This window comes from Streptomyces sp. BE303, from assembly GCF_036290945.1.
Classification (GTDB): Bacteria; Actinomycetota; Actinomycetes; order Streptomycetales; family Streptomycetaceae; genus Kitasatospora.
Genome location: NZ_JAQYWZ010000959.1, coordinates 114482 through 171984, shown reverse-complemented (window position 1 = coordinate 171984; position 57503 = coordinate 114482). Strand labels below are relative to the sequence as shown.

Sequence of the window (57503 nt, the reverse complement as noted above, 5' to 3'; positions counted from 1 at the left end):
TGATCCGATCATTCATCGAGATCGCCACAGCAGCGTTCCGCCGCTGAGCGCCGACCGTGCCTCGTTCTTCGCCGAGGGAGCCGGCACGGGGCGCCGACAGCCGTGCGAACAACCTCCGGCGGCAGCCCGACGGAGAGCGAGTTGTTGATCGACCCACCACCGTAGACGGAGACGAAGTCCCGGTGGTCCGCCGGGAAGGGAGTGCCCTACCTGCGGGCCGCCTCGTCCCGGTCGACGGGATCGCCGGCTCCGGCGTGCGGTGGCAGGATCCCGGACAGTCGGGCAGCACTCGGGTGCATCGGTAGTGCCTCTCGGAGAGCTCGGACACGGCCCTGCCGAGCGTGCGCGTGTGCGCGGGGCCCACCACAGGACCGTACTTGCCGAGTTCTGGTTCGGGGTCGGTCGAGGGGCTCGGCCGGGTGTCTCGGCGGGATGCGGGTGTGGGGGCGGGCGTGAGGGCGGGCGGTGCGGGGAAGGAAGTTAGGGAGCTTTACTTGATCCTTCGTCGACGACTCCACCGGAGGTCGCGTGTTCCCCCGCTTCGCTCTCCTCGCCGCCGCGGCGGCGGCCCTGCTCGCGCCCGCCGTTCCGGCGGCGGCCTTCGCGGCCCCCGCCGCACAGACCGTCGACGTCTCCACCGCGGCCCAGTTGAAGGCCGCGCTGGCGGAGGCCGTGCCCGGGCAGACGATCCGGCTCGCCCCCGGTAAGTACCGGGGCGCCTTCGTCGCCCAGCGGCCGGGCACCGCCGACAAGCCCGTCACGCTCACCGGGCCGCGCACCGCCGTCCTGGTCAACGACGGCCCCTCCGGCTCCGCCCCCTCCTGCCCGGCGCCCACCTCCGGCTGGGACTCCGGTTACGGGCTCTGGCTGTACGGCGCGTCGTACTGGAACCTCACCGGCTTCACCGTGAAGGACTCCAAGAAGGGCGTGGTGCTGGACGGTTCGCCGCACGTGGTGATCGACGGCCTGTACGTGCACCACATCGACGACGAGGGCGTGCACTTCCGCCGCTCCTCCGCCGACGGGGTGCTCCGCAACGCGGTCGTCGAGTACACCGGCCGGGTCCAGCCCGAGTACGGCGAAGGCGTCTACCTCGGTTCGGCGAACTCCAACTGGGGCTGCCACGGCAACAGCAACGGCGCGGACCGCTCGGACCGGGTGCTGGTGGAGGGCAACCGCATCGGGCCGTACGTCACGGCCGAGGGGGTCGACGTGAAGGAGGGCACCTCGGGCGGCACGATCAGGGGCAACACGTTCGACGGACGCGGCATCAGCGGCCAGAACTCCGCCGACTCGTGGGTCGACGTCAAGGGCAGCGGCTATCTGATCGAGGGCAACAAGGGCACGTTCTCCTCGCCGGGGACCTTCGCCAACGGTTACGAGACGCACAATCCGGCCACCACGCCGTCCTTCCCGAACGGCTGCGGGAACGTCTGGCGCAGCAACACCTCGGACCTCGGCGGTGTCGGCGCGTACGCGATCCGGATCACCTCCGTGTCCGCCTGCTCCGGACGCCCCAACGTGGTGTACGCGTCCAACACCGTCGCGCGGGCGACTGCCGGCTTGACGAACATCCCCGTCACGCCCTGATCGGTGGGCCGGGGGCGTGACAGAAGTAGGGCTGAATGTGATCGAATCTGCCCGATGATCGACTCTCCGTGATCGCCAGATCTCGATCTGCTCACAAGTGCTTGAACGATGGACATGTCCGGTGGAAGAGCTGATTGACTCACGATCCTCTTTCAAGTGGAACGGAGCGTTCACGTCCATGCCTTCACGGATGCGCGGCGGTCGTCGCGGCCTGGCCGCCGTCGCCGGACTCGTCTTCACCGTCGGTCTCGCACTGACCGGTTGTGACCCCACGACGGCGGACACCGTCACCTCGGCCGCCACGACGTCCGCCACCGTCCCCGCGACCGCGCCCGAACCGGTGGTCCCGCCGAACACGCCCGCGGCCGCGCCCGTCCAGCCGACGACCCCGCCGGCGCCGACCGCCGCGCCGACCACGGACGTCGCGGTGCCGCCCCCCGCGGTCGCGCAGCCGCCCGCGCCGCAGACCCAGCCCACCAAGCCGGTCCAGCCCGCCGCACCGGTGACGCCCAAGGCGCAGCCGACGCCCACCAAGGCGGCGCCGCAGCCCAAGGTGACCACGGCCCAGCCGCCCACCGACCCGGAGCCGCCGGTCGCCGAGCCGAAGGCCCCCGAGACCAAGGCGGCTGCGGCCGGGGACTGCGAGATCCGCTCCAACGCGGGCAACTGCTACAAGGCGGGCCAGTTCTGCCGCAACGACGACTTGGGCAAGAGCACCCACGAGGCCGGTGGCCGGGTAATCACCTGCCGGATGGTCAGCGGAAAGCCGCACTGGCAGGTCTGACCGGACGGCACCCCGCGCGGGCCGCACTCGAACGCAGAGTGCGGCCCGCGCGGTGTCCGGCCCACCGTCGCAGGAACCGGGCCGAGCGGGGACGGCCCGACCGGCTCCCGACGACCTGCAGCGCACCTGCGGCGTGGCCTTCGTCCACGGCGGCCCGCAGCCTGCCCGCAGCCGCGCGATGGTCGCAACTCCGCTTCCGGCGACGCCCGCAGGAGCGCGCGCACGACCGACAGGGGCGTCACAAGTGCGCGTCCTACGCGTTCGGGTCCCACTCCGCGAGCTGGTCCATCGGCTCGGTGTCGCCCGTGATCTCCAGGCCGTCGAGCGGGATGCGCGCGTAGAAGTAGAGGACCAGTTCGCTGGCTGCGCCCCGGATCGCCAGGTCGCCCGGCTCCGCGTCGGCGGCGAGGTCGTCGCAGTGGACGCCGTCGGCGTTGAGGGTCAGGCGCCAGGAGCGGCCCTCGGTCGCGTGCAGGTCGATGGTCGCCGGCTTGAACGGCCAGGGGACGGTCGTCGCCGAAACGGTCGTCAGGAACTCGTCGACGCCCTCGACCGCGACGTCCGTCGGCAGCGGCTGCGCGGCCCCCTGGGTGAGCTGGACGTCGTAGGTGTGGACGGCGATCTCCTGGATCTGGTGCCTGGCCAGGGCTCCGCTGGTCTCCGGGGCCTGCGAGCGGCCCCACCAGGTCCAGCAGCCGCGGTCCGGGCCGGCCTCGCGCATCGCGTCGAGCATGAGCCCGGTCGACTCGGCGAGCCAGGCGTCCAGGGCTTCGCGGTCGCGGGGCGCGGTCGGGGCGCCCTTCGGGTCCGTCTTCGCCGGGGGCGCGGCGCCCGGGCCCGCGGCGACGATGGCGGCCTGGCGGCGGCGACCGTCGCCGAGGTGCTGCGCCAGTTCGCGCAGCGTCCAGTCCGGGCAGGCCGGGACCTGGACGTCGAGGTCGGGGGCGGACGCGATCGCGGCGCGGAACGCGGCCGAACGGTCTTCGATCAGCCGCAGGACCTCGGGGAACTCCAAAGTGTTTTGCACCCCGGTTGTGTATCACGGCGCTCCGGCCGCCAGGTAGCGAATTTGTCCGACGAACGCGTCGACGGCCGGGCGGAGCGCCGGGGCCGAAGCCGTCCTGAAACGCCGCGCACCGCTCGCCGACGGTGACTTCGACCACTGCGTTCGACGAGCAGGACGGCGACGACGTCAGCTGCTCGGCATCTACTCCTCCGAGGCCGGGCCGTGGCCGTGGAGCGGATCCGTGCCTTGAGCCGGGCCAGGTCCGGCGCGGCGGAGACGTCGGCGGATCCGAACACGGGGACGCCCGAAGGGGACTGAAGGGAATCGTTGTCAGACCTTACGCTCGTCCAACCAGTTGCCGGGCAGCTCGGCGAGCGTGTTCCAGAAGAGCTGTTCGTACGCTTGCAGGAGCCGGCCGTACTCGCGTGCGGCGTCCGTCTCCGGCGCCGTCAGCCCTGCCGCTCCGATCGCCTCGGCGGCGGCCCGTTCCAGCCCGGTGGCCGGCCGGCCGAAGAAGTCGAAGAACGCGCAGGCCTCGTCCTCGAAACCGTGGTGGCGGCGGAGCGCTTCGGCGAGGGCTGCGCAGTATCGGCCCCAGGCCGCGAAGTTGGCGACGAGCGCAGCCGCGACGGCGACCGGCCGCCCGTTCAGTGCCAGCCAGGCGAGATACGCCGGGTAGGCCTGGCAGCCGGGCATCGGCGGGCGGGCCACCGCCTCGGCGGACAGCCCGCAGGCGGAACCCAGGGCGGGCAGGGTGTCCAGCGCGGCGCTCTCGCCGTCGGCCAGTGCGGCGAACCAGGCGCCGAGCGGTGCGTCGGCGCAGCGGGTGGCGAGCAGCAGCAGGCTGCGGCGGTCGGAGGTGATGATCCGCTGCTGCTGGGCGGCCAGTTCGGCGAGCACCCCCAGCCGGCCCCGGCCGGTCGCGAACGCCGCCACCAGTGCGGGCGGTTCACCGCCTGGAGTCAACTCGGTCCGGATGTCGCGCAGTTGCCGTACGATCTGCCCGTCCGTCGCCATCGGTGGTCCTCCGCCTCGCCGCTCCGGCCCCCGCGAGCCATTCCTACCCTGGGGAGCCGCGGGAGGTGCGGTCGACACGGCGGAGGCGGGTGGGAAGGAAGCCCGGCGGGGAGCGGCCGGCTCAGCGGGGCAGTGTGACCAGCCCCGCCTCGTACGCCAGGATCACCAGGTGGACGCGGTCACGCGCGTCGAGCTTGGAGAGCAGCCGTGTCACGTACGTCTTGACGGTGGCCATCGACAGGACAAGCTCCCCGGCGATCTCGCCGTTGGACAGGCCGCGCCCGACGAGGGTGAGGATCTCCCGCTCCCGGTCGGTGACGCCGCCGATCCGTCGCGCCGCCGCCACCGGCGCAGCTGCGGAGGCCGGCGCCGGGGCGGGTTCGGGCCGGCCGGCGAACTCGGCGATCAGGCGCCGGGTGACGCTCGGCGCGATCAGGGCGTCCCCGGCGGCGACCACCCGGACGGCGGCGAGGATGTCGTCCAACGCCATGTCCTTGACGAGGAATCCGGACGCCCCCGCCCGCAGGGAGGCGTAGACGTACTCGTCCTCGTCGAAGGTGGTGAGCACCACGACGCGCACCGGTTCCGGGCCGGCGGTGACCAGACGGGTGGCCTCGATGCCGTCCATGCCGGGCATGCGGATGTCCATCACCACGACGTCGGGGCGCAGTTCCCCGGCCAGCCGGACCGCCTCGGCGCCGGTTCCGGCCTCGCCGACGACCTCCAGGTCGGTGGTCTCCGAGATGACCATCTCCAACGCGGCCCGGACCAGCGGCTGGTCGTCGGCCAGCACCACGCGGACGGTCATCGCACCCCTCCCGGCACGGGCAACCGGGCCGCGACCCGGAAGCCGCCACCCGTCCGGGGCGCGGCGTGGAACTCGCCGTTCAGCAGGGCGACCCGCTCGCGCAGACCGGCGAGGCCGTAGCCGCTGCCGGTGGTGTTCCTGCGGCCGAGGCCGGCGTCGGTGATCTCGACGGCCACCTCGTCCGCGTTCCGGCAGTCGACGGACACCCGGCAGGACGGGGTGGCCGCGTGGCGGACCACGTTGGTGACCGACTCCTGGATGATGCGGAAGGCGGCGAGGTCGACCTCCGGCGGGAGCGGGCGCCGTTCGCCGTGCCAGTGGACGTCGACCCGCACGCCGGCGGCCGTCGTCGCGGAGGTGAGCCGGTCCAGTCCGGCGAGGCCCGGTGGCCGGTGCGGCGGAGTCGGTTCGGCGCCCGCGTGCGGGGCGGTGACCGTGGCCGCGCCCGGGGCGGCGCCCGTGCCCGCGTGCGGAGCCGGGCCCCGGGAGGCGTCCGTGCCGGCGTGGTCCTCCCGGTCGGCCTGGCGCAGCGCCCCGAGCATCCGGCGCAGGCCGGCGAGCGTCTCCCGCCCCGCGGCCTCGATCTCGGCCAGGGCCTCGCGGGCCCGGTCCGGCCGGGTGTCGATGACCCGCCGTGCCGCGCCGGCCTGCAGCGCGACGATGCCGATGCTGTGCGCCACCGTGTCGTGCATCTCGCGGGCGATGCGCAGCCGTTCGGCGGTCGCGGCCTGGGCGGCCGCCCGGGCGCTCAACGTCTCGGCGTGCTCCCGGGACTGGCGCACGGACCGGCCGACCAGCCAGGCGATGACGGCGACCAGGATGCCCCCGTCCGAGGCGCCGACGCCGGTACCGCTGAGCAGACCGCCGCCGAGCTCGCTGATCATGCCCAGGTGGGTGACCAGCACGCCCAGCACCAACGCGAAGACGGCGCGCGAGGTGCGACGCGGCCGGGTGGCCGCGACCAGGCAGAGCGCGGCGTCGACCGCCAGCAGCGCCGTCGGGGGCAGCTGCACGTCGGAGCGCCAGGTCTCCGTCTGCGCGACGGTGGCCGCGAGCAGGAGGCCCGTGGACAGCAGTGGCCACCGTCGCAGCAGCGCGGCGGCGGCGAACGCGACCAGGGTGGCGAGCACGGTGGTGGTCCAGCCCTGGAGCTCCGGGGGGAGGCCGGGCCGGTCGGACGGGACGGTGTGCGGGCGCGCGCCGACCACCACGAAGGGGTACACCAGCGAGAGGCACCAGGCCAGGGCCGTCCACACACCCGGCGGCACGCGCTTCGCCGGCGGCACGGTCCCCGGCGACGGCGACGGCGACGGCGGCGACGATGCCGGGGACGTGGACAGGGGCGGGGGGAGCGGCGCTGACATGCGGTGATCGTATCCAGGCGACCGGGCCCCGCCATCGGACCACGGTCGTACGACCAGGGGTGACAGTCCCTCCGGTCGGGTGTCGACCCCGGTCCGATGCCCCGGCGGGCCCGGCCCCGGCACCGTTGAGCCCATGATCGAAGTCCGTGAACTGACGAAGCGCTTCGGCCGCACCACCGCGGTCGACGGCCTCACCTTCACCGTCCACCCCGGCCACGTCACCGGCTTCCTCGGGCCGAACGGCGCCGGCAAGAGCACCACCCTGCGCATGGTCCTGGGTCTCAACGACCCCACCGGCGGCACCGTCACCGTCGACGGCCGCCCGTTCCGGGACCGGCCGCGCGGTCTGCGCCACGTCGGCGCCCTGCTCGACGCGGGCGACGTCCACGGGGGTCGCAGCAGCCGGGCCCATCTGCGGGCACTGGCCCGGAGCAACGCGCTGCCGCGCGGCCGGGTGGACGAGGTGCTGGAGGAGGTCGGGCTGGCCGGGGCGGCGGGCCGCCGGATCGCCGGGTACTCGCTCGGTATGAGGCAGCGGCTCGGCATCGCGACGGCGCTGCTCGGGGATCCGCCGGTGCTGCTGTTCGACGAGCCGCTCAACGGGCTGGACCCGGAGGGGGTGTTCTGGGTGCGCGGCCTGTTCCGACGCCTCGCGGCCGAGGGCCGGACGGTGTTCGTCTCCAGCCATCTGATGAGCGAGATGGAGCACACCGCGGACCGGCTGGTGGTCATCGGGCGCGGCGAGCTGATCGCCGCCGAGAGCGTGGCGGAGTTCGCCGCCCGCGGCACCCGGCAGGCCGTGTCCGTCCGTACCGCAGAACCCGCCGCGCTCGCGGCCGTGCTGAGGGCCGCGGGCGGCACCGTCCGGCCGGAGGGCGGTGACGGTTCGCTCACCGTGACGGGCCTCGACGCGAGCCGGATCGGCGAACTCGCCCTCGAACGAAGGCTCCTGGTCCAGGAGCTGACCACCCGTGCGGCCTCCCTGGAGGACGCCTTCAGGGAACTCACCGCCGACAGCGTCGAGTACGCCGCAGGAGACCACCGATGAGCGCGCCCACCACTCCGATCGGCGCCCCGGTGAGCGCGCCGGCCGGCGCCCCGCCCGGGCCCCGGACCGCCACCGAGCCCCGGACCGCCACCGTGCCCCGGGCCGGCACCGAGCCCCGCGCCCGGTTCCGCGACCTGTTCGCCGCCGAGTGGATCAGGTTCTGGTCGCTCCGCTCGATGCCGTGGGTGCTGGGCGTGAGCGCCCTGGTCGTCATCGGCGCCAACCTCAAGGCCGCGAAGTACACCTACGACCACACCACCCCCGACGACCCGGTGTCGGCGGCCGGGGCCTCGTGGGCCGCGACGAACGCCTCGTTCACCGTGTTCGCCGCCGACATCGTGATGATCGTCGCCGGCAGCGTCGGCGCCGTCGTGATCGTCAGCGAGTACGCCACGGGGATGATCCGCACCACGCTCGCGGCCGTCCCCGACCGCCGCGCGGTGGTGACGGCCAAGGCGTCCGTCCTGGCGGTGGTCATGCTCGGCTACGGCGGCCTCACCGCGGGCGTGTCGTTCGGCTTCGGCCAGGCGATCCTGTCGGGCCGGCACCTCGGTCTGTCGATCACCGACCCCGGCGCTCTGCGGGTCGTGTCGGCCGCCGCGCTGCTGGCCCCGGTCTGCGCGTTCGTCGGCCTGGCTCTGGGCGTCCTGATCCGGCACGCCGCGGGCACCGTGGTCACCACGGTCCTGCTGCTCTTCCTCGCCCCGGCGTCCTTCTCCGAGAGCAACCGCTGGACGGCCCTCGTCGGGCACGCCATGCCGCTCACCGCCTGGCAGCGGCTGGCCAGGGTCGACCTGACGGAGACGCTCCTGCCGCCGTACCCGGCGACGGTCGGCGGTTCCTGGGCGGCGTACGCGGCCTGGCCGGTCCTCTCCCTGCTGGTCGCCGTGATCGTCCTGCGCCGCCGGGATCTGTGAGGCCCGCGCCGCAGGCAGCCCGGCTGCCCGGCTGCCCGGCTGCCCGGCGGCCCGGAGCCCGCGAGCCGGGAGCCCGCGAGGCCCCGGGCGGCCCGGCCGGAGGGCCGCCGGGACCTCGCGGGGTCAGCCGTCCCGGACGGCGACGGGCTCCCCGGTCCGCCGCGACGGGCGGACCCGCCGGACCCGGCGGACCGCCCCCCAGGCGGTGAGCAGCCAGACCGCCGCGGCGACCCACAGCAGCGGGCGGCCGAGCGTGTCCAGCCAGGGCACCCGCGCGGCGGCGGCCGTGGAGAGGCACGCCACGGCGGTCATGCCCAGCGGGAAGACCGTGGACCAGCGGCGCAGGTCGTACCCGGTCCGGGGGCGCAGGAGTTCGGCGCAGAGCAGGACCAGGTACCAGGCGAGCGCGAGTGCGAGCAGGACGAGGGTGGTCGTCCGCAGGACGGAGCGCGCCGTCCCCGACCAGACCCCCGACGCGAGCAGCTTGGAACCGGCGAGGGCGGAGATGGCCATGGCCCCGCCCGCGACCCAGTGGTCGCCGGCCCCCGTCGCCACCTGGCGGAGGTCGAAGCGGAACAGCGCGTCCCCGTACAGGACCAGCCCCAGCAGGAACAGCAGCAGGGCCGCCCGGGCGAGCCAGTCGGTGGTCTGCGGGGCGAGGACGGCGGCCAGTACGGCGAGGCCCTGGGTGGCGACGCAGATCAGGAACGCCGCGCCCGGCATCCGCCGCCCGAGGTGGCGCAGCACCGCCGTCAGCAGGACCGGCCAGGCCGCGGTGGCGAGGACGAGCAGCGCGGCGGCCGTCCCGGTCCAGCCCAGCAGGTCGAGCCGGACGCCGAGCACGTCGGTGGCGGCCACCGCCGTGAGGGCGGGCGGGGTCCGCGCGAGGGAGGTCCAACCCCGCCGGTCGCCGACCAGCAGCGCGGCGAAGCCGGCCGCGAGGAGCAGCCAGATCGCCGCGGCCAGGACGAGCGCCACCGTCGAGAGCACGTCGAAGCCGGTGAGGTGGAAGCCGACCGAGATGATCCCGGTCGCCATCACCACCGCGCCGGCCCCCGGGGGCGGCGCGGCCCACCGGCGGTCGCTGGGCTCGTTCATGACCTCCATCGCAGCGCCCGCGCGCCGGTCCCGCCAGTCGGAACGCCCCCGCACGCCGGTCGGACGGGACGGGACGGGGCGGGACGGGGCGGGACGGGGCGGGACGGGGCGGGACGGAACAGGGCGGGGTCGGACGGGAAGGCCCAGTGCGGGGAGGCCGCCCACCCGATGGGACCTCCCGCCGCGCGCGCCGGGCCGCCCTCGGGTTCGATGGCCCCACGGGCGGGTCCGGAACGGGAAGGTGCCAGGTGCGCGAGCCGACGAGCGAGCCGGGGCAGACGAGCGGAACCGGCGAGGTGGGGCCGGCGGGCGAGCCGGGGGCCCCGCTGCTGCGGGCCGGCCGGTTCTTCCGCCCCGGGACGGCGGCGGCCGACCTGCACAGCGTGCGGATCACCGGCGGACGCGAGTCGGACGCCTTCTACCGGGACCGCTGGAGCCACGACAAGGTCGTCCACTCCACCCACGGCGTCAACTGCACCGGGTCGTGCCGCTGGAAGGTCTACGTCAAGGACGGGATCATCACCTGGGAGACCCAGGCCACCGACTACCCGTCCGTCGGCCCGGACCGGCCCGAGTACGAGCCGCGCGGCTGCCCGCGCGGCGCCGCCTTCTCCTGGTACACCTACTCGCCCACCCGGGTGCGCTACCCGTACGTGCGCGGGACGCTGCTGGAGCTGTACCGCGAGGCGCTGGGCCGGCTGAAGGACCCGGTGCTGGCCTGGGCCGACATCCAGGCGGATCCGGAGCGCCGCCGCGCCTACCAGAGGGCCCGCGGCAAGGGCGGGCTCGTCCGGGCGAGCTGGGACGAGGCGGTGGAGATCATCGCCGCCGCGCACGTCCACACCGTCAGGCAGTACGGCCCGGACCGGATCGCCGGGTTCTCGCCGATCCCCGCGATGTCGATGGTGTCGCACGCGGCGGGCGCCCGCTTCCACTCCCTCATCGGCGCCCCGATGCTCTCCTTCTACGACTGGTACGCGGACCTGCCGGTCGCCTCGCCGCAGGTGTTCGGCGACCAGACCGACGTCCCGGAGTCGGGTGACTGGTGGGACGCCGCCTACCTGATGATGTGGGGCTCCAACGTGCCCGTCACGCGGACCCCGGACGCGCACTGGATGGCCGAGGCCCGCTACCGGGGCCAGAAGGTGGTGGCCGTCTCCCCGGACTACGCGGACAACACCAAGTTCGCCGACGAGTGGATGCACCCGCACCCGGGGACGGACGGCGCGCTCGCCTTCGCGATGGGGCACGTGATCCTGCGCGAGTTCTTCGTGGACCGGCCGACGCCGTTCTTCGAGGACTACGTCCGCCGCTTCACCGACCTGCCGTTCCTGGTCACGCTCACCGCCCGGGACGGGGCGTTCGTGGCCGACAAGTTCGTCCGGGCGAGCGACCTGGGCGACACCGGAGAGGGCGCCGAGTGGAAGCTCGCCGTGCTCGACGAGGCGACCGGGCGCCCGGCCGTGCCCAACGGCTCGCTCGGCTTCCGCTGGACCGAGTCCGGCAAGGGCCGGTGGAACCTCGACCTCCAGGACGTCCGCCCGCGCCTGTCGCTGTACGCGGACGGGGCCGCGGAGCCCGTGGAGGTGCTGCTGCCGCGCTTCGACACCGAGGGCGGCGAGCACGGCCAGGGCCGCGGCGAGACCGTCCGCCGGGGTGTGCCCGCGACCAGGCTCGGCGGCCCGGACGGGCCGCTGGTCACCACCGTGTACGACCTCCTGCTCGCCCAGTACGGGGTCGGCCGCGCCGACCTGCCGGGGCACTGGCCGTCCTCCTACGACGACGGGCGAACGCCCGGCACCCCCGCCTGGCAGGAGCTGCACACCTCCGTGCCGGCGGCCCAGGCGGTGCGCGTGGCACGGGAGTTCGCGCGGACGGCCGAGGAGTCCGAGGGCCGGTGCATGATCCTGATGGGCGCCGGGACCAACCACTGGTTCCACTCCGAGACGATCTACCGCACGTTCCTCGCCCTGCTGACCCTCACCGGCTGCCAGGGCCGCAACGGCGGGGGCTGGGCGCACTACGTCGGCCAGGAGAAGTGCCGCCCGTCGACCGGCTGGGCGACCCTGGCCGGCGCCGCCGACTGGGCCCGCCCGCCCCGGCAGATGATCGGCACCGGGTGGTTCTTCCTCCACACCGACCAGTGGCGCTACGACACCTTCTCCGCGGACGTCCTCGCGTCCCCGCTCGGCACCGGCCGGTTCCGCGGCCTGGCCACCGTCGACCTGCTGGCCCGTTCGGCCCGGCTCGGCTGGATGCCGTCCTACCCGACCTTCGACCGCAACCCGCTCGACCTGGTCGACGAGGCCCGGGCCCGGGGCCGCGACCCGAAGGACCACGTGGTCGACGAACTCGCCGCCGGGCGGCTCGGGTTCGCCTGCGAGGACCCGGACGCCCCCGCCAACTGGCCCCGGGTGATGACGCTGTGGCGGGCCAACCTGCTCGGCTCCTCCGGCAAGGGCGCCGAGTACTTCACCCGGCACCTGCTGGGCACCCACTCCTCGCTGCGGGCCCGCGAGGCCGACGAGTCGGTCCGCCCCCGCGACGTCCGCTGGCACGAGGAGGCACCGGAGGGGAAGCTCGACCTGCTGCTCTCGCTGGACTTCCGGATGACCTCGTCGACGCTGCTGTCGGACGTCGTGCTGCCCGCCGCGACCTGGTACGAGAAGCACGACCTCTCCTCCACCGACATGCACCCGTACGTGCACGCCTTCACCCCGGCGATCGACCCGCCCTGGCAGGCGCGCACCGACTTCGAGGCCTTCCACGCGATCGCCGGGCGCTTCAGCGAGCTGGCGCGCGACCACCTCGGCACCCGGCACGACCTGGTCGCCACCCCGTTCCAGCACGACACCCCCGGCGAGACGGCGCAGCCCGGCGGCGTCGCCCTGGACTGGCGCCAGGAGGAGTGCGCGCCGGTGCCCGGCGCGACCCTGCCGAACCTGACCGTCGTCGAACGCGACTACACCGCGATCGGGGCCAAGATGGCGGCCCTCGGCCCGCTGGTGGAACGGCTCGGCCTGCCCGCCAAGGGCATCGCCCTGCGGCCGGACGAGGAGGTCGAGTACCTCAGGCGCCTCAACGGGGTGGTCCGCGGCGGCCCCGCCGACGGCCGCCCCGCGCTGGACACCGCCGTCAAGGCGGCCGACACCGTACTGGCACTGTCCGGCACCACCAACGGCCGGCTGGCCACCCAGGGGTTCCGCACTCTGGAGGCCCGTACGGGGCAGCAGATGGCGCACCTCGCCGCCGAGCACGAGGGCCGGCGGATCGGCTACGCCGACACCCAGGCCGCGCCGGTCCCGGTGATCACCTCGCCCGAGTGGTCCGGCAGCGAGGCGGGCGGACGCCGCTACAGCCCGTTCACCCTCAACACGGAGCACCTCAAGCCCTGGCACACGCTCAGCGGCCGGCAGCACTTCTTCGTCGACCACGACTGGATGCACGAGCTGGGGGAGGCGCTGCCCGTCTACCGGCCGCCGCTGGACATGCACCGGCTGTTCGGCGAACCCGCCCTCGGACCGGACGGGCAGCGGGAGGTGACGGTCCGCTACCTCACCCCGCACAACAAGTGGTCGATCCACTCCGAGTACCAGGACAACCTCTTCATGCTCGCCCTCTCGCGGGGCGGACAGGTCGTCTGGATGTCGGTCGAGGACGCGGCGGCCATCGGCGTCGAGGACAACGACTGGATCGAGGCCGTCAACCGCAACGGCGTCGTCGTCGCCCGCGCGGTCGTCTCCCACCGCATGCCGCCCGGCACGGTCTACATGCACCACGCCCAGGAACGCACCGTCAACGTCCCCCGGTCGGAGACCACCGGGCGGCGCGGCGGCATCCACAACTCGCTGACCCGGGTGCTGCTCAAACCGACCCACCTGATCGGCGGCTACGCCCAGCTCTCGTGGGCGTTCAACTACCTCGGCCCGACCGGGAACCAGCGTGACGAGGTGACGGTGATCCGCCGCCGCAGCCAGGAGGTGCGGTACTGATGCCCCAGCGTGAAGCTCCCGTCGGACGCGTCATGGCCCAGGTCGCCATGGTCATGAACCTCGACAAGTGCATCGGCTGCCACACCTGTTCCGTCACCTGCAAACAGACCTGGACCAACCGGCAGGGCATGGAGTACGCCTGGTTCAACAACGTCGAGACCCGCCCCGGACTCGGCTACCCGCGCCGCTACGAGGACCAGGAGAAGTGGCGGGGCGGCTGGCGGCTCGACCGGCGGGGCCGGCTCCGGCTCAGGCAGGGCAGCCGGCTGTTCAAGCTGGCCTCGATCTTCGCCAACCCCGTGCTCCCCACCCTCCGGGACTACTACGAGCCCTGGACGTACGACTACCGGGCCCTCACCGACGCGCCGCTCGGCGACGACTACCCCGTCGCCCGCCCGCACTCGCTCGTCACCGGCAAGCCGATGACGGTCGAGTGGTCGCCCAACTGGGACGACGACCTCGGCGGCGCGCCCACGTACGGGCCCGAGGACCCCAACGTGGAGCGGATGCGCACCGAGGCGGGCCGCCGGATCCGCTTCGAGTTCGAGCAGAGCTTCATGTTCTACCTGCCCCGGATCTGCGAACACTGCCTCAACCCGTCCTGCGTCGCCGCCTGCCCGTCCGGCGCGATCTACAAGCGCGAGGAGGACGGCATCGTCCTCGTCGACCAGGACGGCTGCCGGGGCTGGCGCCAGTGCGTGACCGGCTGCCCGTACAAGAAGATCTACTTCAACCACCGCACCGGCAAGGCCGAGAAGTGCACCTTCTGCTACCCGCGCGTCGAGGTCGGCCTGCCCACCGTCTGCTCCGAGACCTGCGTCGGTCGGCTGCGCTACCTCGGCGTCATGCTCTACGACGCCGACCGGGTGGCCGCCGCCGCCTCCGTGGCCGACGAACACGACCTCTACGAAGCGCAGTTGGGTGTCTTCCTCGACCCGGCCGACCCCGAGGTGCGGCGGGCCGCCGAGCGCGACGGCATCCCGCACGACTGGATCGAGGCCGCCCGCCGCTCGCCGGTCCACACCCTCATCAGCACCTACCGGGTCGCGCTGCCGCTCCACCCGGAGTACCGGACGATGCCCATGGTCTGGTACATCCCGCCGCTCTCCCCGGTCGTCGAGGAGGTCGCCCGGAGCGGCCACGACGGGGAGGACCCCGGCAACCTCTTCGGTGCGATCGACGCCCTGCGGATCCCGCTCGAATACCTCGCCGAACTGTTCACCGCGGGCGACACCCGCCCGGTCCGCGCGGCCCTCGACCGGCTCGTCGCGATGCGCTCGTACATGCGCTCCGTCAACCTCGGCCGGGAGCCCGACCTCGCCGCGGCCCGGGCCGTCGGTCTCGACGGTCCGCAGATCGACGAGCTGTTCCGGCTGCTCGCCGTCGCCAAGTACGAGGACCGGTACGTCATCCCGACCGCCGCGCGGGCCGACGCCGAGCGGCTGGAGGAGTCCGCCGTCCCCACCGGCTGCGGACTCGACCACGAAGGAGGGCCGGGCATGGGGCCGGACGGCGCCGACGGGCCCGTCGGCGCCGACTCCGGCCGGCGGACCCTGCCGATGGTGACGATCGAGAGCTTCCACGCCCTGCGCAGACGCCAGACCGCCGACCGGACCGACGAGGAGGAACCCCGGTGACCGAGGACCTCGCCCTGGTGCGCCGGGCCGCCGCCGTACTGCTCTGCTACCCCGACCGGGACGCCCCCGGTACCCTCCGGCTGCTGGCGGCGGAGCTCCGGCCGGTCCGCCACCCCGCCGCCGAACCGCTGCGCGCCTTCCTCGCCCGCGCCGGGACGCGCTCCGCCCCCGAACTCGCCGCCGACTACGTCGAGACCTTCGACTTCACCCAGCGCCACAGCCTCCACCTCAGCTGGTGGACCGACGGCGACACCCGGCGGCGCGGCGAGGCCCTGGTCCGGTTCAAGGAGGTCTACCGGGCGCACGGCCTGGAGTTCACCGACGAGGAGCTCCCCGACTTCCTGCCCGCGGTCCTGGAGTTCGCGGCCGCCACCGGCTCGGACGCGCTGCTGCGCGAGCACCGGCCGGCCCTCGAACTCCTGCGGCTCGCCCTCACCGAGCACGGCACGCCGTACGCCGACGTCCTCGTCGCCGTCTGCGCGACCCTGCCCGGACCGTCCCCCAAGGACCGGGCCGCCGCCCGGGCGCTCGCCCGCAGCGGGCCGCCGCGCGAGCAGGTGGGCCTGGACGCGGACCCGCCCTACGGCCACCTCGGCCTGCTCCCCGTCCTGCCCTCCTGAGCGGAGTCCGCCGATGAACACCTTCCTCCGATGAACACCTTCCTCTGGGGCGTGCTGCCGTACCTGGCCGCCGTGCTGCTGGTCTCCGGCCTGGTCTGGCGGTACCGCTACGACAAGTTCGGCTGGACCACCCGCTCCTCCGAGATCTACGAGTCGCGGCTGCTGAACATCGCCTCGCCGATGTTCCACTACGGCATCCTCTTCGTCCTCGCCGGCCATCTGATGGGCCTGTTCGTCCCCGCCTCGTGGACGGACGCCGTCGGCCTGGACGAGCACGCCTACCACCTGGTGTCGCTCTTCGCGGGCTGCGCGGCCGGGTCCCTGGCGGTGGCCGGGATCCTGATGCTGCTCTACCGCCGGCGCCGCAACGCGGCCGTGTTCCGCGCCACCACCCGCAACGACAAGCTGATGTACGTCGTGCTGCTGGGTGCGATCGTCCTGGGACTGGTCGCCAAGCTGATGCACTCCTCGGTGAGCGAGGGGTACGACTACCGCACCACCATCGCCCCGTGGGCCCGCAGCCTGTTCACCCTCCGGCCCGACGTCGGGCTGATGGCCGACGTCCCGCTCGCGTTCAGGCTCCACGCGGTGGTCGGTCTGGCGCTGTTCGCCCTGCTGCCGTACACCCGCCTGGTCCACATGTTCAGCGCCCCCGTGCAGTACCTGTTCCGCCCCTACATCGTCTACCGCAGCCGCGACCCGGAGCAGCTCGCCGACCGGGCGCCGAAGCGGGGCTGGGAGCGGATCAAGTACTGACCCCCTCCGGCCCCCTCCGAAACCGCTGGTCGCCCCCGGTGCGGCCACCGTAGACTCCGGTGCTCGTGACCGACACCAGCATCCCGACCGCCGCCCGCACGGCCGAGCCCGCACCCGCATCCGAGCCCGTACCTGCGCCCTCCTGTGCGGACGGCCTCGCGGACGACCTCGCGGGCGACTTGGTGGACGGCCGGGCGGGCGACCCGGCGGGCGACCCCGCCGCCGCGCTCCGGCCGGACGCCGAACTGATCGGCGCCGCCGTGGCCGCCGCCGGCCGGGGCATGATCGACCGTGAGACGGTGGCCGAGGTCGTGGCGCTCTGCGCGGTCGCCGGCGAGCACCTGCTGGTCGTCGGCCCGCCCGGCACCGCCAAGTCCGAGGCCGTCCGCCGGGTCGCCGCGCAGCTCGGCGGACGCTACTTCGAGTACCTGCTCGGCCGGTTCACCGAACCCAACGAGCTGTTCGGCCCCGTCGACCTGCGCAGCCTGCGCGAGGGCCGGGTCGAGTTCGAGACCGCCGGCATGCTGCCCGAGGCCGACATCGCCTTCCTCGACGAGGTCTTCCTCGGCTCCACGGCCGTCCTCAACACCCTGCTCGGCCTGCTCAACGACCGCGTCTTCCGGCGCGGCGGAACCGTCCTCGCCAGCCCGCTGCGGGTCTGTGTCGGCGCCGCCAACCACCTGCCGGACGACCCCGCGCTCGCCGCCTTCGCCGACCGCTTCCTCGCCCGCGTCTTCGTGGAGCCGGTCGCCGACGCCCGGCTGGAGGAACTGCTGGAGGCCGGGCGCAGGCCCGCCGCCGCCTCCGTCCGGCCCACCGACCTGCTCGGCGCCCTCGACCGGCTCGCCGCCGCCGCCCGCACCTGCGACCTGGACGACGTCACCCCGCTGCTCGGCGCCGCGCTGCGCCGGCTGCGCGCCGCCGGCGTGCCGATCGGCGACCGGCGGGCCGTCCGATCGCAACGGCTGGTCGCCGCCGCCGCCGTCCTGGACGGCCGTACCACCGCCTCCGCCCGCGACCTGTGGGTGCTGCCGCTGATCGCCCCGACCGCCGACACCCAGGCGCTCGCCCGCGACACCCTCGGCGACCTCATCGAGAAGGCCGCCAACCAGAGCCTCGTGCACGCCGCCGAGGAACTGTCGCGCAGTTCGGCCGCGCGCGCCGAACGGCTCACCCGCACCGGGGCCGAGCTGCTCGCCGCCCACCGCGAGCTGCCCGGGGGCCGCGACGCGCGGCTCCGGCTGGAGGCCGCCCTGCGGGAGATCGACGCCGGGTTCGCCCCCGCGGACCTGCCCGCCGGCCTGGCCGGCATACGGGCCGAGCTGGTCGCGGCGGTCGCGCCCTCGTGACCACCGTGCCGCCCGACGCCCCGTCGGCCCCGTCTCCGGCCGTCGCTCCCGCCGCACCGCCCGCCGTCGCGCCCTCCGTCGCTCCCGCCGCGCCGCCCGCCGCACCGCCCGCCGTCAGACTCGGCTGGGAGCGCCGCGAACCGCCGCTCACCGCCGCCGCCGTCCTCGCCACCGACGAGGCCGTCCCCGCGCTGGCCGCCGCCACCCGGGACCGGATCGCCGACGGCGCCCGGCTCGGCGTCCTCGCCGACGACACCGCACTGCTCGTCCTCGGCGCCGAGGACGACCTCCCCTGGGCGGACGGCGCCCGCTACCTCGGCCACGACGGCGGGCTCCTGGTGCCGACCACCGCCCGGCCCGTCCCCGCCGCCGTCCTCTGGCGCACCGCCCTCGGCGCCGAGGCCGGACAGCTCTGCGTCCTCACCCCCGGCCACGCCCTCGTCGCCGCCCCGCCCGCCCCCGCGACCGACCCCGAGGCTCTCACCCCGTACATCCGGAGGGCCGCCCGGTGACCGCCGGGGCGCCGGTGGAGGCCGGGCGAACGGTGGGGGCCGGGCGAGTTGCGGGGCCCGGCCGGATGCCCGTCGGGCTGGCGCCCTGGGCGGGCACGCTGTCCGCGCTCACCCCCGAACTCGCCCTCGCGCTCGGGCCGTTGCTGCGCCACCTCGACTCCCTGGTGGGCGAGCGCGAGCCGGTGGCCGACGGCCCGGGCAGCCCGGAGGGGCTCGGCGGCCTCGGCCGGACCGGCCGGCCGGACCAGCTGCTGCCCACCGAATGGCTGCTCGCCGAGGAGTACCCCGACGAGTTCCTGCGCCGCTTCGCGGACCGTGAACTCCTCTACCTAGCACCCGAGTTGCGCACCACGGTCAGCCGGGGCCGGACCGTCGCACTGGTCGACACCGGGCCCGCCCAGGCCGGGCCCGGCCGACTGGTCCAGCTCGCCGCGCTGCTCGTCCTGCACCGGCGGGCCGCCGTACGCGGCACCGAACTCGTCGTGGGCGTCCTCGGCGACCCGCCCGACCGGTGGCTCACGGGGGACCTCGCCGAGCTGCTGCCCGCCTGGCTGCGCTCGCGCCGGCCCGCCGACCCGACGCCCGAGGACGTGGACCGCGCCCGGCAGGCACTGGACGCCGCCGACCGCGCCTGGCTGCTCACCTCACCCCGGCTCGCCGCCCGCCTCCCAGCCCGGCCCCGGGTGCTGACGAGCGAGACGACCCGCTGGGGCACGGCCGGCGCCACCCACGTCACCGTGCTGATCGACCGGTCCCAGGTCGAACTGGCCCTGCCCGCCGGCGAGATCGCCGTCCGGGCGCTGCGCGGCGCGGAGTTCCGCCGCAGCGGCCCCGGCGCCCCGCCGGCCGTCCCCCCGTCCGAGGCCTTCGGCGCGACCGGGGGAGCGCTGCCCGCCTTCACCACCGAGTCCCGCACCCTGGTCGCCCGGGGCGCGAGCACGGACGTCCTGCTGGCCGTCGGCATCCCGGACACCGACCACCTGCATCCCACCGTCCTCCGGGCGAAGCGGCACCGGCTGCACGGGCCGGTGGTCGCCGCCGGGCGGGCCGGCCGGCGGCTGATCGCCCTCCAGCTCCGCAAGGGGCACCTGATCCCGTACGTCAGCGGCCGTCCGTTCGGCTCGCCCGGCGACTACCGGGCCGATCCGGCCGACCTCGGCCTCGACGGGGCGGAGCTGGCGCGACTGCTGACCCGGCCGCTCCTGCCGCTGCTGCGCACCGGCGGCGACCTGCTCCTGCCGGTCGCCGGCCGCTGGCGGCGGCTCGCGGCCGACGGCACGGTCACCGACGACGGGCCGGTCGGCCGGGGCGCCGAGAGCCCGAGCCACTTCAACCGGTTCCGCGAACCGCGGCTCTTCGAGCGGAGGTTGCAGCCCGACGCCGCCCGGGCCAGGCACCTGCTGCACGCGGGAGGCACCGTCGCCTGGTCCGAGGACGGCAAGAGGTGGACGGTCTGGACCAGGCTCGGTGACGAACGGCGGCTCTCCTTCCGGGAGAACGCCGAGGTGCTCGGTCTGGTCCACGACCGCCGCGAGCCCGCGCTGATCACCTGGTCGCCCGGCGTGCGCACGCTGCGGGCGGTCCGCGCGGACGGCGTCCGCACGCTGAGCCGGTTCTCCGGCGGCCCGACCCAGCCGGCCATGCACCCCACCCTGCCGCTGATCGCCGCCGAGACGGCCTCCGGCCGGATCGTGATCGGCGACGCCGTCACCGGCCGGATCCGCCACTTCCTCTGGAGCAACCGGTGAGCCCCGGCACGGCACTCTCCCCGCGCGCGACCCTCACCGCCGCCGGGTTCGTCCTCGACGTGCCCGTGATCGGCCGGGCGGAGGCCGTCCACCGCGTCCTGGCGCACTGGCGGGACGGCGCCGAGCTGCGTGAACTTCCGGACGGTCGCTGGCTGTTGGTCCTGGCCGAACCCGTGGCGGTCCGGGTCGACCGGGCCCCCGGGATGCCGCTGCGGGCGGCGGCCGACGGCACGCTCGCCGCGTTCGGGGCGGCCGCGGGACCGTCCGGCCCCGGCCGGCTCGTCCTCGTCGAGGCCGGACGGACGATCACCCGGCCCCTCGCCGGCCTGACGGCGACGGACCCGTCCGGCTGGCTGTCCCCGGCCGGTCTCACCCTGCACCGCCCGCGCCCGGTCGGCGCCGCCGCGGGGCCCGAGGCCGCACCCGTCGTGGACGCCGTGCCGACGCGCCCGCGCCCGGACCTGCGGGCGGCGGCGGGCATCCTGCCGCCCTCAGTACGGGCCGGCCGGCTCGCCGCCGAGACCGGCGGGTCCGAGGCCCCGTCCGGGCAGGGCTCCTGGAAGGGGCCCGTCCGCGCCGTCCGGGCCACGCCCGCCGGCCGGCTCGCGTACCTGGCCACCGCCCTCGTCCTGCTGGGCGTCGGCTGGCTGGTCCTGTTCTCCGACCGGGCCCACCTGGTCGTGGACCAGGGGCCGCGCATCGTCGGACTGTTCTCCCTCTGGTTCGTCCTGACGGTCGCCTACCACCTGATCCGCGGCGACCGGGGCGGCCACCGCGGTGGCACGGAAGGTGGGAACGCCACCGCCGGGGCCACCGCCGGGGCGGCCACGGGAGCCGCGACCGGCCCCGCCCGCGGGTCCGCCCGCAGGTCCGCCCGCACCCGCCGTCCCGTCCTCCGCCACCTGCTCGCCCGCCTCACCCTGCGGACCCCGGCGGCCCGGTCGCTCCACCGCCGGCACCTCCGCTACCTGCGCGAGCTGACCCGGGCCTTCGAACAGCGCCGCTGGGACGACGCCCTGCGCGACGCCCTGCCGCTCGCCGCGCGCGCCTCCGACGACACCGGGCGGCCCTGGCTCTCGCTGGGCCTGCCCCGGCGCTTCACCGGCGCCCTGCGCGCCACCCCGCGCAGCGATGCCCTCGCCGTGGCCTCACCGTTCCACGGCCCCACCTCGCACCAGCACCTCACCGCCCTCTACCGGCACGCCGCCGAGCGGCTGGAGAAGGCGGGCCGGATCGACGAGGCCGCGTTCGTCCTCGCCGACCTCCTCGACGCGCCCGCCGAGGCGGTCGCCCTGCTCGACCGGCACGACCGCTCCGCCCAGGCCGCCGAACTCGCCGAGGGGCGCGACCTCGCCGCCGAACTGGTGGTCCGCCTCTGGTGGCGGGCCGGCGAACGCGACCGCGCCGTCCGCACCGCCCACCGCAGGTCCGCGTTCGCCGCGGCCGTCGTCCGCCTCGCCGCCACCGACCCGTCGGCCGGCCGCGAACTGCGCGCCGCCTGGGCCGAACACCGCCGCGCGGCCGGCGACCGGCTCGGCGCCGTCGAGGCGGCCTGGCCGGACGAGGCGCTGCGCCCCTCGGTCGTCGCCGACCTGCGCGACGCGGTCGCCCTCGGCGGGCCCGACCGGGGCCGGGCGCTGCCCCACCTGCTGGCGCTCGGCGTCGGGCAGTCCACCCGGGCGTTCGCCCGCGCCGTCCTCGACGGCGACGGCGACCCGCGCAGCAGCGGCCGGACCGCGCTCGCCACCACCCTGGCCGAGATGCCCGCCGCCGACCCCGCCGCCGACCGTGAACTCGCCACCGCCGCCGCCCTGGCGGCCGTTCGCGACGGCGGAATCGGCGGGCCGGACGCCGGGCCGGGCGCCCGCGCCGCGGACGCCCTCCTCGACCGGCTCCTGCTCCGCGCCGACCCGCTGGTCGCCGAGGACCTGGCCCGCCCGCGGCCCGCGCCGCGCCCGGCGGGCGTCACCCCCGCGTACACCGCCGCCGACCGGCCCGGCACGCTCCCGGTCCTGGACGCGGCGCTGCTCGCCTCGGGCCTGCTGCTGGTCGCCTGCGGCCAGGCGGGAGTGCGGCTGATCGGACCGGACGGCCGCACCCGGGCGTCCTGGGACACGCCCGCCGACCGGCTGGTCCTCGCCGACCACGGCGCCGTCGCCCTGCTGGTCGCCGACTACGGCGACCTCCGGGAGGTGTCCCGCCTCGACCTCGTCACCCGCGCCGTCCGCCCCTGGACCACCCTGCGCGCCCGGCAGTTCGCGTCCTCCTTCGACGGCCGGCACCTGATCACCGAGGACGCGGACGGCATCGCGGTGCTCGACACCCTGGCACCCCGTCCGTCCGTCGTCTGGCGCGAACTCGTGGTGGGGCAGCGGCTGGTGGGCCGCATCAACCGCACGCCCGGAGGCTGCGCGGCCGTCGTCCGGTCCTCCCTGCCCGACGGTTCCCCGTTGACCGAGGTCTGGCGCTGGGACCTGCCCGGCTGGGAGCTGCGGGCCCGCCTCCGGGTGGACGACGCCCTGGCCGAGCCGCACCTCGAACCCGCCGCCCTCGCCGCGGGCGGCCTGCTCGCCGCCTCGGCGCCGACCGGGGAGGCCCCGGGGATCACCACCCTCTGCTGGACCTCCGGCCTGCCGACCGTCCGACTGCGACTCGACGGTGCGGCCTCGGACGCCCCCGCCACCGACGGCGACCACTGGGCCGTGACCGTGCCGCTGCCCGACGGCGCCGGCCTGCGGCTCCACGCCGGCACCGGCCCGGCCCGGGGCCCCGCCCTCACCGCGGTCTTCCCGGACGCCGACCCGTCGCGGATCGGCGTCCGCCGCCACGCCGGGGCGGTCACCTACCGGCACCGCTCCGGCCGCGTCCTCGCCACCTCGGCCGACGGCGCCACCCTCCTGGCCAACGTCCGGGTGACCGTCTGACGGAGCGGAGCGGAGCGGGGCGGCCGGTCGGCGAGGCGACCCGGCGTCATGCGGGGCGGTAACGGGGACGTGTAGTATCCCGATTGTGCTGATGGGTGAGGGTGTGGAGTGGGGCCTGCACTGCTGTCTGGCGTTGGCGTGGCTCGATGAGCAGGCGCCGATTCCGGCAGGGCGGTTGGCGGAGATCTTCGAGCTTCCGCCGGTGTACCTGAAGAAGCGGTTGCAGCCGCTGGTGCGGGCCGGGGTGCTGGCGTCGGTGGCGGGCGCGCGGGGCGGGTACCGGCTGGCCCGGGCGCCGGAGCGGATCACGCTGATGGAGGTGGTGGCCGCGGTGGAGGGCACCACCGAGGCGTTCCGGTGCACGGAGATCCGGCAGCGGGGCGCGGGAGCGGAGGCGGCGGCGAGCGACTTCGCCAAGCCGTGCGGCGTCGCCGGGGCGATGCGGCGTGCGGAGCTGGCGTGGCGGCGCGAACTGGCCGCGCAGACCGTCGCCGACCTGCTCGCCGCCAGTCCGGCGGGAGCCCCGGCGCGCATGCGCCGCTTCCACGAGCGCCTCGGTTCCTGACGCCGCACCGGCCTGCCCGGCGCCGTCCTGTTCATTGCACCCCCGAATCGACCTGGCCCGAATCGACCTGGCCCGAACCGATGCGGCCCGGCCGTCCGGCCGGGCCTTCCAGGAAGGAGAATCGGGATGTCTGATGTCTCGTTAACGCGGGCGGCGGTGGCCGAACCCCGAGGCGGCCGTGCCGGGGTGGTTCCGGTGCTCGCCCTCGGCACCTTCGCCGTCGGCACCGACGCGTTCGTGGTGGCCGGCTTCCTGCCCGAACTGGCCGCCGACCTCGGCGTCTCGACGTCGGCCGCCGGACAGGCGGTGACGGTCTTCGCGGCGGCCTACGCCCTGCTCTCCCCGGTGCTCGCCACCCTGACCGCCCGGGTCCCGCGCCGGACGCTGCTGGTCACGGCACTGGCCGGGCTCGGGGCGGCCAACCTGGCCTCCGCGCTCGCACCGACCTTCGCCGCGCTGCTCGCCACCCGCGTGGCGGCGGCCGGGGCCGCGGCGGCGTTCACGCCCAACGCGGGGGCGGTCGCGGCCTCCCTGGCCCGCCCGGAACGGCGGGCCAGGGCGCTGGCCGTGGTGGTGGGCGGGCTGACGGCGGCGACCGCGCTCGGGGTGCCGCTGGGCGGGCTGGCCGGTCAGTGGACGGGGTGGCGGTGGGCGCTGGCGGCGGTGGCCGGTCTGGCCCTGGCCGCCGCCGGGGCCGTTGCCCTCCTGCTGCCGGCGCTGCCCGGCGGTCCGGCGGTGGCGCTGCGCGAGCGCCTGGCGGTGCTGCGCAGGCCGGCGGTGCGGGCGATCCTGCCGCTGACGGCACTGGGCATGGCGGCGGCGTACACGGTGTACGCGTACAGCGTGCCGGCGCTGGCGGCGGTGGGGCTGACGGCCCGCGACGCCGCGTGGGCGCTGGGCCTGTACGGGGTCGGCGCGGTGCTCGGCAACCTGGGGGCCGGGCTCGCCACCGACCGGCTGGGCGGGGTGGGGGTGCTGACGGCCGGCTACCTCGTGATGGCGGTCGCGCTGGGCGGGCTCGGCCTGCTGGCGGCGAGCGGCACGCGCGCGCCGGTGCTGGTGGGGCTGCTCGCACTGGCCTGGGGATCGAGCAGTTGGTGCCAGACGCCGCCGCAGCAGCACCGGCTGATCGCCGCTGCGCCGCAGGAGGCGCCGCTGGTCGTCGCACTGAACTCGTCCGCCATCTACGCGGGGATCGGCGCGGGCACCCTGTCGGGCGGCCTGACCGTCCACTCGGGCGCCGCCGCGCTGTACGCGACCGCCACCGGGCTGGCCCTGCTCGCCCTCCTGTACCTGCTCCTCACGGCCGCGACGCTCCCGCGCGCCGACCGGCACGGATAGGCCGGGGAGTCAGGCGACGCGGGCCTGGTCGAGCGTGGCCGAGCCCGGCTGTGCGAGCCACACCAGTCTTGCGATGATGCCCGGCTGTCGCGAGAACAGCTGCGTGGCCCGCTCGGGTGAGGCGAGATTCATGAGCGTCCGACCGTCCACGCTGAACACCTGTGCCGACCCGTCGATGTCGGCGAGACCCCAGGCCGCGACCCGACCGTCCGCCTCATCATCGCCATCGCCGGTGACCTGTACGACGGCGAACAGCCGGGGCGCGGTGTGGAGTACGAGCTCGCACACCTCCCGGTCGAACGTCGCGTGGGTCGACAGCCTAGGCGTAACCGGGAGAGGGCTTTGCGAGCGCGCAGCTGTCATGGAAGTCTCCTGGATGAAGTGGGGTCGGACGCTGTGCTGCCACCACCGCAGGTGGCGCGCGCACATGACGCACAATCAAAGCTAGCTAGCCGGTAGTATGTAGTCCACCGCCAATAGGGGATTCATAGTGCTGTCACTCCCACGAGTGAATGGCGTCAGCAGTGGTGAGCGAGGGAAGGGGGTGGCGGATGCCGCCCAGCAAGGTCCCGCCGAGTGTTCGGCAGCGGCGTCTCGGTACGGAACTGCGCCGACTGCGCGAGCAGGCGGGCCTGTCGGTGACGCGGGCCGGTGAACTGCACGGCACCCAGCAGTCTCGCATCAGCAACATCGAATCCGGGGGATACCCGGTGAGTGCGGACCGCGTGCGGGCCTTGGCGCGCCTCTACGGTTGCGGGGACGACGCACTGATCGAGGCGTTGACCAGCATGACCGGGGGTCGCACACGGGGATGGTGGGAGGAGTACCGCGAGATCCTCCCGGCCGGGGCGCTCGACCTGGCTGAACTCGAACACCACGCACAGTCCATGCGGATCGCGTCCGCAATTCACATCCCGGGGCTGCTTCAGACTCTGGAGCACGCTCGCGCGCTCTTCCGGGACGTGGTCCCGCCCCTGTCTCCGCCCGAAGTGGAACATCTGGTCTCGCACCGCATCAAGCGACAGGCGGTGCTCCACGGTGCGCAGTCCACGCCACTGTCGGCCCTCGTCCACGAGGCGGCCTTGCGGATGGGGTTCGGTGGTCCGGAGGTCGCTCGCGGTCAGCTGGAGCATCTGCTGTCCGCGAGCGAGTATCCCCGTGTCGACCTGCGGGTGATCCCGTTCGGCACCGGTAGCTATCCCGGTTCCGGGGCCGGGATCGTGTACTTCGTCGCCCACGTCGAACGGCTGGACAGTGTCCAGGTGGACGGGGACAGATCCGAGTTCATCGACACCGAGCCGCAGCTGATCAAATATCGAGCCGTAATGGACCGGTTGGAGACGAGCGCGCTCGCGCCCGAAGCGTCCCGCGATCTCATCCGCCGTATCGCCCGAAGCATCTGAGACAGGAACGAATATGGCCGAACACAGCTGGCAGAAGTCCTCGTTCAGTGGCGACGCCGCCAACTGCCTATACCTCGCGGCGGTCTCCGACGGCGTCGTCAAGATACGCGAGAGCGACGACCCCGAGGCCGTCATCACCACCACGCCCGAGAGCCTTCGAGCCTTCATCCGTGGCGTCAAGGCGGGAAGGTTCGACCACCTGGCGCGGTAGCCCCGCCCGCGCTGTCACGTTCCCCCGTCGGGTCCCGCCCATGGTCGGGTGGCGTCGGCCTGACTATCATGTAATCCATGAATGTCGATTCCAACCCTTACGAGGTGCGGCCGGGCGTGCCGGACGTCGCGACCTTCCGGCACCTGCGCACCGCCTCCGGCATGAGCGACCGCCCGGCCGAGGCGGTGGCCGCCGGGCTGCCGAACACCTGGTTCGGCGTGACGGTGCGCCTCGACGGCGAGCCGGTCGGCATGGGCCGGATCATCGGCGACGGCGGATCGGTGTTCCAGATCGCCGACGTCTGCGTGCTCCCCGCCCACCAGGGCCGGGGCCTGGGCGCACGGATCATGGCCCGGCTCACCGCCGAGCTGGAGGACCGCGCGCCCAAGGGCGCCTACGTCTCGCTCATCGCCGACGGCGACGCCCACCATCTCTACACCAGGTACGGCTTCGTGGAGACGGCCCCGTACTCCGTGGGCATGCACCGCCTGGTGTGAGCGCGGCGTCCCCGGTCCGTCCCGCCGAAGGGCGGGGCGGGACGGGGCCCGCGGCCGGTCAGGCGTGGATGCCCTGGCCCGGGGTGAGGATGCCCGCCGGGTCGAAGCGGCGCTTGGCGGCCACCGCGCGCCCCCACCGGGTGCCGTAGTGGCGCCGCCAGTCGGAGCGGGTCATGTCCGGGATCGCGCCGATGAGGTACCGCGTGCCGCCCAGCGCCACCGCCCGGTCGTACAGGCGGCGGTTGCGCCGCAGCGCGGCGGCGTGGTCGGCGCCCGGGGCCGGGAAGGAGAGCAGGTCGAAGTGGAAGCCGACCGGCTCGTCCGGCATCACGGCCATCGGGCGGGTGAGCACGTCCTTCCGGTACGGGTAGAAGAGCAGCAGCCCGGAGCCCAGGTCCTCCGGCGTGAGCAGCGCGGTGGCCTCGCGCATGAACGTCGCGGTCGTCGAGGCGGGCAGGAAGAGGCTCAGCCAGGGCTTGGGCTGCGCCCAGAGGCCGGCGGCCTTCAGGTACCCGGCGAAGCCGTCCACCCGGAACGCGTACTCGCGCGCCGTCTGGTCGACCACCGTCGTCTCGGCCGCGACGCAGCGCAGGCCGCGCAGCAGGGCCGCCCGGTCCGGTACGGCGGCGCCGTCGTAGTGGGCGACGAGTTCCGCCTTGTAGCGCCAGCCGGTGCCGGCCGCGTTCCGCACGACCTCGCCGACCTGGAGGTCGAAGCGACGCTCGGCCATCAGCCTTTCCTGGTCCGCGAGGTAGGCGGACAGGTCGTCGTAGAACAGGTTGAAGACGAGCGCCCGCTCGCGCGCCCGGACCAGGCGCACGGTGGCGCGGACGATGATGCCGGCCTGGCCGCCGCCGGCGAGGACCGCCTCGAACAGCTCGCGCTCGGACGTGCGGGAGGCGGTGACCAGGCGGCCGGTGCCGGTGACCACGTCGACCGACTCGACCGTGTCCACCTGGAGCCCGAACCGCTGGACGCCGCCGCCGATCCCGCCGACGCTCAGGGTGCCGCCCACGGAGAGGTGCAGGTAGTCCGTCAGGCAGGGGGGCGTCCAGCCCTGGGCCAGTGCGGCCTCGGTCAGTCGGGCCCAGGTGACGCCGGCCTCCACCACGGCCCGGCCGGGGGTGATCCGGACGATCCGGTCCAGGCCGCGGGCGTCGATCGCGATGCCGCCGCGGGCGGACGCCTGCCCGTAGCTGGAGTGCGACTCCAGCTCCGCCGTGGCGCCGGTGCCGCTCTGGCCGTTCATCGCCACCGGGATCCGGTGCCGGCGGGCGAAGGCGACCACCTCGGCGACGTCCCGCACCGAGCCGGGGTGCAGGACGGCGCGCGGCGCGGCGGTCACCAGGTGCCCGAAGTCCCCGCCGAACCGCGCCAGCGTGCCGGCATCGGCCACCACGGTCCCGTCCAGACGCGGCAGTGCGGCCAGCGCGGAGCCGGGCGCACCGCTCGCACCGGCCCCGGTGGCGGGCGTTCCGGCGGCGGGCGTTCCGGCCGGAGCGGAGTCCCCGGCGGCGACGGCCCAGGAGCGGCCGACGGTGTTCCAGCCGATCACCGTCGCCGCCGCGCCGACGAGCAGACCGCGGCGGGGCAGGGATGACTTGCTCATTTCAGATTTCTCCGATCAATCGTCATATTGTCAGTGTTGTATCGCATTGCCGTCGGCGCGTACACGTGTCATCGGTCCCTCAAGGGCGGCGAACGGGGCCGGTGTTCGGGCGCGCTCCCGGCGGCCGCGGTCGGCTCCGGAGTGGTCTACACCACATGAGGGGGGCGAACGCATTGATCCGGACACGTACATGTCGCCACCGCCACCCGGCTGACCAGCCGGAAAGCCCCTCCGGGGCGGTGTCCGGCACGGAACGGCCGTGGCCGGAAAACCGGTTGTCGGGCCTGGCGGGGCCGGGGGAGAGTAGAGACATCGCGATCGACGAGAGAGACGAGAGCGACGAGAGAGAAACCGAGGGCGAGCTGGGCCTGGGAGAGCCCAAGGGCCTGTAAAGCCCCCGCTTCGGCTGTGGTGGTTCGAATCCATCCTCGCCCACCCTCGGGATGCCCCGGGCCCCACGGCCCGGGGCATCGTCATGTCACGGCCGGCGAATCCGGCCGAACGGCCCTGCGCCGACGGTGCGTGACGTTCCGTCGGGGAGCGGTGCCCGGTGGAGCGGCGCTCACCTGCGCCCGGCTAGCCTTGGCCGCATGTTCGTTCTGGAGCTGACCTACACCGCGTCCCTCGACCGCATCGACGCGGCCCTCCCCGCCCACGTGGAATGGCTCGGCCGGCACTACGCCGACGGCACCTTCCTGGCCTCCGGCCGCAAGGTCCCCCGCGACGGCGGCGTCATCCTCGCCACCGGCGACGACCGGGCCGCGATCGAGGCGGTCACCCGGACCGACCCCTTCGTGGTGGAGGGCCTCGTGGAGTACACGGTGACGGAGTTCCTGGCGACCACCGTCGCCCCCGTCCTCGAAGCGCACCGCCAGCGGCTCCCCGCCTGAGATCCCCCCGCCACCGCCGTGCCGGGGGCCGCACGGCCGGTACCGACGCCCGGTCCGGGGCCCGGAGCGGTCCGACGACGCGTCCGCCCGGTGCAGCGCGTCCGCCGGCCCCACCCGACCCGCCTCGCCGGGCGGCCCCGCCCGGGTACGGTCGGCGGTCGTCCACTGGCTACGATCGGTGAGCACGGGGCACGGAAGCGCCGGGCCGCTGGCCGGCGCACGGCGAGAAATCTGGTGGGAGAAGACGATGGCACACGTACGGGCCGGGCAGCCGGCGCAGCCGGGCGACCTGGTGGACGTGGCGCGGTTGGTGACGGCGTATTACACGCTGCACCCGGACCCGGAGGAGCCGGGCCAGCGGGTGGCGTTCGGCACCTCGGGCCACCGCGGCTCCTCGCTGGACGCGGCGTTCAACGAGGACCACATCGCCGCCACCACCCAGGCGATCTGCGAGTACCGGGCCGCGCGGGGCGTCACCGGCCCGCTGTTCCTCGGCGCCGACTCGCACGCCCTGTCCGAGCCGGCCACGGCCACCGCCGTCGAGGTGCTGGCCGCCAACGGCGTCACCGTCCTGCTGGACAGCGCGGACGGCTACACCCCGACCCCCGCCGTCTCGCACGCGATCCTGACCCACAACCGGCGCAGCCCCCGGGCGCTGGCCGACGGCATCGTGGTCACCCCGTCGCACAACCCGCCGCGCGACGGCGGGTTCAAGTACAACCCGCCGAGCGGAGGCCCGGCCCCCTCCGAGGCGACCGGCTGGATCCAGGACCGCGCCAACGCCCTGATCCGCGAGGGCCTGCGGGGCGTCAAGCGGGTCCCGTACGCGCGGGCCCTGGCCGCGCCGACCACCGGTCGGCACGACTACGTCACCGCCTACACCGAGGACCTCGTCTCCGTCCTGGACCTGGACGCGGTGCGGGCCGCCGGCCTGCGGATCGGCGCCGACCCGCTCGGTGGCGCGTCCGTCGCCTACTGGGGGCGGATCGCCGAGACGCACCGCCTCGACCTGACCGTGGTCAACCCGGTGACCGACCCGACCTGGCGCTTCATGACGCTGGACTGGGACGGCAAGATCCGGATGGACTGCTCCTCGCCCGCCGCGATGGCCTCGCTGATCGCCCGCCGCGACGAGTACGACATCGCGACCGGCAACGACGCGGACGCCGACCGGCACGGGATCGTCACCCCCGACGGCGGCCTGATGAACCCCAACCACTACCTCGCGGTCGCCGTCGACTACCTCTACCGGCACCGCGCCGACTGGCCCGCCGACGCGGCGGTGGGCAAGACGCTGGTCTCCTCGTCGATGCTCGACCGGGTCGCGGGCGACCTGAAGCGGCAGCTCGTCGAGGTGCCGGTCGGTTTCAAGTGGTTCGTCGACGGCCTGCTGGAGGGCTCGATCGCCTTCGGCGGCGAGGAGTCGGCCGGCGCGTCGTTCCTGCGCCGCGACGGCGGGGTCTGGACCACCGACAAGGACGGCATCCTGCTCGCCCTGCTGGCCGCCGAGATCACCGCCGTGACCGGCCGCACGCCCAGCGAGTACTACCGCGACCTGACCGAGCGGTTCGGTGCCCCCGCCTACGCCCGGGTCGACGCCCCGGCGGACCGCGAGCAGAAGGCGCTGCTGTCCCGGCTGTCGGCCGACCAGGTCCGGGCCGGCGACCTGGCGGGCGAGCCGGTCACCGCCGTGCTCACCGAGGCCCCGGGCAACGGCGCGGCCATCGGCGGCATCAAGGTGTGCACCGAGAACGCCTGGTTCGCCGCCCGCCCGTCGGGCACCGAGGACGTCTACAAGATCTACGCCGAGTCCTTCCAGGGACCCGACCACCTGGCCCGGGTCCAGGAGGAGGCGCGCACCCTCGTCAACGAGGTGCTCGCGGGCCAGACGGACTGACGATCCCCGCCGCAGGTGCGGCCCGGCCGGTGGGCGACGACCGCCCACCGGCCGGACCGCCGGTGGCCCGCACGCGCCGGTCCGTCGGTCGGGCGGCCGTTCCCCGGGCGGCCGTTTCCCGGGTGGGTGATCCCCGGGCGGCGGTCCCGCAAGGCCGGTCACGACCCGGACCGGCCGGCCGCCCGGGCAGCGGCCGGCGCGGTGTCGAAGGGCCCGATCAGCGCGCGGAGGCCGGGGACGGCTGCTCGGCGTCCCCGAACCGGGCCAGGGTCAGCGCACCGGCCACCGCCGTCAGGAAGCCCGCGACGGCGAGCGGTGTCGCGTCGTGGCGGGTGTGGTCGCCGAGCAGCAACACGCCGATGACGGCCGGACCGAGGGTCTCGCCGAGCACCATGGCCGCCGTCGCGGCCGTCACCGAACCGCTCTGCATGGCCCAGGTCAGCGCGCTGAAGCCGCCCAGCCCGGCGAGGGCGATCGCGTAGGCGGAGGGCTCGACGAGGAGGTCGGGCGGTCGGGCGTCCGGCAGGACCCGCACCGCGACGCCGACGACGCCGAACTGGAGGCCGGCGACCAGCCCGAGGAACGGCGCGCTGCGGCCTCCGGCGAACCGCACCACCAGCCAGCCCACGCCGATCAGCAGGACCGAGGCGAGCAGGACGCCCAGCCGCAGCGCCGGGCTGCCCCGGCCGGGTCCGTCCCGCCCGGCGGTGAGGGCGAGGACGCAGAGCCCGACACAGACCGCCGCCACCCCGGCCCACTCGCTGCGCCGCAGCCGCACCCGCAGGACGCGGGCCGAGCCGACGGCGGTGACGGCGAGGGCCGAGGCCAGGACGGCCTCGACCTCGTAGAGCGGCAGCCGTTCGAGGGCGATCAGCTCGGCGCCGAACCCCAGCATGTCCATCCCGACTCCGACCAGGAACGGCCACTGGCGGAAGGCTCCGGCGAGCGCGGCGGCCCCGCCCGGCCGCCGGCCGGCTGCGGCGCGGCGTGCGCCGACCGCCTGGAGCACGGTGGCCGAACCGGTGAGCAGGGCGGCGAGCAGCGCCGACAGCAGACCGAAGGACATGCGCAGACCGTACGGGCCGACGGTGCGGCGGGTCCTCGCGCCGCGCCGCCCGGGCCTCGGGACGGGAGGCGGGTGGGAGCCCGGGTGGGGCGGCGCGGGGCTGTCGGGTGCGGACCGTCCGGTCGGGTTCGTTCGTCCAGGGACCGTCAGCTCCGGTCGCGGGTCGGGTCGGTGTTCGCGACGGGTGGTGGCGGGGTGGGCGTGCGCCCGGTGTCGAGGTGAGGTCGCAGGCCGGATGGCCTATAGTGTGGCGATATGTCCGGTTCACCCGACTGGAGCAATTAGTCCGTCCGGTGTTTCAGGATCTCGGCGCGCAGGCGTTCGATCGAGATGCGTTGCCCCGTTCGGCTGCCGAGGGTGAGCCGGGTTCGGGCGGTGCGGTGCCGTTCGGAGTGATGCGGTCGGGAGGCCAGATGGACAGGCGTGCGGTGGTCGGCGAGTTTCTCGGAACTCTGCTGTTGGTGCTGCTGGCGGTGGGCGCCGCCGTGGTGGCCGGGGACGCGATCGGATCGGTCGGGATCGCGCTGGCGTTCGGCTTCGTGCTGCTCGCCCTGGCGTACACGTTCGGCCCGATCTCCGGGTGTCACGTCAACCCGGCGGTGACCCTCGGGTTCCTGCTGGCCCGCCGGATCGACGGGCGTACCGCCGCGTCGTACTGGGTCGCGCAGTTCCTCGGCGGGATCGCCGGCGCGGCCCTGGTGCTGGTGCTCGCCAAGCAGATACCCGGCCTCCAGACCCACGAGAAGCTCGGCACCAACGGCTGGGGCGACCGCTCCGCCGTGCACGTCAACCTCGGGGGCGCGTTCCTGACCGAGGTGCTGCTGACCTTCCTCCTGGTCTTCGTCGTTCTGGCGGTCACCCACCGCCTGGCCGCCGCCGGATTCGACGGCCTGCCGATCGGCATGGCGCTCGTGGTGGTGCACCTGGTCGGGATTCCGCTCACCGGGACGTCCGTCAACCCGGCGCGCAGCTTCGGTCCGGCGCTGTTCGCGGGCGGCGCGGCGCTGTCCCAGCTGTGGCTGTTCATCCTCGCGCCGCTGGTCGGCGGCGCCCTCGCCGCCGGTGCGCACCTGCTCACCCACCCGCAGCCGAACATCGCCGCCGCCGAGGCGCTCGCGACGGACCGGCGGGCGGCAGCCGCCGACCGCTGACCTCGCGGTCGCTGCCGGGGCGCCGCCCCGGCGCCCGGTGCGTGAGCCTCCCGGAAGGCCCGGCCCCGACGCTCGAACGAGCCGTCGGGGCCGGGCCTTCCGGCGTGTCCGAGGCCGGGCGCGCGGCCCGGCGTCGCCGCCCCGGCGCGCGGCGGCCATGTGGCGGGGGTCGGACGGCGGGTGCGAATCAAGCCCGGTGGCTCATTGTCATGCACAAATTGGACGGGATATTACTTCTCGGTAATCTCAGGTCGTCCCACGGGTGAACCATGAGCCACCCGTCACGCCCTGAAGGAACGTCACGTGCTCCGACCCTCCTCCCGCCGCCCCGGCCGCGTCCTGCGCGCCGCCCTCGCCGCCGCCGCGGCCACCGGCCTGCTGGCCGTCGTCCCGCCCACGTCCGCCCGTGCGGCCGCACCCGCCCCCACCGCCCGGGCCGACGGTGACACGGGCACCGCGCACCTCGACGCCGTGGAGCGCGTCCTGCGGGAGGTGTCGCCCGGGCTGGAGGGCACCGTCTGGCAGCGCACCGAGGGCAACAGCCTGGCCGGTGCCGGTGCCGGTGCCGGCGCCGGTACGGGGGCGGAGCCGGCCGGCTGGCTGCTCCAGACACCCGGCTGCTGGGGCGACGCCACCTGCGCCGACCGGCCCGGCACCCGCGCGCTGCTGGCGAAGATGACCGCCGACGTCGCCGCCGCGACCCGGACCGTGGACGTCTCCACCCTCGCGCCGTTCCCCGACGGCGGCTTCGAGGACGCCCTCGTCGCCGGACTCAAGGCCGCGGTGGCCGCCGGGCACCGCCCCGTCGTGCGCATCCTGGTCGGCGCCGCGCCGCTCTACAACGCCAACGTCCTGCCCTCCCGCTACCGCGACGAGCTGGTTGCCGGGCTCGGCCCGGCGGCCGGCTCGGTCAGTCTGAACATCGCCTCGATGACCACCTCGCGCACCGCGTTCTCCTGGAACCACTCCAAGCTCCTGGTCGTCGACGGACGGACCGTCATCGCCGGCGGCATCAACGGCTGGAAGAACGACTACCTCGACACCGCCCACCCCGTCTCGGACGTCGACCTGGCGCTCAGCGGCCCCGCCGCCACCTCGGCCGCCCGCTACCTGGACACCCTGTGGGAGTGGACCTGCGGCCGGACCGGCCTCTTCGACAACGCCTGGTTCGCCTCCTCGGACGGCGGGGCCTGCCGCCCGTCGATCGAGCGCGACCTCAACCCGGCCGCCCCCGCCACCGGGACCGTCCCGGTGATCGCCGTCGGCGGGCTCGGCGTCGGCATCAAGGCCGCCGACCCGGCGTCCGGCTACCGGCCCGGCCCGGTGGTCGGGGCCGCCGACGCCAAGTGCAGCCCGCTCACCCTGCACGACAACACCAACGCCGACCGCGACTACGAGACGGTCAACCCCGAGGAGAACGCCCTGCGGGCCCTCGTCGGCAGTGCCCGGCGGCACATCGAGATCTCCCAGCAGGACATGAACGGCACCTGCCCGCCGCTGCCCCGCTACGACACCCGCCTCTACGACCTGCTGGCCGCGAAGCTCGCCGCCGGGGTCAAGGTGCGGATCGTGGTCAGCGACCCGGCCAACCGCGGCGCCGTCGGCAGCGGCGGCTACTCGCAGATCAAGTCCCTGGCCGAGATCAGCGACGTGCTCCGGGCCCGCCTCGCCACCCTGACCGGCGACCGCACCAAGGCCACCGCCGCGCTCTGCGGCAACCTCCAGCTCGCCACCTTCCGGGCCGCCCCCACCGCCACCTGGGCCGACGGACACCCGTACGCGCTGCACCACAAGCTGGTCGCGGTCGACGACTCGGCCTTCTACATCGGATCGAAGAACCTCTACCCGGCCTGGCTCCAGGACTTCGGCTACGTCGTCGAGGACCGCACCGCCGCCGCGCAGCTCGACCGCGACCTGCTCGCCCCCGAGTGGCGCCACTCCCAGGCCGCCGCGACCGTCGACTGGGCCACCGGCCTCTGCCGCGCCTGACGCCGGCGCCCCGGGCCGGTCCGTCCGGCCGGTCCTTCGGGCCGGGTCTACGAGCCGGGCCGGCCGTCGTGGCCCGCGGCGGCGTCGCGGGCGGCCCGTTCGCGGGCGCGACAGGGGAGGTGGCGGCTGAGCGCGTCACTGCAGTTGGCGGCGGCCATGCGGCGCAGCAGCTCGGCGGTGCGGGCCGTGAGCGGGCGGGCCCAGGCCCGCAGGGCGGCGTCGGCGCGGGCGTCGAGGCGCTCGACGGCCGAGCGGATCCGGGCGAGGAGACGGACGGTTGTGCGGAGCGGGTGGTTGAGGCGGTTCACGCGAATGCAACCTGACCTTCACCTGTGCGGTTCCGCCCGTCGGTCGCCCGGCCGATGGCAGGGGCCGCGTCGCGCGCCCCTCGGCCCGTGCTCGCGCCGACCGACGGCGCGGGTCGGCAGGAGAGCCGGGAGGAGCGTCGGGAGGAGGGCCGGGAGAAGGTCCGCAGGCGGTGCGGCTACCGTTCGGCCGGGCGCGGGACGTTCGGCCGGCGGCGCCAGCCGGGAGGCGGCGAGCCAGGCGGCACCGAGCAGCGCGGTCGCGGCGAGCGGCACCAGGACCTCGGGACGTGACGACGGACGCCACGGCACGAACAGCACGGCCGCCAGGGCCGAGGACCCGGCGAGCACGGCGGCGTAGCCCGGACCGGACGTCCGGGCGGTGGCCCGCCGGCCGATCCGGTCGGGCGGCGGCCGGTGTGCCACCGGCGGCCGGTCCGGCTCGTTCAAGGCACCCCCCGCGCCCGTCGGTCCCGCGGGACCAGGCCAGGCGTCGACCGGGGGTGGCGGCAGGTGCTGTCCGGGCTCTGAACCGCCGTCTCCGTGCGGAGGGACGCAGGCCGGTTCACGGTTCCACGCCCTGACCGAGGCGGTGCCGGATCAGTGTGGTGGCGACGGCGACCTGGGACGGCTCCAGGGCGGTCCGGCCGTCCTCGACGTCCCAGAGGGCGTTCTGCAGCACGCGGCCGAGCGTCCAGCCGGCGGCCCGCGAACGGTCCAGGCCGAGCGTGCCGGTCAGCAGGTCGAACCGCCGGAGAACGGTCCGTTCGGTGGCGGAACCCCGGTGCGCGGCGTCCCACCGTTGGTCGATGGCCGGGAGCAGGTCGAATCCCGGGTCGCCCGAGAGGGGTTCGGGATCGATGGCGAGCCACGGGTGGCGCTCGCCGGCGAGCACGTTGCCGTCGTGGAGGTCCCAGTGCAGCAGCCGATCACCGGGCTCGTCGAGCAGTGCGGTCACCGTCGAGGCGCAGGTGCGGAGGAGGCGTCGCTCGTCGGGGTCCCGAAGGGAAGGGACGGCCCGGGGTGCCTCGTCGACCATCGCGGCGGCGAGGTCCCCGAGGCGGCGGAGCCCGGCCGGGGCGGGGACGGCCGTCAGCCGGGCCATCAGGCCGGCGAGGACCGACAGCGCGGTGTCGTCGTCGGCCACCACGCCGAGCGGCCGGGCCGCGTCGAGTCGTTCGAGCAGTTGGGTGCCGGTGGCGGGGTCGTCGTCGAGCAGCAGGACGGCGCCCTCGCCCCGCCAGGCGCGCAGCCCGGCGGCGACGCCGGCCGTCTCCTCGCGCACCTGTTGCAGCCGCAGGACCGCGGGGGAGCCGTCGGCCCGCAGGACGGGAAGGACCAGCGAGGCCATGCCGTGGGCGGGCGGGCCGTCCGGTCGCAGGGTCCAGCGGTCCAGGAACTCGGCTGCGAGGGAGGGGAGTTCCCCGATCCAGGCGCGCTCGGCGACCCCGTGTGCGCCGTAGGCGGCGGCGAACTCCTCGGGGACACGAACGGGGGCGAGGGCGCGAACGGGGACGGGGGCTGTATCGGGGGCGGCGTCGCGGCTGCTCAAGGGGGCCTTCCTCGTCGGGGCCGGGCAGGTTGTGCCCGGCGGGTCGTGCCGGTTCGGTCGCTGCACGGGGTTCCGCCGAGCAGTGGTTCCGACTCTCGCACGTCGGCCGGGAGGGTCGGCCGCCGGGTGTTCCGTCCCCATTCGGTCACCTGACGGAGTTTCGGCCTCCGGGTACGCGGAGACTGGGGGCCGGCGCCCCGGACCCGGGGCCGAGGTGCCGGCCCCCTGCCGTGCCGCCGACGCCTCGGCGCCGAAGCGGCAATGTGCATGCCATTGTTACAAAATGTCCCGACCCGCTTCAGAGTTGCCCGTGGGGGCCTAACATCCTGCGCGGGACACCTGGGGCTGCTGCCCCGGCTGTGCTTCGCCGCGCACTCGCGTGCCGCAACTGCCTTGTGAGGAAACGTGTCTGACTGGTCGTTGGCCATAGATTTCGGCACCTGCTTCACCACCGCGGCGGTTCGCGTGGCGCAGGCCGGTCCGGTGGTGGCGGTCGAGATCGAGAACAGCCGCTACCTTCCCTCGCTGGTCTGCCTGGACGACGCCGGGGCGCTGCTCACCGGCCGCGCCGCCGTCCAACTCGCCGCCCAGCGGCCGGAACGGGCGGAGCTCGGCCCCAAGAGGGCGCTGCTCCGCCAGCGGGCCGTCCTGCTGGACGGCCGTGAGGTGGCCACGGTCGACCTCGTCGCCGCCGTACTGGCCCGCGCGGCGGCGGAGGCCCGTGCGCAGAACGGCGGCGGCGCCCCGGCGCGCACCGTGCTCACCCACCCTGCGGACTGGTCGCCGGTCGATCTGGGCCGGCTCGTCGAGGCGGCCGTCCGGGCCGGTATCGACGACCCGGAGCTGCTGGCCGAGCCGGTGGCGGCGGCCCGTTTCCACGCCGCCGCGGCGGCCCTCGGGGCGGACGCCGGTGAGGCCGGGCACGCCGACGGCTCCGCGCCGTACGAGGACCGCCCGATCGCCGTCTACGACCTCGGCGGCGGGACGGTGGACATCGCCGTACTCCGCCGGGAGGGGGGCGGGTTCAGGGCCGTCGCGGTCGCCGGCAACCCGGACTTCGGCGGCCGGGACCTCGACCAGGCCCTCTTCGAACTGCTCCGCGACCGCGCGTTGGACGTGGACCCGGCCCCCTGGTACCGGCTCTGGCCCGATCCGGCGTCCGCTTCCGATTCCGATTCCGCCGACGCTTCCGACGTTGCCACCGCCCACCAGCGTTTCCAGCTCGCACGGGAGTTGACCCTCGCCAAGGAGTCCCTGTCGAGCACCGGGACGGTCTACCTCGCGGTGCCCGGCTACCGCGACCCGTTCGTCGTCCAGGGCGGCGAGTACCGGGCGGCCGTCACCCCGGCGCTCACCGCCTCCGTCGAACTGCTGGAACGGGCGCTGGCCCGGGCCGGAGTGTCCCCGGAGGACCTCGCCGCCGTCGTTCTGTGCGGCGCGGCCGGCCGGACTCCGGTGGTCGCCGACCTGATCGCCGCCCGTCTGGGCCGGCTTCCCGAACTGGCCGCCGATCCCAAGGCCGTGGTCGCGCTCGGTGCGCTCACCGACCCGCCGGCTTCGCCCGGACCGGCGGACGGCGCCGGCGGTGCCCACGACGGCGCAGATGCCGGCCAGAGTGCCAAGCGCTGGGCCGTCACCCACTATCCGGACGAGGACGACCCCCGTCTGGACGGGCGCCGGCCCCTCTGACCCCTGATCCGGACCGACCCGCCCCGGAACGAACCGCCGGGCCGGGACCGGACACCGCACCCCCAACTCCGTGTCCCGCCCGTCGGGAGCACTCCGACCGGACCCGCCCGCCTCCCGAGGAGCCGCGAGGAATCGCATGGACATCGTGATGCTCGGCCACCATGCGGCCGGGAAGACCAGCTACCTCTCCCTGATGTACGCGGCCATGTGCGACGGCGTCGAGGGCATGACGCTGAGCACCGCCGACACGACCGCCCACCGCGTGCTGACGTCCGGCGCACGGGACATCCTGAGCGGCCGCTACCCCCGGCCCAGCGACCGGCCCCGCGCCTACGACTTCGTCCTGCGCCACGACGGGGCCGACGTCTTCCCGTTCCGCTGGAAGGACCACCGCGGGGGAGCGCTCACGGAGCACCGCAGCGACAGCCGGCAGGCGGCCGACCTGCACGACGACCTGGTCGCCGCCGACGGCATCGTGCTCTTCGTCGACGCCCTCCGGCTGGACACCGACCCGGAGGCGGCCGAAGCCGTCCGGCGGCTGACGGTCCGGGTCCACCAGGCCCTCGCCGACCGGGAGGAGACGCTGACACCGCTGGTGATCGCCCTCACCAAGGCCGATCTGGTCGACCTCGGGGCCGACGACGCGGAGGACCGGTTCGTCGGACCGTTCCGGCCGCTGATCGAGGCGGTCGCCGAAACCCGCCACATCCAGGGGGCGTTCATCCCGCTGGTCTGCGGACCGGAGCCGGAGAACGTGGCGCTGCCGGTGCTCTGGACGCTCCGCTTCGGCATCATCGGGCGGGCGATGCGACTGTCCGCCTCGATCGACAGCCTGATGGCCTCCGCCCAACTGGCCGATCAACGCGACACGTTGTGGGACCGGGTTAGCAGCTGGTGGGACGACGTGCCGTCCTGGGCGGCCCTCCGGGACCGTGACCGGGCCCTCGCCGCCGCCGAACTCTCCCTCCTGCAACCACTGGTGGAGCCGGCCGAGCGGTTGGGCGAGCTGTTGGAGGACATCCTCTCGTTCTGAGCCACGGTCCGCCCCCGCCACCGTGGGACCCCGCCCCGACTCCCGATCCGATCCCTCCCAGGCACCACCGGCAGCGCCACCACCATCGGAAGCACCGTGACCCTCGACCTCGCGAACAGAGGACCGCGTCCATGGACGTTCCCAGCATTTCCGTGACCATGATCGGAGCCGCCGGCTCCGGCAAGACGGCCTACCTGCACGGCATGTACAACCGGTTGTCGTCCGGTCTGAAGGGCTACTACCTCTACACCACCGACCCCGACCGGGACCTCGACCTCGCCGAGCACTGGGCCAGGCTCCGCCGCACCGGCGAGATGCCGAAGCCCACCCCGGACGACGTGCCCGTCACCTACGAGTTCGTGTTCCGCCGTGGCATGCGCGACCTCATGCAGGTCGACTTCGTGGATTTCCGTGGCGACTCCTTGGCCGCCCCCCGCGGCTCGGCGCCGGACGTCTCGCGGCTTGCGGAGCGGCTGGAGGCCACCGACACCATCATTCTCGCGCTGGCCTCCGAGCACGTGGCCGAGTGGGTCAGGGCCGGGGCCCCGGGCAGCCTCGAACGGGCCGGAGACCTGATGGAGATCCCCCGGTGCAGCATCGCGATCTCCAGGGTCTTCAGCAACCGCTTCCGCGCCCGCCAGCCTCCCCCCGGTGTGGTCGTGCTGCTCACCAAGGTCGACCTGTTGGCCGCGCGTACGGGGATGAGCGCCGCCGAGGCGCTCCAGGTGGTGGCGAGGAACCTCGGGAACCTCGTCCCCGCCCTCGCCGGGGAGGAGGCCGAGGGCGTCACGGTGGCGCTCTGCCCGATCCAGCTGGGCGCCTTCGGCGAGGGCGATAGGACCATCGTCGACGCGACCCGGATCAGCCCCAAGAACCTCCACCTGCCGATCGTCTTCAGCCTTCGCCACTACCTCAGCGAGGGCATCGCCCGGAACGAGCACGAGATGGCGAGGCTCTCCGCCGGCCTCGACTCCTCCCGCGGCGAACTCGCCGCACTCAGCCAGGGGCTGTTCGGCGGCATCTTCAGGGGAGACCGGAAGAGTTCCGCCCGGCAGCAGATCGAGCGGCTCGTGGCCGACAGCCGGGCGACCTCGGCCGACCTCCAACGGGCCCAGGACCGGTGCGCCGAGTTGGACCAGGAACTGCGAGGGATCGCCATCTACCGCGACGGCCGATTGCTGACGGACTGACACCATGACGAATCCTCCGTACGGGCCGTTGCCCGACCACACCTCCGACGCCACACCGGCGGCCGACCCCCGGCCCGCCGGAGCCGATGTGTCCGCCACTCCGCCCGGCGGCTGGTCCGCCGTCGTCTACGGCCGCACCCTGCGGATCGACCAGTGGTGGCGGGCCCTGCCCGCCGGCGTCGACCGGCAGGGCCCGCTCGCCGAGGCCGTCCGCACCGCGGTGGCGGGCGGGGACCGCCTGGAGGACGGGCCGCGCTTCGTGCTCCACCGCGACGAGCACGGCGTGCTGCTCGGCGCGGCCTGCGAGTTCGGACTGATCAGCGACACCATGGTCCGGGACAAGTTCGACCGTTTGCTCTACGGCTTCGTCGGCTGGTACAGCGCGGCGCCGGTGCCCGGGCGACTCCCCGAGCTCGCCGAACTGGAGGACCACCTGGTCCCCTGGGGCGGCCGGGTGTACCGCGACTGGACGGCGCCGACCTGGGAGGCGGCCGACCGGCGGGAGGCCGAGCCGCGGGCGACCGTGCCGGTGGCCGCCCCGTGGCCCGACGGGGCCCCCGGGACGGTCGGCGAGCTGCCGCCGACGGGCCGATGGCTCCCCGCCCGCGCGGACGGGGCCCACCTGCTGCCCGAGTCGGAGGCGGGGGCGCTCTGGTCGGCGGCGGCGTCCGTGCCCGATCCGTGCCTCCTGGTCACCGGCTGGCGCCGCCGCACCGACGCCGACCTCGCGCGGCTCACCCATCTGACCAGCCGGGACGGCCGGGCCTACGAGCTGCTGTTCCGCCCGCCGCCGGCGCCGCCGACGGCCACGCGGTTCACGCCGAACCAGGCCGCGGGGGATTCCGCCGGTCCGGCGGCGTCCGGCTCCGGCCGGTCGAAGCGCGGTCCGTCGAAGCCGGGTCGGTCGAAGGCGGGAACCTTCGGGCCCGGGGCGCCGCACCCGTCGGGCCCGGGAGCCGTGGATCCGGCGTCCGGCGGTTACGACGGATACGACGGGGGGCGGCGCGGGGCCGTCCACGGGGCGGGAGGCGCCGGACACGACGGCCCGCGCCCGGGAAAGGGCCCGGACCCGGCGGAACCGCCCGGGCAGTCGGTCCTCGGCCAGCTCCTGGGCCAGGCCGGTCGGTTCCTGACCGAGGTCGGCCGCAAGGTGGACTCCGCGCTGGCCCCGCGGAGGAGGAACGGCGGGCGCCCGGCCGACCCGTACCCGGACACGGCACCCCGTGACCCGTACGCCGAGGTGCCACAGCACGGCGCTCCGGAGGGGGAGGCCCACGACGACGGGAGGCCGTACACCGGGAGGGCGAGCGGGGACGACTACGTCTCTCCCGGCCCCAGCGTCGAGCGCCCCCTGTTCGGGCAGACCCGCTCCGTCACGCCCCAGGATGCCGACTACTCCGGCAGGTTCGGCGGATTCGACGACCCGGAGCCGCCCGTCACGCCGTCGGGTCCGGCTCCCGGGCCGGACGCCTCCGGTGCCCCGTCGTCCGTCCCGTCGTCAGGCTCGGTGCCCGCTCCGCCGAGCGTCCCGCCGTCCGTTGCGTTGCCCGACCCGCCGGCCGACCCGCCGCCTGCCCCGCCCCGCCGGCCGTCCGACCCGCCGACCGGCGGTTCCGCAGGGCCCGCCGGGCGGCGCGCGAACCCGCCGGCCGACCCCGGCGACCGGACCGACTCCACCACGGGAGAACCCTCATGACCACGCCCCGGGCCGAAAGCCCCTCCCGCGCCCGCGTGCTGGACTTCGCCGGCCGCACCGCGGACCTCCTCGAACGCGCCTCCAGGGCGGCCGCCGCCGAGCCTGCGGAACCCACCGACGACGCCGGAGCGGGCGGTGCCGGTTCGACCGCCGAGCACGCCGCCCGACGGGTCCGGCAGGAGGCCGCCCGGGCCGCCGACGGCGCCGCCTCGCTGGTCGTGGTCGGGGAGAAGAAGCGCGGAAAGAGCTCCACGATCAACAGCCTGGTCGGCGTCTGGGACCTCCTCCCGGTCGACGCCGACGTCGCCACCGGTGTGCACGTCGTCGTCCGCCACGGCGAGCGCCCGCGCGCCGAGGCGTTCCTGCTGCCCGTGGCGGGGTCCACCACCGGGGCCGGGGCCGGGCCCTCCGACGGCACCGACCCGCTCGGGAACCCGGCCCCGGCGGGGGAGCCGGACGGGCGGCCGAGCCCCGAGCCGATCCCGCTGGAGCGGATCGCCGAGTACGCCGCGGTGGACCCGCTCACGGGCCGGCCGCACCGCCTCGACGTCCACCACGTGGAGGTGGAGCTGCCCGTCCCGATGCTCGCCGCCGGCCTCGAACTGGTCGACACTCCCGGTGTCGGCGGGCTGGTCAGCGGTCACGCCGAACTCGCCCTCGCCGCCCTTGAGTGGGCCGACGCACTGGTCTTCGTGGTCGACGGATCCGGCGAACTCACGAGCTCCGAGCTGGAGTTCCTGGCCCGCGCGACGGAGCGCACCGTCGAGACGGTGTTCGTCCTCACCAAGACCGACAGCCACGACGCGTGGCAGGCCGTCCTCGCCCGCAACCACGAGCTGATCGCCCGGTACGCACCCCGGCACTCCGGGGCCTCCTGGTTCCCGGTCAGCAACCGGGCCCGGCGGGACGCCGCCGAGGCTGCCGACTCGGGCTCGCTCCAGGAGGCCGCCGAACTGCTCTCGGAGAGCGGCTTCGAGCCGTTGGAGGAGCTGCTGCGCCGTCGGGTCGCCGCCCGGGCCGCCGAACTGCGGCTCGCCAACCTGGTCCACGTCGCCCTCGCCGCGATCGCCGGTCCGCTGGCCGAGCAGGAACAGCGCCTCCGCTCGCTCCAGCAGGACCCGACGCTGGCCGCCGAGGTGCAGGGTGCGGAGGAGGCGCTGCGGCTGCTCCAGCCGGAGAGCGCCCAGTGGCGGCGGGTCCTGTCGACCGGTGCCCGCGATCTCAAGAACGCCCTCCAGCTCGGCTTCCGGCGGAGCGTCAACGACGTCCGGCAGTACGCCGAGGGGCAGATCGCGACCTCCGAACCGGGGACGCTCGCCCAGGAGTTCCCGGCCGACCTGGAGGCCCAGGTGGAGGCGGTCTGGCTGCAGCTCGACAATGCCGCCCGGAGGGGCCTGGCGGTGCTGGAGGAGAAGGTCCGGCAGGAGTGCGCGGCCGTCCTGGACGCCGCCGCAGGTTCCGGTCCGGAGGGGGAGACCCCCGGCGCCGAGCTCGTGCCCGTGGACGGCTCCGCGGTCGTCCTCCGGTCCGAACGAGCCGGCCTGCTACCGGAGATGGTGCACTCCAAGCACCGCGAGGGCGGTCCGCTCGGGGTGATCGAGAGCGTCGCGCCCTCGCTCGGCACCGCCGCCACCTTCGGCACCGTGCTCAGTCTGCTGACCGGCGGCATCCTCGTCCCGGCCGTCGCCAGCTACGCGATGCTGGCCGTGCTCACCCGTCGGCGCCGCCAGCGCACCGAACTCGGCCGGGTGCGCGGCGACGCCACCCGCCACCTCAACCGGGTGCTCACCGAGCTGAGCACCGAGATCCCCGCGCAGATCACCAGCCACGTCGACGAACTCACCGACCGGCTCGGTATCGTCCTCGACCGGGCCATCGCGGACGAGCGGGTCCGGCTGGAGAAGCAGCTCGCCGACCACCGCCGCAACCTGGCCGTCTCCGGGGCCGACCTCGCCGCCGCCCGGGACCGCACCCGGCGGCGGATCGCCTCGCTCGTCGTCCTGCGGGACGAGGGCGCCGCCCTGGCCCGGTCGCTGGGCGCTCCCGGCGACCCCGGCGACCCCGGCGCGTCCGGCGCGTCTGGTGCCGACGGTGCGTCCGGCTCCCCGGGCCCGGGACGGAGCTGATTTCGTGGACCTGATGAACCTGCGGCTGGTCGCCCTCGGTCACAGCAACGCGGGCAAGACCACCTACCTCTCCTCCATGTACGCCCAACTCGCCACCGGGTACAAAGGGTTCACCCTGCGCGACGTCAGCGAGGAGGACGGGCACGATCTGCTCCGGGCGGGCCGGGCGGTGCGCCGCGGCGTCTACCCGCCGATCTCCTCCCGCCGCACGGACCACCGATTCCTGCTCACCCACGGCCGCCGTGACGTTGCGGCCTTCGACTGGACCGACTACCGCGGCGGTTCGCTCACCAGCACCGCCGCGGACGATCCCGAGACCACCGGACTGCTGGCCCGGCTCACCCGGGCCGACGGGCTGATCGTCTTCGCCGACGCCCAGCGCCTCGCGGCCGACGTCGGCAGCCACGAGGAGCTCCGTCGCACCGTCGTCCTGCTCCAGCGGGCGGTGCAGCCGCAGTCGGCGCCGCTCCCGATCGTGCTCGCCTTCACCAAGGCCGACCTGGTCACCGACCCTGCCGCGTGGGCCCTGGCCAGGGAGGCGACGGCCCCGCTGGCGGACCTGATCGCCGGTGAGGAAGGGATCCTCGACCTGTCGGTGGCGGTCTCCTGCGGGTCCAGGCCGGCCGGAGTCCTCGTCCCGGTGCTCTGGTGCCTCTCGGGCCTGCTCACCCACCGGGTGCAGGTGGTGGAGTCCGAACTCGCCGACTCCCGGCGTCTGATCAAGGAGACCCGCACGGACGCGCACGCGGTGAACAGCATGGTGTCCTGGCTCAAGGGCGTCGAGAGCGCCACGGCCAAGCTCAAGCGGTACGAGGAGTGCGCGCGGATCGAGAAGGAGGAGCTCGGACGGCTCCGCCGGCCTGCCCAACGGCTGGCCAGGGTGCTGGCCCGCGTGCAGCGAGGGACCGTACCGCCGGTCGGCGACCTCCTCCCGGCGGAGGCGCGGTGACCGGAGTCCCCCCGCCCGGGCCCGCGTCGACGGGCGGACCGAGGCCCGTGGAACTCGCCCCCCTCGTGGGCGAGTTCTGCGCGGACCTGGCGGCCGGGCTGCCGCCGGGTCCGGCCGTCGGGGCGGTGCGCGCCGTGCGGGAGCGCCTCGACGAGCGGACCCTGCGGATCGCCGTCGGCGGCCGGATGAACGCGGGCAAGTCCACCCTGGTGAACGCCCTGCTCGGGCGCCGGCTCGCCGCCTCGGCCGCGACCGAGTGCACCACCGTGGTGGCCTGGTTCCGGCCCGGCCCGCTCAACCGCGTCCAGGTCCGGCGGCTCGACGGGACCTCCCACTGGCTGGCCGGCGGCCTGCCGCGCGATCCCCGCGGCCTCGGGACGCCGACCGGGGAGATCGCCGAGGTGGTGGTTGAGGCCGCCGGACTCCGGCCGGCCGGGGACTGCGTGCTGGTCGACACCCCCGGTCTCGACTCGCTCAGCGGTCTCGACGCGCCCGCGCTGGCCGCGCTCGCCCGCGCCGACGCCGTGATCTACGTCATGCCGCACCCGGGCGCCGGGGACGCGGAGGCGCTCGGCGCCCTGCGCGCGCAGGCCGACAGCCGGATGACCGCGCTCAACGCGGTGGGCGTGCTCAGCCGGATCGACCTGCTCGGCGACGGCCACGGTGACCCCTGGCCCCGGGCCCGGCAGGTCGCCGACCGCAACGCCGAACGGCTCGCCGGGCTGGTGGACTCCGTGCTCCCGGTGGTCGGCCTGCTCGCGCAGACCGCCCTCGGCGACGACTTCACCGAGTCGGACGCCGCCCTGGTCCGCCGGCTCGCCGAGACCCCCGCGGCCGAACTCCGCCGGGCCCTGTACACCGGCAGCCGCTTCCTGGGCTGGGACGACGCCCCGCTCACCCGGCCCGATCGCGAACGGCTCCACGGCCTGCTCGGCGTCTACGGCATCGACGTCGCGCTCCGGACCGCCGACCGGGCCAGGGCGACGGGCGGTCACGTCGGCGCCGCCGTCCTGCTGGAGGAGTTCCGGAGGACCTCCGGCATCGGTGCCGTCGTCGACCACCTGCGACGGCAGTTCGTCGACGCCGCCGACGTCCTGCGCGCCGCCGCCGCCCTCGGCGCGGTCGAGGCCGCGCTCGGTGCGGGCGACGGCCTGCCCGCCGACCTGGTCCGCCGGGCGCGCACCAGGATCGGCGAGCTCCGGCAGCATCCGGTGCTGCGCCGACACGAGTTGGCCCGGGCGCTGGCCGCCGTCGCCTCCCGGCGGCTCGAACTCGCCCCGGACGCCGTCGACGCGCTGATCGCCCTGGCCACCGGGCGCACCCCGGCCGCCCAGCTCGGGCTGGAGGCCGGGGCCGGGCCGGAGGACCTGCGCCGGGCGGCGGCGCGGGCGGCCGGGTACTGGCGCCGGCTGGAGGACGGCCCGCTGCGCGACGCCGGCCGGTACGCGCGGATCGCGCGCGAGCTGTGCGAGGCGATCTACTTCGCCGCACCGCCCGGGCCGCCCGCCTGACGTCCGGCCGGGTCCGACGTCCGACCGGGGGTCCGACCCGGTCGGGAACCGGTCCGGACGGTGTCCGGGCCGGTGGAGAGAAGGGAACACCGCCGTGACCGACCCCGAGCAGACCTGGGACGACGGCCGCCTGCACCCCGACGACGTGATCGAGGCGGCCGACCACACCGCCTACGAGTCCCCGTCCGACTACTACTCCGGCCAGAACGGCCACGAGCCCGACCCGGCGGCGGTGCACGATGCGGGCGACGACGGCTGGTGACGCCGTCAAGGCCCCGCCGGGACGACTCGTCGACGTATGTGAGTTCTCCTCAAGTCGGATTCCTGTACCGGAGTTCGGCACGGTCGGCCTCCGACTTGAGGAGGGCCGACACGCCGGAGGGGCATCCACCCGTGGGTGGAGCCGCTGTGCCCCTGTGGGTGGACGACCGGTTCGTGCCCGGCTGACAAAGTGTCAACCCCTCACACTTTTCGGGTGTTGCGAAAGCCGTCGGCACGGACACAGGAGGACTCATGAGGGTAGCGGAGCGCCGGGGCGCGTCGCGGACGGCGAGGGGCGTGCGGATCGTCGCGCTCGCGCTGGCGGGGGTGGGCCTCGTGGGCGTGACCGCCCCGACGGCCGGTGCCTTCGGCACCGGGCCGGGCGGAGCGACGGCCGTCGGCGAGGAGCAGCCGGGGAGCGGCCCGGAGGCGGCCGGGCGCGGCCCGCACCGGGGTGGCGTGGACGCCCGGGCGCTGAACGAGGCGCTGGAGGGCGTGATCGAGGTCGGCGGGGCGTCCAGCTCCCTCGCCCGGGTGACCGAGTACGGGCGCACGGTGTGGAAGGGCGCGGAGGGCGTGGGCGACTTCTCGACCGGCGCCGAGCCCTCGGCGAGCGGCCGGTTCCGGATCGCCAGTGTGACCAAGACCTTCGTGGCGACTGTCGTCCTCCAACTGGTCGGCGAGGGGCGGTTCGGGCTGGACGACAGCGTGGAGAGCCTGCTGCCGGGTGCCGTCCCGGGCGGCGGCTCCATCACCGTGCGCCAGCTGCTCAACCACACCAGCGGGCTGTTCGACTACACCGCGGACCCGGCCGTCGACGTCGACAACGCGACCTGGCTCCGCGAGGGGCGCTGGCGGAGCTGGACGCCGCAGCAACTCCTCGCGGTGGCCAACAGCCACCCGCCGTACTTCGCGCCCGGCACGGGCTGGCACTACGCGAACACCAACTACCTGCTGGCCGGCATGATCGTCGAGCGGGTCACCGGCCACGACTGGCGCCGGGAGGTGGAGCGCCGGATCATCGACCGGCTGGGACTGAGCGGGACGTCGATGCCGGCCCACGCGACGGGGATCCGCGGCCCGCACGCGCACACCTACCTCGATCTGCCCGGCGGCCCGGTGGACGTCACCGAGATGGAGCCGAGCGAGATGGACGCGGCGGGCGTCGGCATCTCGACCACCGGGGACCTCGGCACCTTCCTCCGGGCCCTGCTCGGCGGGCGGCTGCTCCCCGCACCGCTGCTCGCCGAGATGCTGACGGTCGCCCCGCTGAGCGGCGACGCCCAGTACGGCCTGGGGATCGGCCGGCTGACCACGCCCTGCGGCGAGGTCTGGGGAAACAACGGCAGTACCGGCCGCGGGCACAACAGCGCCCTCTACGGCACCCTGGACGGCCGCCGGCTGGTGGCGGTCTCGACCAACGGCTACCGCAACACCGGCCAGGGGTGGAAGGCCTCGCAGAAGCTGCTGGCGACCGCCTTCTGCGGCCGTCAGCCGGCCACCGCAACCGCCGCCCCGACCGGCTGACCGCCGCCGTCCCGCCGTTCCGCCGTCCCGCCGGACACCGGACCACCGGACCGGCCGGGCGGCGGGCGTGCCGTTCCGCCCCCGCCGGGCAGTCGCCACGAGGAGGGGCGAGCAACGCCGGGGCCGTTGACCGCCGAGGTGGTCGACGCCGTCCACGAGGCGTCCTGCCCGCCGTCGACCGGGGGTGTTCGTCCCACTGAACGGCGCCCGGATCGGCGCCGGTTCGCAGGCCGAAGCCGAAGCCGAGGCCGGCGCCCTCGGCCCGCCGGGCATGCGAGTGCCGCCCGGCTCGCCGGTCGCCGGCGTCCCGGCCCGGATGCGCCGCGAGCTGACCGCGGAGGAGCGGACCGGCATCAAGGCCGGCGCCGAGGGGCCATCTGTTGCCGGCCGACGGCCACCCGTCGTTCCACCCGCTCCCGCCGTCCGTCCTGCCCGTCCTGTCCGTCCCGGACGCCCGGGGCGGCCCTGCGGCCCGAGCGCCGGACCGGCCGTCGGTGCGGGGCGTAGCCGGACCGTGTCTCTTCGAGATGCTCCCGAACGGGTGGGGGCCGCCGCATCGTCGGTGGCGAACCCGGCTTCCGGGCGAACGGCCCTGTCCGGGGCGGCTGTGTAGAAGTCGATGACGTCGCGCCCGAGTCCGGGACCACCGACACCGGGCCGCCTGCCAGGACGTGATCCGGAACGGCGAAACGCCCGGAGCGTCGCCTCGTCGTCATCCTCGACTCCCGGGCACCCGCCACCGCCCTCGCCGACCTCAGGCGGCGGATCGCCGACCTCTCGGGCGTCGAAGGCGCCGGACTCTGCGACCCACCCGCCGAAAACCGTCGCTGAACCCCCACCGGCGCACCATCCGCGCAGACCTCCGGGCGGGCCTCGGGCCTCCGGCCCCGGCGGCCCGCGCGGCCGACGAGTGCGCGAGGGCCATTCCGGAGGGCCGGTGACACGACCCACGGAATCGGACTTTCCGCTTCCGTTCTCACCTGTCGATCACTGTCCAATTTGGTCTAGACAAGATCTGAATATTTCAGTTACGTTTCCCCGCACGAGATCTCGTCAGTAAGTGCACAGCCACTCGTATCCATCTGCCCAGTGTGGAGGAACAATGGTTCAGGCGATGCTCAACCTGGTCGACCGGGCGTTCTCGCGCGGTCTCCGGACGGAGACCGCGGAAGCGGCCTGCGCGTGCCCGGCGGGTACGTTCTACACCTGTGTCGGGGAGACGCTCTACGTGAAGACGTGCTGTTCCTGGAACTGCGCTTCCGCCCCCACCTGTGAGACGTACGCCATCCGGGGCGGTTGCTGACCGTCCGGGTCTGACCGGGCGGGCCTCCGTGGCCCGCCCGGTGCCCGGCCGGGAGTCCCGGCCGACAGAGTCCGCCGGCATGCCCGCTCGCCCGGGGTGCCGGCACGGGGGAGGAACCATGCACGCCTGCCTGCTGCTCGGCGGCCGCTGTGTCGTCGCGCTCGTCTTCGCCGTCTCCGCGCTGGCCAAGCTGCGCGCGCCCGGGGACTTCGCCTCGGCGCTGCGCGCGATGGCGGTCGTCCCGCGCCGGCTGAACCGCCCGGTCGTGATCGCCGTCCCACTCGTCGAGGCGGCCGTCGCCCTGCTGGTCTGGCTGCCCGGACCGGTCGCCACCTGGGCGTTCGCGGCGGCGGGCGGACTGCTCGCGCTGTTCGCGGCGGTCCTGGTCTCGGTGCTGTGGCGCCGGATCGACGTCTCCTGCCCCTGCTTCGGTGCGGCCGGCGTGCCCGTGGGGCGGGCGCACGTGGTGCGCAACCTGCTCCTCGCCGGCGTCGCCGCGGCCGGTCTGGTGGCGAGCACCGCGCCGGACCCGGGGGGTCTGGAGCCGGCGGCCGTCGCCCTAGTCCTGCTGGTCGCCGTCGGCGCGAGTGCGCTGGCCATCGCCACCGACACCCTGGTCGAGCTCTTCTCTCCCGCGCGCTGAGTACCCGCCCGGGCGGCTGCGCGCCGAGCACCCGGCCCCGGCGGAAGCGCCCCGGCGACACCGTTCCGCCGGCCCCTCGAAAGCTCCCCGAACGCCCCTCGAATTCGTCCTTCCCCAGTGTCCGGAACGAGGCCCACTGCCATGTCAACGGTATTCACCGTCGTGATCGGCTGTCTTTCCGTATTCAATCTGCTGCTTACCCTGGCACTCGCCAGAAAGGTGACCGGAAACCCCGGTCACGGTTCCCACGGTGACATCGTCAAGGGCGTGTCCATCCCGGAGAACCGAATTCCGGACGGAACTCCCGTACCGGAATTCCGGGCCGTCTCCCGGCAGGACGGACCGGTGTCCCGCGCGGACTTCTCCGGGGGCCGCGCCGTCGTCGGATTCTTCTCCGCGAGCTGCGGGCCCTGCCTCGAACAGGCCCCGGACTTCGTCAAGGCCGTCACCGACCACCCCGGGGGCCGCGACCGGGTCGTGGCCGTCGTCAAGGGCGGCGGCGCGGTCGCCGAGGAACTGGCCGCCATGCTCGCGCCGGTCGCCAAGGTCGTGGTCGAACCCGCCGGGGTGGTCGAGGGCTCCGTGGCCGAGTCCTTCGGCGTCGTCCGCTGGCCCAGCTACGTCGAGGTCGGCGCCGACGGGCGGATCACCAACCGCCTGCTGCCCGGAGAGCTCGACGTCCAGCCCGCCGTTCGGTGACGGCGACCCCGACGGCGGGCACGGCCGGAGCCACCGGCACCGCCGGAGCGGCGGGTGCGGTCCCGCCCCCGACGGCGGGCACCGCCCCGGCGCCGCGTCCGCCCGGCGAAGGCCGCCAGGCCCTGCGCTCGGCCGCCGCCGCGACCGCGCTCGCCTGGCGGTCCGGGCCCGGTGCGCTGCTGGTCTCCCTGCTCTGCGGCCTGGTGGCCGGACTGCTCCCGGCCGCCACCGCACTGCTGGTCAGCGACCTGTTCGACGCGCTGACGGCCCCGCCCGGGGCGCCCGGCGGCGGCTCCGGCGTGCCGGTCGGCACCTGCGTCCTGCTGGTCGCCGCGAGCCTCGGACTGGCCCTCGCCCCGGCCGCCAGCGAGTACGCCCGGGCCCGCAGCAGCCGGGCCATCCGGCTGCGGGTGCAGGACGAACTGTTCGAGGCGGTCAACCGGCTGCCCGGGCTGCGCCCCTTCGAGGACCCGCGGTTCCAGAACGAGCTGCGCCTCGCCCAGCAGGCCGGCGGCGTCGCCCCGGACCTGCTGACCGGCTCGGCGTTCAGCAGCCTCCAGGCGCTGGCGACGGTCCTCGGCTTCCTCGGCACCCTGTTCGCGGTGAACCCGCTGCTCGGCGGCGTCACCCTGCTGCTCACGCTCCCACTGGTGCGCGTCCAGCTGGTCGCCGGCCGCCGGCGGGCGGCGGTGCTGCGCGACACGATGGCGCACAGCCGCCGGCAGATGTTCTACGGCAGCCTGATCGCCGACGTCGACGCGGTGAAGGAGGTCCGGCTGTTCGGCCTCCAGGACTTCTTCCGGAAGCGGGCCCGCACCGAACTGCTCACCGTCTCCGGCGCGGAGGAGCGAACCGACCGGCGCAACCTCGCCCAGCGGCTGCCCGCGTCCCTGCTGGGCGTGGGCGTGTACGCGCTGGGCCTGGTCTGGGCGGTGCGCGCCGCCCGCAACGGTGAACTGTCGCTCGGGGACGTCTCGGTGTGTCTCGCCGCCGTCGGCGGCATCCAGAGCGGGGTCGCCCAGCTCGCCGCGACCGGATCCGCCGCCTACCAGGCGGCCATCACCTTCGACCACTACCGCGCGCTCGGCGCGGCCGAGCCCGACCTCGCCCTGCCCGAACGGCCGGTGTCCCCGGACCGGCTCACCGGGACGATCGAGCTCCAGGACGTCTGGTTCCGCTACCACGAGGACGCCCCCTGGACCCTGCGCGGCGTCGACCTCGTCCTCCCGGCGGGCTCGGTCACCGCCCTGGTCGGCCTGAACGGCGCGGGCAAGAGCACGCTGGTCAAGCTGCTCTGCCGGCTGTACGACCCGACCCGCGGCCGCATCCTCTGGAACGGCACCGACATCAGGGATTTCACCCCCGACGCGTACCGCGAGCGGGTCGGCGTGGTCTTCCAGGACTACGTGCGCTACGACCTCACCGCCGGTGAGAACATCGGCCTCGGCCGCCTGGACCACCTCGGCGACGCCGGCCGGATCACGACGGCGGCCCGCGCGGTCGGTGTGCACGAGCGGATCTCCCGGCTCGACGCCGGCTACGGCACGCTGCTCAGCCGGATCTTCGCGGCCGACGGGCCGGGAGCCGGCCGCGGGCACGCGCTTTCCGGTGGCGAATGGCAACGCCTCGCGGTGGCACGGGCGTTCATGCGGAGCGACGCCGACCTGATGATCCTCGACGAACCCAGCTCCGGCCTCGACGCCGAGGCCGAGAAGGAGGTGCACGACAGCCTGCGCGGCCTGCGGCGCGGGGCGACCAGCGTGATCGTCTCGCACCGGCTCAGCGCCGTCCGGGACGCCGACCGGATCGTCGTCCTCGGCGCCGGGCAGGTGGTGGAACAGGGCACCCACGACCGGCTGTTGGCGCGCGGTGGCCGGTACGCCGAACTGTTCGCGCTGCAGGCGGCCGGGTACCACGACACGCCGGTCGGGCCACCCGCAGGACCGCCGACCCCGGCACCGCTCGGCCGCACCGCCCCGTAGCCGTACCGCGCCGTAGCCGTACCGCCCCGTGGCGCCCACTGCCCCCCGTGGCACCGTTCCGTCACGACCCCGTAGCACCAGGAGGTTCCACCGTGCCGCTGCTGCTCGCCGCCGTCGCCGGCGTCCTCGTTCTGGCCGCGCTCGCCGCGCTGGCCCGCACCGTGTTCTCGGTGATCGTGGTGTCCGGGCCGAGCATGAGCCCCGCACTCCGCCCCGGCCGCCGGGTGCTGGTCGTCCGACGGGGCCTGGCCCGGCTCCGGACCGGCCGGATCGTCGTGGTCGTCTCGGACGAGGACGGCCGCCCGACCGCGTCGCCGGTCGGCGACGGCCCGCGACGGCTGCTGATCAAGCGGCTCGCCGCGCTGCCGGGCGAGCCGGTTCCGGACCAGGTCCGCGACGCCGTCCCCGGCCCGGCCGTGCCCGGCGGCCGGCTGATCCTCCTCGGCGACAACCCCGGCCTCAGCACCGACTCCCGGGTCTGGGGCGCGGTGCCGGTCGCCGGCGTGGTGGGCGTCGTCCTGGAGGGCGTCCGGCTCCGGGACGCACCCCTGGGCCCGGGGCGGCCGGTGGGTCGCTGACCCCCGGGCCGCCGGGAGCCGCCAGGGCCGGTGCGGGCCCTCAGCGGTGCGGTCCGTGCCAGCCGTCCCCGTGGGCGTCCTGGCCGAAGTGGACGTCCGGTGGGTCGTGCCCTTCGTAGCCGTCGTATGCGTCGTACCCGCCGTGCTCGTGGTGCGGCTCCGGGACGTCGTGGCCGTGGGTCGTGTCGTGCACGCCGTGTCCCTCGTGCACGTCGAACGGGTCGTGCACGTCGTGCGGGTCGAACGGGTCGTGCGGGGCACGACCGTCGTACGGGTCGTGCGGGTCGCCCGTGCGGGACGGGTCCACGGCGTCGCCGTGGTAGGGGTGACGGCCCTCGCCGCCGTACGCGCCGGACTCGTGGGAGTCCTGGTGCCGGGGGTGCGACGCCTCCCACGGATCGTGCGGGTCCGAGCCCCCGCACGTCGCCCCGGTGCCGTTCGGGTGCCACGGGTCGTCGTGGTGGACGGCGTTGTCCACCGGTCCGTGCGGGCCGTGTCCGTCCCCGTTCGGGTGTGCGCCTCCGTGTCCGTGTCCTCCGTGTCCTCCGTCGTGCCCGGCGCCGTGGCCGCCGGTGTCGCCGTGGTGGCCCGGAGCCTCCCACGGGTCGTCGCCGTCGTGGTGTGCGGACGGGCTCGCGTTGCCGCCGGCCTCCTGCCCGCCGCCGTGTCCGTGACCCGGACCGCCGTCCCCGCCGTGGTGGACCGAGGGGGTGACGCCGAGTCCGGCGCCAGCGAGGAGGTCGAGGGCGCCCTGGAGCACCGCCGAGGTCGCCGCGCGGCGCCGGGTCCCGGGTGTCCGCGGAGGGGGCAGGGCGACGAGTTCGCCCCGCCGGGGCGTGGCCAGCCAGGCGTGTGCCTCGAAGCGCTTGTCCTTGATCCTCACCGTGGTCCGGGTGAACTCCCCGGCGGCCAGCCCGCCCACGCCCGCCTCGAAGACGTCGGTGTACAGGTCGTCCGTGACGACCAGGACCAGGTCGGCCTCCGGGGTGTCCTTCAGCGCGGCCCGGGCCTGCGCGCAGTCCAGCAGCCGGCAGGCCGTCTCGACCGAGCGGGCCGTGAAGCCGAGCGCGGCCCGTTGCACCCCGCCCTGGGCGAGCGCCACCCTGATCCGCAGCCGTCCGGTGGTGCCGGGGGAGCGGTTGAGCGTGTGCACCGCGTCCCGCAGGCCGAGGACCAGGCCCGGCAGCGCGACCGCCTCGTTCGTTCCGGGGGGCAGCAGGAGCAACTGGCCGTCGCCCCGGTCCTGCGCCTCGCACCGTCCGCGTTCGACCCGGGCCCGGACGAACGCGTGGTCCAGTGCCCGGTGGAGGCGGTCCTGGATGTCCCCCTGCACCGGGTACAGCCGGCCGCTGTAGGCCTCGATGTCGACCACCAGGCAGATGCGGCGCTGCCGGGCCGGGGTTCCTTTCGCGCTCATCGTCCGTCACCTCCGTGCGGGGGGAGCGGGAGGCCGGCCGCCTTCGAGAGCAGCGTCCGGTCCTTGACCACGAGTTGGCGGTAGCTGGTGCGGACGGCGCCCTGGTTGCGCAGGGTGCGCAGGGAGCGTTCCACACTGGCGGGGGAGAGCTGGGACAGGGCGGCGAGGTCGGCGTGGCTGAGCGGTATGTCGATCCGCAGGCCGTCCTCGGTCGGGGTGCCGTAGGAGCGGAGCAGTGTGGTGAGGGTGCGGGCGAGGCGGACCAGGACGGTCCCGCAGCCGGCGTCGACCCGGTAGCGGGTGGCGGCGCGGAGCTTGTGGCTGAGCGATCGCTGGACGGCGAGGGCGGCCGCGGGCCGGTCGGCCAGGAAGGCGAGGAAGGCCGGGCCCGCGATCTCGCGGGCGGTACTGGTGCGGACGGCGAGCACCGTGGCCGAACGCGGATCGCCGTCCAGCACCGCCATCTCGCCGAGCAGTTCGCCGGGGAGGCGGACGGCGAGCAGGGCCTCGCTGCCGTCCTCGGTGGCGGCCACGACCTTGACGCAACCGGTCAGGAGGAGGGCGACCCGGTCGCCCGGCTCGCCCTCGATCATCAGGGCCTCACCCGGGGAGTAGATCCGCCGGGTGCCCAGGCGGCCGAGTTCCCGCAGGTCGGTGTGGTCGAGCCCGGCGAACGGGCCTCGTGGGAACGGGGTGGGCGGGGGTCCCGGTGGCCGGGCCCCCGGGGTTCTGCCGGATTCGGGTGCGCTCCGCGACGCGCTCTCCATGGTGCCTGCCCCCACAGGTCGGCGGCCCTGCCCCGAACGGGGCGATTCCGTACGGAAGATAGCGCACGGCCCGAGGTGCTGTCAGTCTCCGGGAGCCGGGGTCCGGCCTGCCGCGTTGGGTCGTCGGCGAACGGCAACCCGAGCTGATTGCACGTGATCTGACGATCAGTCAGGCTTGTCGTCCGGGGGACTCGACATCGGAGGGGCGGGCGGGCATGCACGGTGGAGGGCGACTGCGCAGGGTGTTCGCGGTTCTCGGAACGGCCGCGGCGCTGGCGATCGGTGCCGGAGGGGTGTTCCCCGCGTCGGCGGCGGCGCCGGAGGGGGTGGTGCAGGGCGCCCGGTCGCCGGACGCCCTGCCCGGGAGCTACCTCGTCATGCTCAAGTCGGATCCCGGGGGCGACCGTCCGGCGGCCGGCGCGGGCGAGGTGGCGGACGCCTCGGCCACCCTGGCCCGGGCGTACGGGGGCACCGTCCGCCGCACCT

The 57503-nt window shown here is 75.0% G+C and carries 49 protein-coding genes, 1 tRNA gene and 1 pseudogene (2 of these 51 running past the window's edge); 39 read left to right on the top strand and 12 right to left on the bottom strand.

All coding sequences use genetic code 11. The features are described from left to right. The 3 genes from PUR56_RS41380 to PUR56_RS41370 all read left to right on the top strand — a co-directional run. Positions 1–47 carry the final stretch of a LysR family transcriptional regulator gene (locus tag PUR56_RS41380; protein ID WP_329952772.1) on the top strand. It extends 805 nt beyond the left edge of the window, so only the last 47 of its 852 coding nucleotides appear in the window; the start codon falls outside the window, past its left edge; the stop codon is at positions 45–47. Positions 48–528: 481 nt separating this feature from the next. After that, positions 529–1590: a right-handed parallel beta-helix repeat-containing protein gene (locus PUR56_RS41375; RefSeq protein WP_329952771.1), complete on the top strand. Its 1062-nt coding sequence runs from the start codon at positions 529–531 to the stop codon at positions 1588–1590. Positions 1591–1768: 178 nt separating this feature from the next. Next, a complete protein-coding gene (locus PUR56_RS41370) occupies positions 1769–2374 on the top strand; it encodes a hypothetical protein (protein WP_329952770.1) in 606 nt (201 codons plus the stop codon). A 253-nt stretch (positions 2375–2627) separates the two neighbouring features. Here the strand turns inward: PUR56_RS41370 and PUR56_RS41365 are convergent, their stop codons facing one another. The 4 genes from PUR56_RS41365 to PUR56_RS41350 form a co-directional block, all read right to left on the bottom strand. Further along, on the bottom strand, positions 2628–3401 hold the full coding sequence (locus PUR56_RS41365; protein WP_329952769.1) for a maleylpyruvate isomerase family mycothiol-dependent enzyme: 774 nt from the start codon (positions 3399–3401) through the stop codon (positions 2628–2630). 309 nt (positions 3402–3710) lie between these two features. Further along, a complete protein-coding gene (locus tag PUR56_RS41360; RefSeq protein ID WP_329952768.1) occupies positions 3711–4397 on the bottom strand; it encodes a transcriptional regulator in 687 nt (228 codons plus the stop codon). A gap of 121 nt (positions 4398–4518) precedes the next feature. Beyond that, entirely contained in the window at positions 4519–5205 is a 687-nt protein-coding gene (locus tag PUR56_RS41355; protein WP_329952767.1) for a response regulator transcription factor, read from the bottom strand. Continuing rightward, on the bottom strand, positions 5202–6569 hold the full coding sequence (locus PUR56_RS41350; protein WP_329952766.1) for a sensor histidine kinase: 1368 nt from the start codon (positions 6567–6569) through the stop codon (positions 5202–5204). Before PUR56_RS41350 ends, PUR56_RS41355 begins: the two co-directional genes overlap by 4 nt. A 133-nt stretch (positions 6570–6702) precedes the next feature. Here PUR56_RS41350 and PUR56_RS41345 point away from each other — a divergent pair, with 133 nt between their 5' ends. Then, positions 6703–7617, top strand: coding sequence for an ABC transporter ATP-binding protein (locus PUR56_RS41345; RefSeq protein ID WP_329952765.1), 915 nt, complete (start codon positions 6703–6705; stop codon positions 7615–7617). Continuing rightward, a complete protein-coding gene (locus tag PUR56_RS41340) occupies positions 7614–8534 on the top strand; it encodes an ABC transporter permease (protein ID WP_329952764.1) in 921 nt (306 codons plus the stop codon). Before PUR56_RS41345 ends, PUR56_RS41340 begins: the two co-directional genes overlap by 4 nt. A gap of 123 nt (positions 8535–8657) precedes the next feature. Here PUR56_RS41340 and PUR56_RS41335 read toward each other — a convergent pair whose 3' ends face one another. After that, positions 8658–9641 (bottom strand): tellurite resistance/C4-dicarboxylate transporter family protein, encoded by a 984-nt coding sequence (locus tag PUR56_RS41335; protein ID WP_380353768.1) that lies wholly within the window; start codon positions 9639–9641, stop codon positions 8658–8660. 287 nt (positions 9642–9928) lie between these two features. Between PUR56_RS41335 and PUR56_RS41330 the strand changes: the two genes are divergently transcribed. The 10 genes from PUR56_RS41330 (at position 9929) to PUR56_RS41285 (ending at position 25076) form a co-directional block, all read left to right on the top strand. Continuing rightward, positions 9929–13624: a nitrate reductase subunit alpha gene (locus tag PUR56_RS41330; protein ID WP_329952828.1), complete on the top strand. Its 3696-nt coding sequence runs from the start codon at positions 9929–9931 to the stop codon at positions 13622–13624. Continuing rightward, positions 13624–15261, top strand: coding sequence for a nitrate reductase subunit beta (gene narH / locus PUR56_RS41325; protein ID WP_329952762.1), 1638 nt, complete (start codon positions 13624–13626; stop codon positions 15259–15261). Before PUR56_RS41330 ends, narH begins: the two co-directional genes overlap by 1 nt. Continuing rightward, positions 15258–15881 (top strand): nitrate reductase molybdenum cofactor assembly chaperone, encoded by a 624-nt coding sequence (narJ, locus tag PUR56_RS41320; RefSeq protein ID WP_329881063.1) that lies wholly within the window; start codon positions 15258–15260, stop codon positions 15879–15881. Before narH ends, narJ begins: the two co-directional genes overlap by 4 nt. Before the next feature lie 30 nt (positions 15882–15911). After that, a complete protein-coding gene (gene narI, locus PUR56_RS41315; protein WP_329952761.1) occupies positions 15912–16637 on the top strand; it encodes a respiratory nitrate reductase subunit gamma in 726 nt (241 codons plus the stop codon). A gap of 65 nt (positions 16638–16702) precedes the next feature. After that, entirely contained in the window at positions 16703–17986 is a 1284-nt protein-coding gene (locus PUR56_RS41310) for an AAA family ATPase (RefSeq protein WP_329952760.1), read from the top strand. Next, positions 17983–18498 carry a bpX5 domain-containing protein gene (locus tag PUR56_RS41305; protein ID WP_329952759.1) on the top strand — a complete coding sequence of 172 codons (516 nt, stop codon included), beginning with the start codon at positions 17983–17985 and terminating at the stop codon, positions 18496–18498. Before PUR56_RS41310 ends, PUR56_RS41305 begins: the two co-directional genes overlap by 4 nt. Positions 18499–18563: 65 nt before the next feature. Further along, positions 18564–20246: a hypothetical protein gene (locus PUR56_RS41300; protein ID WP_329952758.1), complete on the top strand. Its 1683-nt coding sequence runs from the start codon at positions 18564–18566 to the stop codon at positions 20244–20246. Then, positions 20243–23170, top strand: coding sequence for a bpX6 domain-containing protein (locus tag PUR56_RS41295; RefSeq protein WP_329952757.1), 2928 nt, complete (start codon positions 20243–20245; stop codon positions 23168–23170). The genes PUR56_RS41300 and PUR56_RS41295 overlap by 4 nt, the downstream gene beginning before the upstream one ends. 91 nt (positions 23171–23261) lie before the next feature. Further along, positions 23262–23735: an RrF2 family transcriptional regulator gene (locus PUR56_RS41290; protein ID WP_329881053.1), complete on the top strand. Its 474-nt coding sequence runs from the start codon at positions 23262–23264 to the stop codon at positions 23733–23735. Between the two features lie 126 nt (positions 23736–23861). After that, positions 23862–25076: an MFS transporter gene (locus PUR56_RS41285; protein WP_329952756.1), complete on the top strand. Its 1215-nt coding sequence runs from the start codon at positions 23862–23864 to the stop codon at positions 25074–25076. A gap of 9 nt (positions 25077–25085) precedes the next feature. On the opposite strand, the gene PUR56_RS41280 is transcribed toward PUR56_RS41285, so the two are convergent. Beyond that, complete coding sequence (locus PUR56_RS41280) at positions 25086–25439, bottom strand: hypothetical protein (protein WP_329952755.1); 354 nt, start codon at positions 25437–25439, stop codon at positions 25086–25088. A gap of 188 nt (positions 25440–25627) precedes the next feature. Between PUR56_RS41280 and PUR56_RS41275 the strand changes: the two genes are divergently transcribed. The 3 genes from PUR56_RS41275 (at position 25628) to PUR56_RS41265 (ending at position 27187) form a co-directional block, all read left to right on the top strand. Continuing rightward, the gene (locus tag PUR56_RS41275; protein WP_329952754.1) at positions 25628–26479 is read left to right on the top strand and encodes a helix-turn-helix domain-containing protein; all 852 of its coding nucleotides are present in this window, start codon (positions 25628–25630) and stop codon (positions 26477–26479) included. Positions 26480–26492: 13 nt separating this feature from the next. Next, positions 26493–26690, top strand: a complete 198-nt coding sequence (locus PUR56_RS41270; RefSeq protein WP_329952753.1) for a DUF397 domain-containing protein — start codon at positions 26493–26495, stop codon at positions 26688–26690. A gap of 77 nt (positions 26691–26767) precedes the next feature. Beyond that, entirely contained in the window at positions 26768–27187 is a 420-nt protein-coding gene (locus PUR56_RS41265; protein ID WP_329952752.1) for a GNAT family N-acetyltransferase, read from the top strand. A gap of 58 nt (positions 27188–27245) precedes the next feature. Here the strand turns inward: PUR56_RS41265 and PUR56_RS41260 are convergent, their stop codons facing one another. After that, positions 27246–28796, bottom strand: a complete 1551-nt coding sequence (locus tag PUR56_RS41260; RefSeq protein WP_329952751.1) for an FAD-binding protein — start codon at positions 28794–28796, stop codon at positions 27246–27248. Positions 28797–29151: 355 nt separating this feature from the next. On the opposite strand from PUR56_RS41260, the gene PUR56_RS41255 reads away from it, so the two are divergent. The 3 genes from PUR56_RS41255 (at position 29152) to pgm (ending at position 31583) form a co-directional block, all read left to right on the top strand. Further along, a tRNA-Tyr gene (locus tag PUR56_RS41255) sits at positions 29152–29231 on the top strand. A 155-nt stretch (positions 29232–29386) separates the two neighbouring features. Next, positions 29387–29686: a YciI family protein gene (locus tag PUR56_RS41250; protein WP_329881047.1), complete on the top strand. Its 300-nt coding sequence runs from the start codon at positions 29387–29389 to the stop codon at positions 29684–29686. 247 nt (positions 29687–29933) lie between these two features. Further along, on the top strand, positions 29934–31583 hold the full coding sequence (gene pgm / locus PUR56_RS41245) for a phosphoglucomutase (alpha-D-glucose-1,6-bisphosphate-dependent) (RefSeq protein ID WP_329881046.1): 1650 nt from the start codon (positions 29934–29936) through the stop codon (positions 31581–31583). 217 nt (positions 31584–31800) lie between these two features. On the opposite strand, the gene PUR56_RS41240 is transcribed toward pgm, so the two are convergent. Beyond that, positions 31801–32649: a hypothetical protein gene (locus PUR56_RS41240; RefSeq protein ID WP_329952750.1), complete on the bottom strand. Its 849-nt coding sequence runs from the start codon at positions 32647–32649 to the stop codon at positions 31801–31803. Between the two features lie 413 nt (positions 32650–33062). Between PUR56_RS41240 and PUR56_RS41235 the strand changes: the two genes are divergently transcribed. Then, the gene (locus PUR56_RS41235; RefSeq protein ID WP_329952749.1) at positions 33063–33800 is read left to right on the top strand and encodes an MIP family channel protein; all 738 of its coding nucleotides are present in this window, start codon (positions 33063–33065) and stop codon (positions 33798–33800) included. 303 nt (positions 33801–34103) lie between these two features. Then, complete coding sequence (locus tag PUR56_RS41230) at positions 34104–35789, top strand: phospholipase (RefSeq protein WP_329952748.1); 1686 nt, start codon at positions 34104–34106, stop codon at positions 35787–35789. A 47-nt stretch (positions 35790–35836) separates the two neighbouring features. Here the strand turns inward: PUR56_RS41230 and PUR56_RS41225 are convergent, their stop codons facing one another. Beyond that, a complete protein-coding gene (locus PUR56_RS41225) occupies positions 35837–36097 on the bottom strand; it encodes a hypothetical protein (RefSeq protein WP_329881041.1) in 261 nt (86 codons plus the stop codon). An 87-nt stretch (positions 36098–36184) separates the two neighbouring features. Here PUR56_RS41225 and PUR56_RS41220 point away from each other — a divergent pair, with 87 nt between their 5' ends. Next, positions 36185–36388 carry a hypothetical protein gene (locus PUR56_RS41220; RefSeq protein WP_329952747.1) on the top strand — a complete coding sequence of 68 codons (204 nt, stop codon included), beginning with the start codon at positions 36185–36187 and terminating at the stop codon, positions 36386–36388. A gap of 271 nt (positions 36389–36659) precedes the next feature. On the opposite strand, the gene PUR56_RS41215 is transcribed toward PUR56_RS41220, so the two are convergent. Beyond that, positions 36660–37646, bottom strand: coding sequence for an aminoglycoside phosphotransferase family protein (locus tag PUR56_RS41215; protein ID WP_329952746.1), 987 nt, complete (start codon positions 37644–37646; stop codon positions 36660–36662). A gap of 420 nt (positions 37647–38066) precedes the next feature. On the opposite strand from PUR56_RS41215, the gene PUR56_RS41210 reads away from it, so the two are divergent. The 14 genes and pseudogenes from PUR56_RS41210 to PUR56_RS41150 all read left to right on the top strand — a co-directional run bounded on the left by PUR56_RS41210 (position 38067) and on the right by PUR56_RS41150 (position 54833). Next, positions 38067–39335, top strand: coding sequence for an Hsp70 family protein (locus tag PUR56_RS41210; protein ID WP_329952745.1), 1269 nt, complete (start codon positions 38067–38069; stop codon positions 39333–39335). A 136-nt stretch (positions 39336–39471) separates the two neighbouring features. Then, the gene (locus tag PUR56_RS41205) at positions 39472–40368 is read left to right on the top strand and encodes a TRAFAC clade GTPase domain-containing protein (protein WP_329952744.1); all 897 of its coding nucleotides are present in this window, start codon (positions 39472–39474) and stop codon (positions 40366–40368) included. 131 nt (positions 40369–40499) lie between these two features. Continuing rightward, the gene (locus PUR56_RS41200) at positions 40500–41558 is read left to right on the top strand and encodes a hypothetical protein (protein ID WP_329952743.1); all 1059 of its coding nucleotides are present in this window, start codon (positions 40500–40502) and stop codon (positions 41556–41558) included. Between the two features lie 4 nt (positions 41559–41562). Then, positions 41563–43254 carry a hypothetical protein gene (locus PUR56_RS41195; protein ID WP_329952742.1) on the top strand — a complete coding sequence of 564 codons (1692 nt, stop codon included), beginning with the start codon at positions 41563–41565 and terminating at the stop codon, positions 43252–43254. Then, positions 43251–45380: a dynamin family protein gene (locus PUR56_RS41190; protein ID WP_329952741.1), complete on the top strand. Its 2130-nt coding sequence runs from the start codon at positions 43251–43253 to the stop codon at positions 45378–45380. Before PUR56_RS41195 ends, PUR56_RS41190 begins: the two co-directional genes overlap by 4 nt. 13 nt (positions 45381–45393) lie before the next feature. Next, complete coding sequence (locus PUR56_RS41185; RefSeq protein ID WP_329952827.1) at positions 45394–46329, top strand: TRAFAC clade GTPase domain-containing protein; 936 nt, start codon at positions 45394–45396, stop codon at positions 46327–46329. A 47-nt stretch (positions 46330–46376) separates the two neighbouring features. Further along, positions 46377–47840, top strand: coding sequence for a GTPase (locus PUR56_RS41180; protein WP_329881032.1), 1464 nt, complete (start codon positions 46377–46379; stop codon positions 47838–47840). Between the two features lie 94 nt (positions 47841–47934). After that, positions 47935–48102, top strand: coding sequence for a hypothetical protein (locus PUR56_RS41175; protein ID WP_329881031.1), 168 nt, complete (start codon positions 47935–47937; stop codon positions 48100–48102). Between the two features lie 251 nt (positions 48103–48353). Further along, positions 48354–49628 carry a serine hydrolase domain-containing protein gene (locus tag PUR56_RS41170; RefSeq protein WP_329952740.1) on the top strand — a complete coding sequence of 425 codons (1275 nt, stop codon included), beginning with the start codon at positions 48354–48356 and terminating at the stop codon, positions 49626–49628. A 196-nt stretch (positions 49629–49824) separates the two neighbouring features. Beyond that, positions 49825–50001 (top strand): annotated as a pseudogene (locus PUR56_RS43735) (gamma carbonic anhydrase family protein); the annotation flags it as partial. Between the two features lie 1048 nt (positions 50002–51049). After that, positions 51050–51574, top strand: coding sequence for a MauE/DoxX family redox-associated membrane protein (locus tag PUR56_RS41165; RefSeq protein WP_329952739.1), 525 nt, complete (start codon positions 51050–51052; stop codon positions 51572–51574). Positions 51575–51715: 141 nt separating this feature from the next. Continuing rightward, positions 51716–52273, top strand: coding sequence for a TlpA family protein disulfide reductase (locus tag PUR56_RS41160; RefSeq protein WP_329952738.1), 558 nt, complete (start codon positions 51716–51718; stop codon positions 52271–52273). Then, positions 52270–54255: an ABC transporter ATP-binding protein gene (locus PUR56_RS41155; RefSeq protein ID WP_329952737.1), complete on the top strand. Its 1986-nt coding sequence runs from the start codon at positions 52270–52272 to the stop codon at positions 54253–54255. Before PUR56_RS41160 ends, PUR56_RS41155 begins: the two co-directional genes overlap by 4 nt. A 92-nt stretch (positions 54256–54347) precedes the next feature. Further along, positions 54348–54833, top strand: a complete 486-nt coding sequence (locus tag PUR56_RS41150) for a S26 family signal peptidase (RefSeq protein ID WP_329952736.1) — start codon at positions 54348–54350, stop codon at positions 54831–54833. A 40-nt stretch (positions 54834–54873) separates the two neighbouring features. On the opposite strand, the gene PUR56_RS41145 is transcribed toward PUR56_RS41150, so the two are convergent. Together PUR56_RS41145 and PUR56_RS41140 are read right to left on the bottom strand one after the other, a co-directional pair. After that, positions 54874–56250, bottom strand: a complete 1377-nt coding sequence (locus tag PUR56_RS41145) for a hypothetical protein (protein WP_329952735.1) — start codon at positions 56248–56250, stop codon at positions 54874–54876. Further along, complete coding sequence (locus PUR56_RS41140) at positions 56247–57017, bottom strand: Crp/Fnr family transcriptional regulator (RefSeq protein ID WP_329952734.1); 771 nt, start codon at positions 57015–57017, stop codon at positions 56247–56249. Before PUR56_RS41140 ends, PUR56_RS41145 begins: the two co-directional genes overlap by 4 nt. Before the next feature lie 215 nt (positions 57018–57232). Here PUR56_RS41140 and PUR56_RS41135 point away from each other — a divergent pair, with 215 nt between their 5' ends. Beyond that, on the top strand, positions 57233–57503 hold the 5' portion of the coding sequence (locus PUR56_RS41135; protein ID WP_329952733.1) for a S8 family peptidase. Its footprint extends 1322 nt past the window's final position; only the first 271 of its 1593 coding nucleotides appear in the window; it begins with the start codon at positions 57233–57235; the stop codon falls past the right edge of the window.

Excerpts from the sequence above, each read along its gene's own strand:
- PUR56_RS41370 (WP_329952770.1), top strand. The coding sequence starts at position 1,769 with ATGCCTTCACGGATGCGCGGCGGTCGTCGCGGCCTGGCCGCCGTCGCC.
- PUR56_RS41360 (WP_329952768.1), bottom strand. The coding sequence starts at position 4,397 with ATGGCGACGGACGGGCAGATCGTACGGCAACTGCGCGACATCCGGACC.
- PUR56_RS41355 (WP_329952767.1), bottom strand. The coding sequence starts at position 5,205 with ATGACCGTCCGCGTGGTGCTGGCCGACGACCAGCCGCTGGTCCGGGCC.
- PUR56_RS41350 (WP_329952766.1), bottom strand. The coding sequence starts at position 6,569 with ATGTCAGCGCCGCTCCCCCCGCCCCTGTCCACGTCCCCGGCATCGTCG.
- PUR56_RS41345 (WP_329952765.1), top strand. The coding sequence starts at position 6,703 with ATGATCGAAGTCCGTGAACTGACGAAGCGCTTCGGCCGCACCACCGCG.
- PUR56_RS41340 (WP_329952764.1), top strand. The coding sequence starts at position 7,614 with ATGAGCGCGCCCACCACTCCGATCGGCGCCCCGGTGAGCGCGCCGGCC.
- PUR56_RS41335 (WP_380353768.1), bottom strand. The coding sequence starts at position 9,641 with ATGGAGGTCATGAACGAGCCCAGCGACCGCCGGTGGGCCGCGCCGCCC.
- narH (WP_329952762.1), top strand. The coding sequence starts at position 13,624 with ATGCCCCAGCGTGAAGCTCCCGTCGGACGCGTCATGGCCCAGGTCGCC.
- narI (WP_329952761.1), top strand. The coding sequence starts at position 15,912 with ATGAACACCTTCCTCTGGGGCGTGCTGCCGTACCTGGCCGCCGTGCTG.
- PUR56_RS41300 (WP_329952758.1), top strand. The coding sequence starts at position 18,564 with ATGCCCGTCGGGCTGGCGCCCTGGGCGGGCACGCTGTCCGCGCTCACC.
- PUR56_RS41290 (WP_329881053.1), top strand. The coding sequence starts at position 23,262 with ATGGGTGAGGGTGTGGAGTGGGGCCTGCACTGCTGTCTGGCGTTGGCG.
- PUR56_RS41285 (WP_329952756.1), top strand. The coding sequence starts at position 23,862 with ATGTCTGATGTCTCGTTAACGCGGGCGGCGGTGGCCGAACCCCGAGGC.
- PUR56_RS41280 (WP_329952755.1), bottom strand. The coding sequence starts at position 25,439 with ATGACAGCTGCGCGCTCGCAAAGCCCTCTCCCGGTTACGCCTAGGCTG.
- PUR56_RS41275 (WP_329952754.1), top strand. The coding sequence starts at position 25,628 with ATGCCGCCCAGCAAGGTCCCGCCGAGTGTTCGGCAGCGGCGTCTCGGT.
- PUR56_RS41270 (WP_329952753.1), top strand. The coding sequence starts at position 26,493 with ATGGCCGAACACAGCTGGCAGAAGTCCTCGTTCAGTGGCGACGCCGCC.
- PUR56_RS41265 (WP_329952752.1), top strand. The coding sequence starts at position 26,768 with ATGAATGTCGATTCCAACCCTTACGAGGTGCGGCCGGGCGTGCCGGAC.
- PUR56_RS41260 (WP_329952751.1), bottom strand. The coding sequence starts at position 28,796 with ATGAGCAAGTCATCCCTGCCCCGCCGCGGTCTGCTCGTCGGCGCGGCG.
- PUR56_RS41250 (WP_329881047.1), top strand. The coding sequence starts at position 29,387 with ATGTTCGTTCTGGAGCTGACCTACACCGCGTCCCTCGACCGCATCGAC.
- pgm (WP_329881046.1), top strand. The coding sequence starts at position 29,934 with ATGGCACACGTACGGGCCGGGCAGCCGGCGCAGCCGGGCGACCTGGTG.
- PUR56_RS41240 (WP_329952750.1), bottom strand. The coding sequence starts at position 32,649 with ATGTCCTTCGGTCTGCTGTCGGCGCTGCTCGCCGCCCTGCTCACCGGT.
- PUR56_RS41235 (WP_329952749.1), top strand. The coding sequence starts at position 33,063 with ATGGACAGGCGTGCGGTGGTCGGCGAGTTTCTCGGAACTCTGCTGTTG.
- PUR56_RS41205 (WP_329952744.1), top strand. The coding sequence starts at position 39,472 with ATGGACATCGTGATGCTCGGCCACCATGCGGCCGGGAAGACCAGCTAC.
- PUR56_RS41200 (WP_329952743.1), top strand. The coding sequence starts at position 40,500 with ATGGACGTTCCCAGCATTTCCGTGACCATGATCGGAGCCGCCGGCTCC.
- PUR56_RS41195 (WP_329952742.1), top strand. The coding sequence starts at position 41,563 with ATGACGAATCCTCCGTACGGGCCGTTGCCCGACCACACCTCCGACGCC.
- PUR56_RS41190 (WP_329952741.1), top strand. The coding sequence starts at position 43,251 with ATGACCACGCCCCGGGCCGAAAGCCCCTCCCGCGCCCGCGTGCTGGAC.
- PUR56_RS41185 (WP_329952827.1), top strand. The coding sequence starts at position 45,394 with ATGAACCTGCGGCTGGTCGCCCTCGGTCACAGCAACGCGGGCAAGACC.
- PUR56_RS41170 (WP_329952740.1), top strand. The coding sequence starts at position 48,354 with ATGAGGGTAGCGGAGCGCCGGGGCGCGTCGCGGACGGCGAGGGGCGTG.
- PUR56_RS41165 (WP_329952739.1), top strand. The coding sequence starts at position 51,050 with ATGCACGCCTGCCTGCTGCTCGGCGGCCGCTGTGTCGTCGCGCTCGTC.
- PUR56_RS41160 (WP_329952738.1), top strand. The coding sequence starts at position 51,716 with ATGTCAACGGTATTCACCGTCGTGATCGGCTGTCTTTCCGTATTCAAT.
- PUR56_RS41145 (WP_329952735.1), bottom strand. The coding sequence starts at position 56,250 with ATGAGCGCGAAAGGAACCCCGGCCCGGCAGCGCCGCATCTGCCTGGTG.
- PUR56_RS41140 (WP_329952734.1), bottom strand. The coding sequence starts at position 57,017 with ATGGAGAGCGCGTCGCGGAGCGCACCCGAATCCGGCAGAACCCCGGGG.